Here is a 54,957-nt window from a genome sequence, read left to right as displayed (position 1 = left end):
TCGGGGTGGGCCTTGAGGAATTCGCCCATTTCATCAACGGGGATGGCGCACGGGGAGACCGACGTCATGGCTAGGCATCCTTTGGAATTTTTATAGGGGCAGCGATGTAAGGAGGTAACGCGGGTATTCGGAGGCGATGGCTGGTCTTGTTCTCGGGTAGTCCATCGGAGGAACGAATGGCGCGACAAACCTTGCTCGACGGCCACGTTCGCACTATAGAATGGCCGTCACGCAAACAGACATTGGCGTTTTGGCAAGCGAAGAGTGCACCGATGCAATATCAGATCAGCCACGCCGACCTCTCCCTGGTTCTCGCCCTGGTGCGTGGTCGCTCCCTGGCCAAAGCGGCGGAACTGCTCAAGGTCGACGTTTCCACGGTGTTCCGCTCGATCCGGCGGATGGAGGCTGCGCTGGGCACGGCCTTGTTCGTCAAGAGCCGCAAGGGCTACATCCCTACCGGTACCGCCCAGGCCCTGGCGGAACAGGCCGAGCGCGCCGAACAGGCCCTGGACGCGGCGCGCGTCGCCCTGGCCCACGGCGAGCAGGTAGTCAGTGGCACGGTGCGCCTGACCTGCACCGATGCCGTGCTGCACAGCCTGCTGCTGCCGGCGCTGGCCGAGTTCATGCCGGCCTACCCGGCACTGAACCTGGAACTGGCGACGTCCAACACCTTCGCCAACCTCAGCCGACGGGATGCCGACCTGGCGCTGCGCCTGACCAATGCGCCGCCCGAGCACCTTGTAGGACGCTGCCTGGGTTCGGCGTCCTACGTTATCTGTGGCCGTGAGGAGTTTCGCCAGCGTCTGACGGAGAATCCGGCGAGCGTGCCGTGGATCGCCCCGGACGACTCCATGCAGGACCACCCTACCCTGGTCTGGCGCAGCGAAAAGCTCCCCGGCGTACTGCCGCGCTACCGCTGCAGCGGAATTGCCTCCATTGCCCAGATGGTCGGCGCCGGCCTCGGTGTTGCCGCGCTGCCCGACTACATGGCGCATACCCTGCCGGGCGTGGAGCAATTGAGCGATGCCCTGCCCGGCTGCGACATCCAGCTTTGGCTGCTGACCCGCCCGGATTGCCGTGCCCTGCGCTCGGTCCAGACGCTGTTCGACGAGCTGACGCCACGTCTGCGCAATGCCTTGATCTGAGCCATAGACGAAGACTATTGAAATAGACGCTTACATCTAGGTATCGTCAGCGTATTCAGGGCTCGGGGCCGAAAACAGCGCTTCCCTAACGGCTGGTTATTTTTTAAACTGCCGAGTCCACTCGCCCACTCCCGGGCAGAACACCGCATTCGCTATTCGAGGAACACCATGGCCCGCGTAACCGTTGAAGACTGCCTGGAACACGTTGATAACCGCTTCGAGCTGGTCATGCTGTCCACCAAGCGTGCCCGTCAACTGGCAACCGGCGGCAAAGAGCCGAAAGTGGCCTGGGAAAACGACAAGCCTACCGTCGTAGCGCTGCGTGAAATCGCCGAAGGTATCGTCACCCCCGAGTTCATCGCCGCAGAAGAGATCGTCACCGAAGACCCGGTCTTCCCGACGTTCGAGGACGAGGCCAACGAGGCCGTCTAAGTCCATGCCTGGTCGACGTTGTACGGCGCGGGTCCCTTATCCTCGGCAGGAGGTCGAATCTTGCCGAGCATAGATGCCCTCGCCGATCGCCTATCGACCTATCTGGGTCCCGAGCAGGTCAACCTGGTCCGCCGGGCCTATTTCTACGCCGAACAGGCCCATGACGGCCAACGCCGCCGCAGCGGCGAGGCGTACGTCACGCATCCCCTGGCCGTCGCCAGCATCCTCGCCGACATGCACATGGACCATCAGAGCCTGATGGCAGCCATGCTGCACGATGTGATCGAAGACACCGGCATCGCCAAGGAAGCCCTCAGTTCGCAGTTCGGCGAGACCGTCGCCGAGCTGGTCGATGGCGTCAGCAAGCTGACCCAGATGAACTTCGAGACCAAGGCCGAGGCCCAGGCGGAAAACTTCCAGAAGATGGCCATGGCCATGGCCCGGGATATCCGCGTGATCCTGGTCAAGCTGGCCGACCGCCTGCACAACATGCGCACCCTGGAAGTGCTGTCCGGCGAAAAACGCCGGCGCATCGCCAAGGAAACCCTGGAGATCTACGCCCCCATCGCCAATCGCCTCGGCATGCACAGCGTGCGTATCGAATTCGAGGACCTGGGTTTCAAGGCGATGTACCCGATGCGCTCGGCGCGTATCTACCAGGCGGTCAAGCGCGCCCGCGGCAACCGCAAGGAAATCGTCAACAAGATCGAGGAATCGCTGAGCCATTGCCTGGCCGTCGATGGCATCGAAGGCGAGGTCAGCGGCCGCCAGAAACACATCTATGGCATCTACAAGAAGATGCGCGGCAAGCGCCGGGCCTTCAACGAGATCATGGATGTCTACGCGTTCCGCATCATCGTCGACAAGGTCGACACCTGCTACCGCGTGCTCGGCGCCGTGCACAACCTGTACAAGCCGCTGCCCGGGCGCTTCAAGGACTACATCGCGATCCCCAAGGCCAACGGCTACCAGTCGCTGCACACGACCCTGTTCGGCATGCACGGCGTGCCCATCGAGATCCAGATCCGCACCCGCGAGATGGAAGAGATGGCCAACAACGGCATCGCCGCCCACTGGCTGTACAAGTCCAGCGATGAGGAAAAGCCCAAGGGCACCCATGCCCGTGCCCGGCAGTGGGTCAAGGGTGTGCTGGAACTGCAGCAACGTGCGGGCAACTCCCTGGAATTCATCGAGAGCGTGAAGATCGACCTGTTCCCCGACGAGGTCTACGTGTTCACGCCCAAGGGCCGCATCATGGAGCTGCCCAAAGGCTCCACCGCGGTCGATTTCGCCTACGCGGTACACACCGACGTCGGCAACAGTTGCATCGCCTGCCGCATCAACCGCCGCCTGGCGCCGCTGTCGGAACCGCTGCAAAGCGGCTCCACCGTGGAAATCGTCAGCGCCCCGGGCGCCCGACCCAATCCGGCCTGGCTCAACTTCGTGGTCACCGGCAAGGCGCGCACGCATATTCGTCACGCCCTCAAGCTGCAGCGCCGCTCCGAGTCGATCAACCTCGGCGAACGCCTGCTGAACAAGGTGCTCAACGGTTTCGACAGCGCCCTCGACAAGATTCCGCCGGAACGCATCCAGGCCATGCTTGCCGAGTACCGCCTGGAAGTGATCGAAGACCTGCTGGAAGACATCGGCCTGGGCAACCGCATGGCCTACGTGGTCGCCCGCCGCTTGCTGTCCACCGAGGGCGAGCAGTTGCCCAACCCGGAAGGGCCGCTGGCGATCCGCGGTACCGAAGGCCTGGTGCTCAGCTACGCCAAGTGCTGCACGCCGATCCCGGGCGATCCGATCGTCGGGCACCTGTCGGCGGGCAAGGGCATGGTGGTGCACCTGGAGAGCTGCCGGAACATCAGCGAAATCCGCCACAACCCGGAAAAGTGCATCCAGCTGTCCTGGGCCAAGGACGTTACCGGCGAATTCAACGTCGAACTGCGCGTCGAGCTGGAACACCAGCGCGGCCTGATCGCGCTGCTTGCCAGCAGCGTCAACGCCGCCGACGGCAACATCGAGAAAATCAGCATGGATGAACGCGATGGCCGCATCAGCGTCGTCCAGTTGGTGGTCAGCGTGCACGACCGCGTGCACCTGGCCCGCGTGATCAAGAAACTGCGCGCGCTGACGGGCGTCATCCGCATCACCCGCATGCGCGCGTAGCCCTTCCCTTGCAAGGAGTCCCCATGACCAAGACCGTCATCAACAGCGACAAGGCACCCGCCGCCATCGGTACCTACTCCCAGGCGATCAAGGCTGGCAACACCGTCTACATGTCGGGCCAGATTCCCCTCGATCCGAAAACCATGGAACTGGTCGAAGGCTTCGAAGCCCAGACCGTCCAGGTGTTCGAGAACCTCAAGGCCGTGGCCGAGGCTGCTGGCGGCTCCTTCAAGGACATCGTCAAGCTGAACATCTTCCTGACCGACCTGAGCCATTTCGCCAAGGTCAACGAAGTGATGGGCCGCTACTTCGAGCAGCCGTACCCTGCCCGCGCGGCCATCGGCGTCGCGGCGTTGCCACGCGGTTCGCAGGTCGAGATGGACGCTATCCTGGTACTCGAGTAACACGCCTGCGGCGGGCGATCCGGCCCGCCGCACCTTTTCCTGAAGGACCCCGCCATGCGCCACGCGCTTGCCCTTTCCCTGGTTGCCGCACTGCTGGGCGGCTGCGCCAGCCACAAACCCGAAGACTACAACGGCATCTGGATCAACCAGGCCGCGATCGACGCTGCCGCCAAGGGCACCGGCCTGCGCTATGCGCTGGAGCGCAACGGTCCGAACTTCGAGTGGAAGGTCAATATCGCTGCGGGCCAGGCCAGCTATAGCAACGGCTTCGAACTGGTCGAAGGCCGGCTGAGCGCGGTAGACGAAAATCACTGGCAAGTGCAGCTGGACGGGGATCAGGTGGAGAACCTCGAGCTGGACGGCAAGGAACTGGTCCAGGCCACCAGCGACTGGGCGCCGGAGCAACGCTTCCAGCGCACGACCAATGTGATCGACGCCGATGTTCCGCCGGGTGCGATTTTCGAGAAGGCGCTGTATGGCGCCTACATGAAGGGCGACTGGCGTGTCCTGGAGGGTCCGGGCCAGGGCGGTACCGTACGCTTCCGCGACAACGGCAGCCTGGACGGCCTGCCCAACCTCGACCGCTATGCCCTGTGCCTGGCCGGCGACTGCGCAACCATGACCGGCAAGTACGACAGCATGTGGCTCGAGCGCAACCAGCAAGGCAACCCGTGGATTTTCAAGCGTGATGGCAAGCAACTGGAGATTTTCCAGGCCGTCAACGAAGCGCGACCGGACGAGATGCCGGAACTGCGTCCGGGTGCCCGGCGCTGGTTGCTGGAGCGCAAGTAAACACGCGGACCCTGTGGGAGCGGGTTCACCCGCGATTGCAGTAGTGAAGTCACCATAGCCATCGCGGGTAAACCCGCTCCCACAGGGTCCGCGTTGTGCTTTAGAGCTTTTGCCCTTCAAGGATCGCGGCGTAGCCTTCGCGGTAGCTCGGATAAGTCGGCGCCCAGCCCAGCGCCCGGGCCCGGGCGTTACTGCAACGCTTGCTGCCGGTACGCCTCACCCGCTGCTGCTCCGACCATTCGGTAACGCCCATGTACTCACGCAGCCAGCCCACCACTTCGGCCAGCGGCGCGGGCGCGTCGTCCACACCGATATAGCAGTCGTCCAGCGCCCGCCCGTCGTGATCGGCACGCAACAGGAAAGCCAACAACCCGGCGGCGTCCTCGGCATGGATACGGTTGCCATACAACGGCGGCTCTTCCGTCACCCGATAGCCCTGCCGCACCTGGCTCAGCAACCATTCGCGACCCGGACCGTAGATCCCGGTCAAGCGCACGACGCTGGCCGGAATCCCGCTCTCCAGGGCCAGGCGCTCCGCCTCCAGCATCACCCGGCCGGAATATTCCTGCGGCGCGGTTTCCGCGGTCTCGTCGATCCATTCCCCATTCTTCTGGGCGAACACGCTGCTGCTGGAGACGAACAGCAGGCGACGCGGCCTCTGGCCACGTTCTGCCAGCCAGCCCAGCACGTTACGCAGCCCCTCGACATAGGCCGAGCGGTAGCCGGGCTCGTCATGCTGGCTGGCAGCCACGCAATAGACCAGGTAATCGGGGCCTATCGTCGGCCAATCTGCGGGGATTTCGCGCCTTTCGAGATCCGCAGCGATAGCCGTGACGCCTGCCGGCACTGCGCTGGCAGTACGCCGCAGACCACTCACCGACCAGCCGCCCGCCAGCAATTGCCTGGCCAGGCGACCACCGACATCGCCACAACCAACGATCAGGACTGAAGGTGCTGACATGCTGAAACTCCCGTAATCAAAGGCTGGACTATCCCGGCAAAATCGATAGGCGGCTAGCGATGAAGTTAAAAAAAGCTACTTTATTACTTTTGCTAACAAGAATTACTTGCAATAATGGCCGCCCATTTTTCTGTTCTCGGCCTGTTTCGAGGCCCTGAAGAGCATCCACCCATTCTTCTTCATCAGGTCCGGCCAGCATGACACGCATCCAACCTTCCGCTTCGCCAACCACATCGCGCGCCCTGCGCGCCATCGCAGCGCTGATGTTCAGCCTGATGCTGGCACCCGCTGCGATGGCTGAAGAGCCAACGACCGCCGCGCCAGCCCCTGCTGCCGCCGCTGCCCCGGCCACTCCGGCTACGCAAGCAGCCGCGCCTGATGCCGGACAACCAGCGGCCGCTCCGGTTGCTGCGCCCGTGGAAGGCACGGCCGAGCCCCTGAATGCGGACGGCGAGCCCCTGGCCGAAGACACCACCCTGGGCATGGGCCACGACCTGTCGCCGTGGGGCATGTACCAGAACGCCGACGTGGTGGTCAAAGCGGTCATGATCGGCCTGGCCATCGCCTCGATCATCACCTGGACCATCTGGATCGCCAAGGGCTTCGAGCTGCTGGGTGCCAAGCGCCGCCTGCGGGGTGAAATCGCCGCGCTGAAGAAATCGGTATCGCTCAAGGACGCCGCCGACAAGGCCGACAAGCCCGGCACCCTGGCCCATGTGCTGATCCACGACGCCCTGGAAGAGATGCACCTTTCGGCCAACGCCCGTGAGAAGGAAGGCATCAAGGAACGCGTCAGCTTCCGCCTCGAGCGCCTGGTTGCTGCCAGCGGCCGCAATATGTCCAGCGGTACCGGCGTGCTCGCCACCATCGGCTCCACTGCACCGTTCGTCGGCCTGTTCGGTACCGTGTGGGGCATCATGAACAGCTTCATCGGCATCGCCAAGACCCAGACCACCAACCTCGCCGTGGTTGCCCCGGGTATCGCCGAAGCGCTGCTGGCCACCGCCCTGGGCCTGGTCGCGGCCATCCCTGCCGTGGTCATCTACAACGTCTTCGCCCGTTCCATCGCTGGCTACAAGGCCCAGGTGTCCGACGCTTCGGCGCAGGTCCTGCTGCTGGTCAGCCGTGATCTGGACCACCAGCCAGGCGAGCGCTCCGCTCAGCCGCACATGGTGAAAGTGGGGTAAGCCATGGGCCTGCATCTTAATGAAGGTGGCGACGATCTCGCCGAAAACCACGAAATCAACGTAACGCCGTTCATCGACGTCATGCTGGTGCTGCTGATCATCTTCATGGTCGCAGCGCCGCTGGCGACGGTCGACATCAAGGTCGACCTGCCCGCCTCGACCGCGAAACCTGCGCCGAGGCCGGAAAAGCCGGTGTTCCTCAGCGTCAAGGCCGACCAGAAGCTGTACCTGGGCGACGATCTGGTCCAGCAACATGACCAGTTGGGCGCGTTGCTGGATGCCAAGACCAAGGGCGACAAGGAAACCACGATCTTCTTCCAGGCCGACAAGGGCGTGGACTACGGCGATCTGATGGATGTCATGAACATTCTGCGCGCCGCCGGCTACCTCAAGGTCGGCCTGGTCGGGCTTGAGACGGCAGCGAAGAAATGATCGAGACCCGGTACAAGCTGGGGCGTTACGGCGGTAGCCTGTTGATCGTGCTGGCGGTGCATGCCGTTGCCATTGCGCTGACCCTGAACTGGTCAAAGCCCGAGGCTATCGAATTGCCGCCTGCGGCCATGATGATCGCAATGCCACCGATGCCGGAGCCGGCACCGCCACCGCCGCCCAAGGTGGTGACACCGCCACAGCCACCGGCACCGGTGGAAGAGCCGCCGCTGCCGAAGCTGGTCGAGGCGCCAAAACCAAAGATCGCCATTCCCAAGCCCGCCAAGCCGAAGGCCAAGCCCCAGCCGCCCAAGCCCGAGCAGAAGGAAGAGCCGAAGCAGAAGCCGGTCGAGCAGGAAGTCGCCAACGCACCGCCTAGCCCCGCCCCGGCTACCAAGCCGGCAGCCGCGGCACCTAGCGTGGCGAGCAACAGCGAGGCCAAGGCGACCTGGCAGAGCGACCTGCTGAACCATCTGGCGAAGTACAAGCGCTATCCGGAAGATGCACGCCGCCGAGGCCAGACGGGCATTACCCAACTGCGCTTCGTGGTCGATTCCGAGGGCCGCGTGGTGTCCTACGAACTGGTGGGCAAGTCCGGCAGCGCCTCGCTGGACCGTGCGACCCTGGAGATGATCCGCAGGGCACAGCCGCTTCCCCCGCCGCCGAAGGACATCCTGACCAACGGCGTCATCGACCTGAAGGCACCGTTCGTCTTCTCCCTCGAGAAGGGCCGGCGCTAGATCGGATTGGGGCCGCTTTGCGGCCCCATCACTTCTCGCCAATCATCATTTCTGTCGCACGCAAGCAAGTCTGATAACGTGCGTCTATCGGTTGCAGCCGCTATGCTGGGGCCGCTACTTCATGGACGCACGTTATGACCCTTACAGAATTGCGCTACATCGTCACTCTTGCCCAGGAACAGCACTTCGGCCACGCCGCCGAGCGCTGCCACGTCAGCCAGCCGACGCTGTCGGTGGGCGTGAAAAAGCTGGAGGACGAACTCGGCGTGCTGATCTTCGAGCGCAGCAAGAGCGCGGTGCGCCTGACCCCGGTCGGCGAGAGCATCGTGGCCCAGGCGCAGAAGGTCCTGGAACAGGCCCAGGGCATCCGCGAGCTGGCCCAGGCCGGCAAGAACCAGCTGACTGCGCCACTCAAGGTCGGGGCGATCTATACGGTCGGGCCCTACCTGTTCCCGCACCTGATTCCACAACTGCACCGGGTCGCTCCGCAGATGCCGTTGTACATCGAGGAAAACTTCACCCACGTCTTGCGCGACAAACTGCGCAACGGCGAACTGGATGCAGTGATCATCGCCCTGCCGTTCAACGAAGCGGACGTGCTGACCCTGCCGCTCTATGACGAGCCGTTCTACGTGCTGATGCCCAGCGGCCACCCCTGGACCCGCCAGGAAACCATCGACGCCAGCCTGCTCAACGACAAGAGCCTGCTGCTGCTCGGCGAAGGCCACTGTTTCCGCGACCAGGTGCTGGAAGCCTGCCCGACCCTGGGCAAGGGCAGCGAAGGTGCCAAGCACACCACGGTGGAATCCAGCTCGCTGGAGACCATCCGTCATATGGTCGCCTCTGGCCTGGGCGTGTCGATCCTGCCGCTCTCGGCCGTGCACAGCCATCATTACGCCCCGGGCGTGATCGAAGTGCGCCCGTTGAGCCCACCCGCACCGTTCCGTACCGTGGCCATCGCCTGGCGCGCCAGCTTCCCGCGGCCCAAGGCGATCGAGATCCTCGCCGACTCGATTCGCCTCTGCTCCGTGGCCAAGCCGCCAGCGAACGGGTAGGCCGGCGCCATGACCGAGTTGTCCCATGTGTCGGTCACGGCACTGAAAGGTGTTGGTGAAGCCCTGGCCGAGAAACTGGCCAAGGTCGGCCTCGAAACCCTCCAGGACGTCTTGTTCCACCTGCCCCTGCGCTACCAGGACCGTACCCGCGTGGTGCCGATCGGCGCCTTGCGTCCGGGCCAGGATGCAGTGATCGAAGGTGTCGTCAGCGGTGCCGACGTGGTCATGGGCAAGCGCCGCAGCCTGGTGGTGCGGCTGGGTGATGGCAGCGGCGTGCTCAGCCTGCGCTTCTATCACTTCAGCATGGCGCAGAAGGACGCGCTCAAGCGCGGTACCCACGTGCGCTGCTATGGCGAGGCGCGTCCCGGAGCCTCCGGCCTGGAGATCTACCATCCGGAATACCGCACCCTCAACGGCAACGAGCCGCCGCCCCCGGTGGACCAGACCCTGACGCCGATCTACCCGACCACCGAAGGCCTGACCCAGCAGCGCCTGCGCCAGTTGAGCCAGCAGACCCTGGCGATGCTCGGCCCGCGCAGCCTGCCGGACTGGCTGCCGGAAGAGCTGGCCCGGGACTATCACCTCGGCCCGCTGGACGAAGCCATCCGCTACCTGCATCAGCCGCCGGCGGATGCCGATGTCGATGAGCTCGCCGAAGGCCAGCATTGGGCCCAGCATCGCCTGGCCTTCGAAGAGCTGCTGACCCACCAGCTGTCGCAACAACGCCTTCGTGAAAGCATGCGTTCGCTGCGCGCGCCGGTCCTGCCACGGGCCAGCCGGCTGCCGCAACAATTCCTCGCCAACCTGGGTTTCCCGCCGACCGGTGCGCAGCAACGGGTCGGCAACGAGATCGCCTACGACCTGAGCCAGCAGGAGCCGATGCTGCGTCTGGTCCAGGGTGACGTTGGCGCGGGCAAGACCGTGGTCGCCGCCCTTGCCGCCCTGCAGGCGCTGGAAGCGGGTTACCAGGTTGCCCTGATGGCGCCCACCGAGATCCTCGCCGAGCAGCATTTCATCACCTTCAAGCGCTGGCTCGAGCCGCTGGGCATCGAGGTCGCCTGGCTGGCCGGCAAGCTCAAGGGCAAGGCCCGCACCGCGGCACTCGAACAGATCGCCACGGGCACGCCGATGGTGGTCGGCACCCATGCCTTGTTCCAGGAAGAAGTGAAGTTCCATAACCTGGCCCTGGCGATCATCGACGAGCAGCACCGCTTCGGCGTGCAACAGCGCCTGGCCCTGCGGCAGAAGGGCGTGGGCGGGCGCTTCTGCCCGCACCAGTTGATCATGACCGCGACCCCGATCCCGCGGACCCTGGCCATGAGCGCCTACGCCGACCTCGATACGTCGATCCTCGATGAACTGCCCCCGGGCCGGACGCCGGTGAACACCGTGCTGGTCGCCGATAGCAGGCGCTTCGAAGTGGTCGAGCGGGTCCGCGCCGCCTGCGCCGAAGGACGGCAGGCCTATTGGGTGTGCACCTTGATCGAGGAATCCGAGGAGTTGACCTGCCAGGCCGCCGAAACCACCTTCGAAGAGCTGTCGAGTGCCCTGGGCGAGCTGCGCGTAGGATTGATCCACGGGCGGATGAAAGCAGCGGAAAAAGCTGCGGTAATGGCAGAGTTCAAGGAAGGCCACCTGCAATTGCTGGTGGCGACGACGGTGATCGAGGTAGGCGTGGACGTTCCCAACGCCAGCCTGATGATCATCGAAAACCCCGAGCGCCTGGGCCTGGCCCAACTGCACCAGCTACGCGGCCGGGTCGGACGCGGCAGCGCAGCGAGCCATTGCGTGCTGCTCTATCATCCACCGCTGTCGCAGATCGGCCGGGAACGCCTGGGGATCATGCGCGAAACCAATGATGGTTTCGTCATTGCCGAGAAGGACCTGGAACTGCGCGGCCCCGGAGAAATGCTCGGCACCCGCCAGACCGGCCTGCTGCAATTCAAGGTCGCCGACCTGATGCGCGATGCCGACCTGCTGCCCGCCGTACGCGACGCAGCCCAGGCGCTGCTGGCGCGCTGGCCCGATCACGTCAGCCCGCTGCTGGAACGCTGGCTGCGTCATGGCCAACAATACGGCCAGGTGTGATGCGCTCGACGGAATTGGATCCAGCCGGCCGGCCAAGCTGGTTATAATCTCGCCACTGTGAAGAATTTGGATACAGACCATGATTGAAGTTGCCCTCGAAACCGCAACCCCACAGGTTCCGTCTGTTATCCGGCTGCTGCTCGACAAGCTGGGTGTCGCCTACCGCGAAGTGGCCGATCACCCGCAGCTGCCGCCCGAAACCCGCGTTCAGGCCGTTCTTCTCGACGACACGGTCGGCGCGCTGATGGTGCTGTTCCCGCAGAGCCAGTTGCTCGACCTGAGCCGTCTCACCGAGCTGACCGGCCGCAAGCTCGCCGCCGTGCCGCTGGAGCGCCTGCAGGGCATGCTGGACAAGCACGGGCTGAAAATCCTTCCCGGTATCCCGGCCCTTACCAGTTCGCCCTGCCTGTACGAGGAAAGCCTGCTCAAGCCGGACGCCCTGCTGGTGCAGTCGGGTGAACCCGGGCTGCTGCTGGAGATCGAGCGCGACGACTTCCGCAAGATGCTCAACAAGGCCAGCGCCGGCCAGTTCGGCGAGCTGCTGAGCAAGATCCATCCGAACCTCGACCGCCCCCTGGACGACCGCGACGAGATCACCCAGGCGGTCCAGGCCTTCACTGCGCGGCGTATCCAGCAGCGCCTGGAGTCGACCATCGAGATCCCGCCACTGGCCGAAACCGCGCAGAAAATCATCAAGCTGCGGGTCGACCCCAACGCGACCATCGACGACATCACCGGCGTGGTAGAGACCGACCCGGCCCTGGCGGCGCAGGTCGTCAGTTGGGCGGCATCGCCTTACTATGCGTCGCCGGGCAAGATCCGTTCGGTGGAAGACGCGATCGTCCGCGTGCTTGGCTTCGACCTGGTGATCAACCTGGCGCTCGGCCTGGCCCTGGGCAAGACCCTCAGCCTGCCGAAGGACCACCCGCAACACACCACGCCGTACTGGCAGCAATCGATCTACACCGCCGCGGTGATCGAAGGCCTGACCCGCGCCATGCCCCGGGCCGAGCGTCCCGAGGCCGGCCTGACCTACCTGGCGGGCCTGCTGCACAATTTCGGCTACCTGCTGCTGGCACACGTCTTCCCGCCGCATTTCTCGTTGATCTGCAGGCACCTGGAGGTCAACCCGCACGTCTGCCACAGCTATGTCGAACAACACCTGCTAGGCATCAGCCGCGAGCAGATCGGCGCCTGGCTGATGCGCTTCTGGGACATGCCGGACGAGCTGGCCACGGCCCTGCGCTTCCAGAACGACCCGCACTATGCCGGTGACCATTCGCCGTTCGCCAACCTGGTATGCCTGTCGGTGCGTCTGTTGCGCGGACGGGGCATTGGCTCGGGGCCGGATGAGGCGATTCCGGATGAACTGCTCGATCGCCTGAACATCAGCCGCGAGAAGGCCGAGGATGTGGTGAACAAGGTGCTGGAAGCGGAAGTGATGTTGCGCGAACTGGCCTCGCAGTTCAGCCAGCACTAGAAAGACCGCCACGGACCCTGTGGGAGCGGGTTTACCCGCGATTGCGGCAGTGAATCCACCTTAGCAATCGCGGGTAAACCCGCTCCCACAGGGTCCGCGATCAACTTCAGCTTTTCTTCTTAGGTTTCAGGTACTTCATCAACCCCTGGAACCAGATCACCAGCGCCGGATTACCCTTGATCTGGATGCTCTTGTCCTGAATCCCCTGCATGAACGCCAATTGCTTGTTCTTCGCCTGCAGGGTTTCAAAACCGAAGGCCGCGTCCTTGAACGCAATGGCGAAGGCCGGCTCCGGGTGAGTTCCGCCACTGCTGCGGATACGGCTGTCCTTCACGATGAAATGACGAGCAACCTTGCCGTCCAGCGTCTGCAACTGGAACACCAGCTCCTTGTCCTTGAGTTGCTGCTGGAACGCCGGGTTGTTGCGACTGGCCCGGGCCATCAACAGCCCCATGGCCCAAAGAAGAAAGCGGAACTTCATGAATGCGCCTCGGTGAAAAAATGACTGCCGGGCGCAGTTTATCCTTTTAATGAACGAAAGCTACTGATCCCGCAAACAAAACGGGCATCCCCAGGATGCCCGTTTGACTGCATTCGACGAATCACGCCATCAGTTGACGCTTTCCTTCAGGGCCTTGCCTGGTTTGAACGCCACGGTATTGCTGGCCTTGATTTTCACCGGCTCGCCGGTTTGCGGGTTCTTGCCGGTGCGGGCGCCGCGGTGGCGCTGTTCGAAGGTGCCGAAGCCGACCAGGGTCACGGTGTCCTTCTCGCTCAACGCCTTTGTGATCTGCTCCAGGACCGCGTCCAATACCACGCTGGCCTTGGCCTTGGTGAGGTCGGCCTTTTCGGAGATGGCTGCGACGATTTCGTTTTTGCGCATGGTGAAGCCTCTTTGACGGAATTTTTGTTGTTATGCCGTGCTGCCCTCGAAGGCAGCGCCCAAGGCACCGCAGGCTCTAGCCTGCGGCAGACGGAAGTGAGGATGGCACGCCGCCAAGGACCGCGCCAGTCTCGAGGCGGCCATTGAACGGGCAATGGAATGGTAAAACCGACAGAACGACTGGTATTTACGCCAGCAGGGGCGGAAGCTGGCGATTCAGGGCCAATTTCTCCATGACCGCCGCACCGGTAAGGGCATAACCGAGTAACTGGCCCCGGGCATCGTGGCAGAGCACCTTCAGGTCGCTGCCCTGACCTTCCACGGTCCATGTGCCCTCGTTGCCGAACGCTGGCGGCGATACCACCAGGGGACAAACCGGCGTCTTCACCGTGATCGGCATAGGTCCATAGGCAACCGTGGCGGGATGCCCGGCCAGCGTCTGTGCCAATGCACGCGCGCAGCTCATCAGCGGCATCACGTAGAGCAGATTGAGCCCCTCGACCTCGGCACAGTCACCTAAAGCGAAGATATTGGCGTGGGAAGTGCGCAGCTGCCGATCTACCACCACCCCGCGGTTGATGCGCAAGCCGGCCGCTGCAGCGAGGTCGGTACGTGGTCGCAAACCGACAGCCGATACCACCAGATCGCAGGCAATCACCGAACCGTCCGACAGGTGCGCCTCCAGGCCCTCGCCTGCCCGTTGCAAGCGGGTCAGCACCGGCCCCAGGTGGAACCGCACTCCCAGCCCTTCCAGGCCGGCCTGGACCGCCGAGGCAGCGGCCGGGTGCAGCAAGGTCGGCATGACCTGCTCGCACGGCGCCACGACGTCCACCTCGAAGCCGCCCAGGCTCATGTCGTTGGCGAACTCGCAGCCAATCAATCCGGCACCGAGAATCAGCACCCGGCGCTTGCCTGCCGCGGCAACACGGAAGCGCGCATAGTCCTCCAGGTCATTGATCGGGAACACGGCGTCAACGCCGTCGCCCTCCACCGGCACCCGCACGGTTTCCGCGCCCCAGGCCAGCACCAGGTCGCGGTAGTGCACCTGCTCTTCACCGATCCACACACGCTTGTGACCGGGATCGATGCCGCTGATGCGAGTGTGGGTGCGGATCTCGGCCTTGAGTTGCTCGGCCATGGCCCCGGGCTCGGCCATGCTCAGGCCGTCGGCGTCCTTGTGCTTGGCAAAACCGGTAGACAGCATCGGCTTGGAATAGGAGCGACCGTCGTCCGCAGTGATCAGCAGCAACGGCGTTTCGCCGTCGAGCTTGCGAAATTCGCGAGCGAGGTTATAGCCCGCCAGTCCGGTGCCGATTATCACTACGGGATCGGTCATGCCTTGAAAATCCTTGTCGGGGGTGGAATAGGGATCAGCCGATGGCGATCATTTCGAAGTCGGTCTTGCCGACGCCGCAGTCCGGGCACAGCCAGTCTTCCGGTACGTCTTCCCAGCGCGTGCCAGGCGCGATACCGTCATCCGGCCAGCCCTCGGCTTCGTCGTAGATCAGGCCGCACACTACGCATTGCCACTTTTTCATCACTGCTTCTCCTCGGGTTCAGGCCAGGCCCGATCATGCTTTTGTGGAAATGGCGATCGGGTCGTCAGCGGGCTTTGTACTGAGCCCGGCCAGGGGATGCAAGCCGGTGCAAGCAAACATGTTAAGCTTCGCCGCTTCTCTGGCCTGTAACCCTCTACCTACCGTGCCAAACGAATACCCGCAAGTTTCCGTCGGGCGCTGGGCGCCATATGCCGAGCGGCTCGCCACGACGACGCCGGCCGCCATCCTCGATTGGTTGTTCGACCAGGGCTCCCTGACCCGCCGCTTGACCCGCCTTTCCCGCGACCATTTTTCCGTAACCCCGCTTTTCGAAGGCTGGCAGGCCCTGCGCGATGACGAATGCCTGGCCCTGGGCTTGGCACCCGGCAGCGAGGGCTGGGTGCGCGAGGTGTATCTGCGTGGGCACGGTGAACCCTGGGTGTTCGCCCGCAGCGTTGCCGGACGCCAGGCCCTGCGTGATGACGGGCTGGACCTGGAAGCGCTCGGCAGCCGCTCGCTGGGCGAGTTGCTGTTCTGCGACCAGGGCTTCGTCCGCCAGGCCATCGAGGTCTGTCATTATCCGCGCGCCTGGCTGCCTGCCGGGCAGGCTGCAGACAATCTCTGGGGTCGCCGCTCGCGTTTCGATCGTGGCGCCCTCGGCGTGCTGGTGGCGGAAGTGTTCCTGCCCGGCCTGTGGCACGCCGCCGAAGCGTTCAAGGAGACCCGCTGATGTACCTGAGCCTGCTCAAATCGCTCAACCGCCTGCACCCCCGGGCCTGGGACTTCATCCAGCTCAGCCGCATGGACAAGCCGATCGGCATCTACCTGCTGCTGTGGCCGACCCTGTCGGCGGTGTGGATCGCCGGCAATGGCTCGCCCTCCGTCGCCAATGTCCTGATCTTCTTCTTCGGTGTAGTGCTGATGCGTGCCGCCGGATGTGCGATCAACGACTTCGCCGACCGCAAGGTGGATGGTCATGTCAAGCGCACGGCCGAACGTCCGCTGGCCGCCGGGCGCATCAGCGCCCGCGAAGCCCTGGCACTGTTCGCCCTGCTGGTCGGCATCAGCTTCCTGCTGGTGCTGTGCACCAACCAGAAGACCGTGCTGCTGTCATTCGGCGCAGTCGCCCTGGCAGCCTGTTACCCGTTCATGAAGCGCTACACCTACTACCCCCAGGTGGTACTGGGTGCGGCGTATTCGTGGGGCATTCCCATGGCGTTCACGGCGGCCAACGGCGAGCTGCCAGCGATCGCCTGGCTGCTGTACATCGCCAACCTGTTGTGGACGGTGGGATACGACACCTATTACGCCATGGTCGATCGGGACGACGACCTGAAGATCGGGGTGAAGTCCACCGCGATCCTGTTCGGCGAGGCCGACCGCACCATCATCCTGTCGCTGCAAGGTGCGTCATTGCTGTGCTTGCTGCTCGCGGGCAATCAGTTCGGACTGGGCGGATGGTTCCACCTCGGGCTGCTGGGTGCAGCGCTGTGCTTCGCCTGGGAATACTGGTCGACCCGGGGACTGGAGCGGGAGGCCTGTTTCAAGGCGTTCCTGCATAACCATTGGGCCGGGTTCATCATTTTCGTCAGCATCGTGGTCGATTACGCCACCCGCTGAAGCGACGCGGATCCTGTGGGAGCGGGTTCACCCGCGATTGATATGGTGGATTCACTACCGCAATCGCGGGTGAACCCGCTCCCACAGGGTCCGCATCTGCCTTTCTATGGTTTGGCCGCGTGCCAGACATCCTTCATGCCATCGCCGGTAGTGTCGCCGGCTTTCTTGTCCTTGATGAAGGTATACAGCGGCTTGCCGTCGTAGGCCCATTGCATGCTGCCGTCGTCGCGCTTGATCTGCGTCCACTTGCCCTCGGCCTTCTCGCCAGCCTGGACCACCAGCGGTGGCCAGTTCTTGGCGCATTCGCCAGCACACATCGACTTGCCACCACTGTCCTTGTCGAAGGTATAAAGCGTCATTCCGGCGTGGTCCACCAGCATGCCGTTCTTCTCCATGGCCGGCGCGGCCAGTGCCACGCCCGGCAGCGCCAGGGTTGCACAGAGAGCCATCCAGTTCAGCGTATGTCGTGTCATTGGATTCACCGTGTCGTTCTTGAAGTGCGGGATCTAAAGCCTAGCCCAGTAACCGAATGTTGCTGCAACGTCCCCGGACTTGTCACACAGCTGCAATAATTCCGTTATCTAATGCGGGCCAAGACACCTGAAGCTGGGAAGAGGTTTGAGCATGGTTGGCAGGAACATTCTGATCGTCGACGACGAAGCGCCCATTCGCGAAATGATCGCCGTTGCCTTGGAAATGGCCGGCTATGACTGCCTGGAGGCGGAGAACTCCCAGCAGGCCCACGCCATCATCGTCGACCGCAAGCCGGACCTGATCCTGCTCGACTGGATGCTGCCGGGCACCTCCGGCATCGAACTGGCCCGGCGCCTGAAGCGCGACGAGCTGACCAGCGACGTACCGATCATCATGCTGACCGCCAAGGGCGAGGAAGATAACAAGATCCAGGGCCTGGAAGTCGGCGCCGACGACTACATCACCAAGCCATTCTCGCCCCGCGAGCTGGTCGCTCGCCTCAAGGCGGTGCTGCGCCGCGCAGGCCCGACCGACGGCGAAGCGCCGATCGAGGTCGGTGGCCTGCTGCTCGACCCCATCAGCCACCGCGTGACCATCGACGGCAAGCCGGCCGAGATGGGCCCGACCGAATATCGCCTGCTGCAATTCTTCATGACCCACCAGGAGCGCGCCTATACCCGCGGCCAGTTGCTGGACCAGGTCTGGGGCGGCAACGTCTACGTCGAGGAGCGCACCGTCGATGTGCATATCCGCCGCCTGCGCAAGGCGTTGGGTGATGCCTACGAAAATCTGGTACAAACCGTCCGTGGTACCGGCTACCGCTTCTCGACCAAGGGCTGACAAGCGCCCAGGCCCCAAGCAAGAGCACAGGGAGATCGGCTCCGGCCTCTGATACGGAGCCGATCCGCAAGGATTCCAATTGAACCAGAACTGGCACGGCACCCTGATTCGCCACATGCTGCTGCTGATCAGCGTGTGCCTGATCATCGGACTGATCAGCGGATACTACGGCTGGGCCCTGGCCCTGGGCCTGGCGGTCTACCTGGGCTGGACCCTCAAGCAGATGCTGCGCCTGCACCATTGGCTGCAGGCGCACAAGCCCGACGAGCCACCGCCGGATGGCTACGGCCTGTGGGGAGAAGTGTTCGACAGCATCTATCACCTGCAGCGCCGCGACCAGCGCGTGCGCGGGCGCCTGCAAGCGGTGATCGACCGTGTCCAGGAGTCCACCGCGGCGTTGAAGGACGCGGTGATCATGCTCGACAGCGAAGGCAACCTGGAATGGTGGAACCGCGCCGCCGAGACCCTGCTGGGCCTGAAGACCCCACAGGATAGCGGCCAGCCGGTGACCAACCTGGTCCGCCATCCGCGCTTCAAGGAATATTTCGAGCAGGAAAACTACCTCGAACCCCTGGAAATCCCGTCGCCGATCAGTGACCGGGTGCGCATCCAGTTCCATATCACCCGCTATGGCAACAGCGAGCACCTGATGCTGGTGCGTGACGTGACCCGCATCCACCAACTGGAACAGATGCGCAAGGATTTCGTCGCCAACGTATCCCACGAACTGCGCACGCCGCTGACGGTGATCGCCGGCTACCTGGAAACCTTGCTGGACAACGTCGAAGACGTGAATCCACGCTGGGTGCGTGCCCTGCAGCAGATGCAGCAACAGGGCGGGCGCATGCAGACCCTGCTCAACGACCTGCTGCTGCTGGCCAAGCTGGAGGCCACCGATTACCCCTCGGACAACCACCCCGTCGCCATCGACAGCCTGCTGAACTCGATCAAGGGCGATGCCCAGGCCCTGTCCGGCCAGCGCAACCAGCGCATCAGCCTGGAAGCCGAACCAGGCCTGCGCCTGAAGGGCAGCGAGACGGAACTGCGCAGTGCCTTCTCCAACCTGGTGTTCAACGCGGTCAAGTACACCCAGGACGGCGGCACTATCCGTATCCGCTGGTGGGCCGACGAGCAGGGTGCGCACCTCAGCGTGCAGGATTCCGGGATCGGTATCGACGCCAAGCACCTGCCGCGCCTGACCGAGCGCTTCTACCGGGTCGACTCCAGCCGCGCCTCCAACACCGGCGGCACCGGCCTGGGCCTGGCGATCGTCAAGCATGTGCTGCTGCGCCATCGCGGTCGCCTGGAGATCAGCAGCGTACCGGGCCACGGCAGCACGTTCACCTGCCATTTCCCGGTCGCCCAGCTGGCCCCGGCCAAGGCCAGCTGATCCAGCGCGCTTTGCATTTGCGCCCCCAGCCGCTACATTGGCGGATCGTGCCAGCGCAAGCTGGCACCTATTTCTTTCTATTTCAAGAACACGGAATCCTTTAAAACTCCATCATGGAACCTTCCAGTATTAGCCTCGCCTCCCTCTTTGCCGACTTCGGCATGATTCTTTTCGCCCTGCTCCTGGTTCTGCTCAACGGCTTCTTCGTCGCCGCCGAGTTCGCCATGGTCAAGCTGCGCTCGACCCGGGTCGAGGCGATCGCCGAGCAGCACGGCTGGCGCGGCAGCATCCTGCGCACCGTCCACAGTCAACTCGACGCTTACCTGTCCGCCTGCCAATTGGGTATCACCCTGGCTTCGCTGGGCCTCGGCTGGGTCGGCGAGCCGGCCTTCGCCCACCTGCTGGAGCCGCTTCTGGCCGCAGTCGGCGTGCAGTCGCCGGAAATCATCAAGGCGGTGTCCTTCTTCAGCGCCTTCTTCGTAATTTCCTACCTGCATATCGTGGTCGGCGAGCTGGCCCCGAAATCCTGGGCGATCCGCAAGCCGGAGCTGCTGTCGCTGTGGACCGCCGTGCCGCTGTACCTGTTCTACTGGCTGATGTACCCGGCCATCTACCTGCTCAACGCCAGCGCCAACGCCATCCTGCGCATCGCCGGCCAGGGCGAGCCCGGCCCGCATCACGAGCATCACTACAGCCGTGAAGAGCTGAAGCTGATCCTCCATTCCAGCCGCGGCCAGGACCCGAGCGACCAGGGCATGCGCGTACTCGCCTCGGCCGTGGAGATGGGCGAGCTGGAAGTCGTCGACTGGGCCAACTCCCGGGAAGACATGATCAGCCTCGACGTCAATGCGCCGCTGAAAGAGATCCTGGCGATGTTCCGCCGGCACAAGTTCAGCCGTTACCCGGTGTTCGACGCCGAACGCGGCGAGTTCGTCGGCCTGCTGCATATCAAGGATTTGCTACTGGAACTGGCGGCCCTGGACCATGTACCGGAGTCGTTCAACCTGGTCGAGCTGGTCCGCCCGCTGGAGCGCGTTTCCCGGCACATGCCGCTGTCGCAGTTGCTCGAGCAGTTCCGCAAGGGCGGCGCGCACTTCGCCCTGGTCGAGGAAGCCGACGGCAAGGTCATTGGCTACCTGACCATGGAAGACGTGCTGGAAGTGCTGGTCGGCGATATCCAGGACGAACACCGCAAGACCGAGCGCGGCATCCTCGCCTACCAGCCGGGCAAGCTGCTGGTGCGCGGCGATACGCCGCTGTTCAAGGTCGAGCGCCTGCTGGGCATCGACCTTGACCATATCGAGGCGGAAACCCTCGCCGGCCTGGTCTACGAGACCCTCAAGCGGGTCCCGGAAGAGGAAGAAGTGCTGGAAGTCGAAGGCCTGCGCATCATCATCAAGAAGATGAAGGGGCCGAAGATCGTCCTGGCCAAGGTGCTCAAGCTCGATTGAGCCCCCTCAAGGGTTGCCGGCGGTGAAGTTCGGCAACCCGCCGATGGGCTGGTTGAACTGGTAGGGAATCGACTCCACCGCCAGCCCGACATTGCGCTGCACCACGAAATGCAGGTGCGGCGCAGTGCTCCTCCCGGTATTCCCCGAGCGCGCCAGCGGCGTGCCATAGGCCACCTGCTGGCCCTCGCGCACCACCACCGAGCCGCGCTGCAGATGCAGGTACACGCCCATGGTGCCGTCGTTATGCAGGACCCTCACGAAATTGCCTGACGGCTGGGTTCCCCGCCCGTTCTGCCGGTTTTCCACCTTCACCACCACCCCGGCCCGCGCCGCTATGATCGGCGTGCCTTCGGGCATGGCGATATCCATGGCGTAACGGCCCTTGGGGCCGAAATGGCTGAAGCGGCCGTTGGGGCCCTGGGTCAGACGGAAGGGCCCGCCGCGCCAGGGCAACGGATAGCGATAGGCCTGCGGCCGCAGGGCGGGATCGCCGAGGGCGGTACGCAGGGTGTCCTTGTAGCTGATCTTCTGCCCTGGCTGGATCGCCGTCAGCCCGGCCAGCGCCACCGTGGCCCGCGCCGGAATCACCCGGCGCACCACCCGCGGCCCCGCTTCCCGGGCATTGCCCAGGCGCTCCAGGCGCAATTCGACCTCCACCGGGGCGTACAGCTCGTTGTAGACGGAGAAATGCACGCCGCCGGGATGGGGCGTGACTTGCAGATGGACCTGGCTATCGAGTTTCTCGTCCATGCGGTCGCGGAAGATGAACGGCCGCGAGCCGGCGATCGGCCGATCGGAATAGGTGACCACGCCGAAGGCGTCCCTGTGTTGGTAGATGGTCTTGGCCAGCGCCGGTCCGGCGGCGAACAGCAATGCGCAGAACAGCAGCAGGCGAACGGGCATGACGGGAGGCCCTCCGACGACGGTTTTTCTTGGGGTTGTCGTCGAAGACTAGCAGCGGGGGATCGCGCGGGAAGCCGTGGAAATGGCTTGAGAGGGTTGCAGCCGATCAGCGGTGGCAATTTGCCGCTAAACGGCCATATCTCTGAAAGCGACGCGTACCCTGTGGGAGCGGGTTCACCCGCGATTACGGTAGTGAATTCACCGACGTAATCGCGGGTGAACCCGCTCCCACAGGGTACGCGTTGCCTTTAAGTCAGGCGCTCGGAATGTACTGCTTCTGCGCCGTACCGCGAGCGATCAACCGCGACAGGTAGTCGAGCTTCTGCGCATCCTGGTCGACGAAGCGGAAGATCAGTTGCAGCCAGTCGCTGTCCGGCTTCGGCTCCATGGCCGCGACCGAGTGCAGGTAGCCGTTGAGACGGGCGATCTCGGAGTTCTCGCCTTGCTCCAGGTCGAGCACGGCGCCTTCCAGCACTTGCGGCAGGGCGTCGCTGCGGCGTACTACCAGCGAGGCTTCCTTGAGGGTCAGGGCCTTGATGATGCACGGCTGGTTGCCGCTGGACAGGCGCAATTGACCCTGGCCACGGCCACTGGGAGACGCCGCCTGGGCCTGGGGCGCAGGCGCGTTGATCAGCGGCTTGGCAGCAGGCGCCGGAGCGGTCGTTGCCGCGGCGGTCTTGGGTGCATTGCCGGTCAGGGCCGACAGCGAATCATTGGCGAAGCCGGTGGAGGTACGCGCCGGGCCACCCGCCATGGCGGCTTCCAGCTTGCCGACCTTGGCCAGGGCCTTCTTCACCTTGGTCAGCAACTGCTCGTTGGTGAACGGCTTGCCGACATAGTCCGAGACGCCGGCGTGAATGGCCTGCACCACGTTTTCCTTGTCGCCACGGCTGGTCACCATGATGAACGGTAGGGCCTTGAGCGCATCCTGCTGGCGGCACCACGTGAGCAACTCGAGGCCGGACATCTCCGGCATCTCCCAGTCGCACAGGACCATATCGAAGACGTCCTTGGTCATCAGGGTCTGGGCCTTGCGCCCGTTGACCGCATCCTCGATGACCATGCCGGGAAAATAGTTACGCAGGCATTTCTTTACCAGGTCACGGATGAACGGCGCATCATCCACAACAAGCACACTGACTTTACTCATCGCCACTCCTTCCATATCCCGACTAGCATAACGTTGACTGATGGCCATTTGCCAAAACTTCGGTCACGCCGGGACAACGACACATTCGTTCGCGGGTGCCTTCAATTGCGCTGCCGCAAACGAAAACGCCCGGCCAAAAGCCGGGCGTCAGTTCTTGGGGCAGTCTTATTTATCGTCAGATTCGGCCGGAACATTAGCTTTTTCGACGCCCTGCACCTCTTCTTTCATGCGCTTGAGGCCCATGTGCCGGACGTCGGTGCCACGCACCAGGTAGATCACCAGCTCGGAGATATTGCGCGCGTGGTCGCCGATCCGCTCCAGCGAGCGCAGCGCCCAGATCACGCTGAGCACGCGGGAGATCGAACGCGGGTCTTCCATCATGTAGGTGACCAGCTCGCGCAGGGCGGTCTTGTACTCGCGGTCGATGGTCTTGTCGTACTGGGCCACGGACAGCGCAAGGTCGGCATCGAAGCGGGCGAAGGCATCCAGCGCGTCACGCACCATGTTGCGCACCTGGTCACCGATATGCCGGACCTCGACATAGCCACGTGGCGACTCGCCTTCCTCGCACAACTGGATGGCGCGGCGGGCGATCTTGGTCGATTCGTCACCGATGCGCTCCAGGTCGATCACCGACTTGGAAATGCTGATGATCAGGCGCAGGTCGGACGCAGCCGGCTGGCGACGGGCAAGAATGCGCACGCACTCTTCGTCGATGTTGCGCTCCATCTGGTTGATCTGTTCGTCGACTTCACGCACCTGCTGGGCCAGGCCGGAGTCGGCCTCGATCAGCGCGGTGACCGCGTCGTTGACCTGTTTCTCGACCAGGCCGCCCATGGCCAGAAGATGGCTGCGCACCTCCTCGAGCTCGGCGTTGAACTGCTGGGAGATGTGATGGGTGAGGCTGTCTTTATCGATCATGCTTTCGCTCCGCGAGGAAGCTTCCAGCCCCAGGCTGCAAGCTCCAAGTCATTCGTTTCTGTCCTGCGAACCGCGCGCTGCCCGGGCCGGACCTAGCCGTAGCGACCGGTGATGTAGTCTTCGGTCTGCTTCTTCGCCGGGTTGGTGAACAGGGTGTCGGTGTCGCCGAATTCCACCAGTTTGCCCATGTACATGAACGCGGTGTAGTCGGAGACCCGCGCTGCCTGCTGCATGTTGTGGGTCACGATGACGATGGTGTACTTGGACTTCAGCTCGTAGATCAGCTCTTCGACCTTGAGGGTGGAGATCGGGTCGAGGGCCGAGCAGGGTTCGTCGAGGAGCAGGACTTCCGGCTCGACGGCAATGGTCCGGGCAATGACCAGACGCTGCTGCTGGCCACCGGACAAGCCCAGTGCCGAGTCGTGCAGACGGTCCTTCACTTCGTCCCACAGCGCGGCGCCCCTCAGGGCCCATTCGACGGCTTCGTCGAGCACGCGCTTCTTGTTGATGCCCTGGATGCGCAGGCCGTAGACCACGTTCTCATAGATGGTCTTGGGGAACGGGTTGGGCTTCTGGAACACCATGCCGACGCGGCGACGCAGCTCGGCGACGTCCTCGCCTTTGCGGTAGATGTTGTTGCCGTACAGGTTGATGGCGCCCTCGACGCGGCAACCATCGACCAGGTCGTTCATGCGGTTGAAGGTGCGCAGCAAGGTCGACTTGCCGCAGCCGGACGGGCCGATGAACGCGGTCACGCGCTGCTTGGGGATGTTCATGCTGACATCGAACAGGGCTTGCTTGTCGCCGTAGAACAGGCTCAGGCCCGGGACTTCGATGGCCACGGTTTCTTCGGCCAGGCGCAGGCTCTGCTTGTCGCGACCCAGGGCGGACATATCGATGCCGTGGGCGTGGGATTCATGCTGCATGGTAAGACTCCATACGCTATCAATTTCGTTTCATCGGGCCGCCCGGGACGGGACACGGACGGCGCTAGCAAGGGTGCGGCGATCAGCTGTCCAGCGCCTTGTACTTCTCGCGCAGGTGGTTGCGGATCCATACGGCCGACAGGTTCAGGGTGGCGATCACCAGGACCAGCAGCAGCGCAGTGGCGTACACCAGCGGACGGGCCGCCTCGACGTTCGGGCTCTGGAAGCCCACGTCGTAGATGTGGAAGCCCAGGTGCATGATCTTCTGGTCCAGGTGCAGGTACGGGTAGTTGCCGTCCACCGGCAACGAAGGTGCCAGCTTGACCACGCCCACCAGCATCAGCGGCGCCACTTCGCCAGCGGCGCGGGCCACCGCCAGGATCATGCCGGTCATCATCGCCGGGCTGGCCATCGGCAGAACGATCTTCCACAGCGTCTCGGCCTTGGTCGCACCCAGGGCCAGCGAGCCCTCGCGCACGGTGCGCGGGATACGCGCCAGGCCTTCCTCGGTGGCCACGATCACCACCGGCACCGCCAGCAGTGCCAGGGTCAGCGAGGCCCAGAGCAGGCCCGGGGTGCCCAGGGTCGGTGCCGGCAGCGCTTCGGGGAAGAACAGGCGGTCCAGCGAACCGCCCAGCACGTAGACGAAGAAGCCCAGGCCGAACACGCCGTAGACGATCGCCGGCACGCCGGCCAGGTTGTTCACGGCGATGCGGATCAGCCGGGTCACCGGGCCCTGGCGCGCATATTCGCGCAGGTAGACCGCCGCCAGCACGCCGAATGGGGTGACGATCACGGCCATGATCAGGGTCATCATCACGGTGCCGAAAATGGCCGGGAAGATACCGCCCTCGGTGTTGGCTTCACGCGGGTCGTCGCTGAGGAATTCCCAGACCTTGGCGAAGTACACCCCAAGCTTGGTGAACAGGCCCATGCCGTTGGGCTGGTAGGCATGCACGATCTTGCTCAGGTTGATTTCCACTTCGCGACCGTTGCCGTCACGGGCGACCATCGAGTCGCGGGCGAAGTCCCGGTGCAGGTTGCCGAGGCGCTCCTCGATGGCCTTGTAGCGGTTGTTCAGCTCGGCGCGCTCGGACTCGATATCGGCCTGGGCGGTGGCGTCCAGCTTGCCTTCCAGCTCCAGTTTGCGACTGTGCAGGCGCAGGCGTTCGAGGCCATGGTTGATGGCGCCGATATCCTTCTTCTCCAGCGTCTGCAGGTCGCTGGCCAGCTTGTCGGCACGGGCCAGGCGGCTTTGCAGTTCGGCCCAGGCGGCCGGGCCGTCGGCGACCACCTTGCCGTTTTCCTTGACGCTGACCAGGTAGCCGTAGAAGTTGCCCCACTCGCGGCGCTCCAGGGCGATCAGCTCGGCCGGGCGCTGCTCGTCGGCCAGCCACTCACCGACCACCCAGGTGAAATCACTGCCGTTGAGGTCGCGGTTGCCGACCTTGATCAGCTCGCGGGTCATGAATTCCGGGCCGTCGTCCGGCACCGGAAGGCCGGCACCCTTGAGGCGCGCGCGTGGCACTTCTTCTTTCTGAACCACCTCGCCCACCACCACCTGCGCCGGCTGGCCCGGCACGTTGTAGCTGGCCTGGACCAGGTCGGCGGGCCAGAAGTGGCCCAGGCCGCGTACGGCGATGACGGCGAGCAGGCCGATGGTCATGATGACCGCGATGGCGACCGAGCCACCGCTGATCCAGACACCGGGAGCGCCGCTCTTGAACCAGCTTTTAAGGGAATCCTTTTTCACGGATCGCTACCTTCTCTATCAAAGCGACGAGTATTTCTTGCGCAGACGCTGGCGAATCAGCTCGGCCAAGGTGTTCATGACGAAGGTGAACATCAGCAGCACCAGCGCCGCCAGGAACAGCACGCGGTAATGGCTGCCGCCGACCTCCGACTCGGGCATTTCCACCGCGACGTTGGCCGCCAGGGTGCGCATGCCCTCGAACAGGTTCAGCTCCATCACCGGCGTGTTGCCGGTGGCCATCAGCACGATCATGGTTTCGCCCACGGCGCGGCCCATGCCGATCATCAGCGCCGAGAAGATGCCCGGGCTGGCAGTCAGGATGACCACCCGGGTCAGGGTCTGCCAGGGCGTGGCGCCCAGCGCCAGCGAGCCCAGGGTCAGGCTGCGCGGCACGCTGAACACGGCGTCCTCGGCGATCGAGTAGATGTTCGGAATCACCGCGAAGCCCATGGCGATACCGACCACCAGGGCGTTGCGCTGGTCATAGGTGATGCCCAGGTCGTTGGTGATCCATAGGCGCATGTCGCCGCCGAAGAACCAGGTTTCCATGAACGGGCTCATGTACAGGGCGAACCAGCCGGTAAACAGGATCACCGGGATCAGGATCGCCGCTTCCCAGCCATCCGGCACGCGCAGGCGGATCGACTCCGGCAGGCGGCTCCAGCCGAAGCCGGCGACCAGGATGCCCAGCGGCAGCAACAGCATCAGGCTGAATACGCCCGGCAGGTGAGCCTCCAGGTACGGTGCGAGGAACAGGCCGGCGAAGAAACCGAGGATCACCGTCGGCATCGCTTCCATCAGTTCGATCACCGGCTTGACCTTGCGCCGCATGCCCGGGGCCATGAAGTAAGCGGTGTAGATGGCGGCGGCAATCGCCAGCGGAGCGGCCAGGATCATGGCGTAGAAGGCGGCCTTGAGGGTGCCGAAGGTCAGCGGCGAGAGGCTCAGCTTGGGTTCGAAATCGGTGTTCGAGGCGGTGGATTGCCAGACGTACTTGGGCTCGTCGTAGTTCTCGTACCAGACCTTGCCCCACAGGGCGCTGAAGGAAACTTCCGGATGCGGGTTCTTCAGGCTCAGCGGCTGCAGCTTGCTGCCGTCCTCGATGAACACCCGGTTGGCCCGCGGCGACAACGCCAGGATGCCCGGGCCGTCGACCACCTGCTCGATCAGCAGGGTGCGGTGCGCGGTGCTGTGGAATACGCCGAGCTTGCCGCTGGCATCGAGGGCGATGAAGCCCTTGCGGCGCTCTTCGGCGTCGATCTGCACGATCGGCGAGTCGCCCATCCTGAAATCGCGGATGCGCTTGAGATGCTGCTCGCCGTCCGGGTCACGGGCCATGAACCACTGGGTCAGGACGCCCTTGGAGTCGCCGGTGATCAGCGAGATGCCGCCGACCAGCTGGGCGCTGGCGGTGATCTCGGCGTTGCCGTCCTCGGCCAGCTTGTAGCGGCCGTTGAGGCTTCTCTCGCGCAGGCTGAACACATCGGCCTGGGCGCGACCGTTGATGACGTACAGCCATTGCTGGCGCGGATCGACGAAGATCTGCTTCACCGGCTCGGTCATCTGCGGCAGGTCGATGCGTTCCTGCTCGTTGCTGACCTCACCGGTCATCATGTTTTCCGAGCGGCTCAGCCGCAGCACCTGCAGATGCGCGCCGGCAGACCCGGTCAGCAGCAGGGTATCGCCATTGACGTTGAGGCTTACGTGCTCCAGCGCCCTTCCCTGCTCGTCCAGGGCAATGGGCTCCTGGCCGTACGGGTAGTCGATGGCGGGGGTGATGGTCTTTTTGTTGTCCGGGTAGGTGATCTTGTAGGTGTGGTGGAACACCAGCACCTGGCCATTGGAAAGGCCCAGCACGACCAGCGGGCTACCTGGCTGGTCGGCACCGATGGAGGTCACCTGGACACCGGCCGGCAGGGGCAGATCGACACGCTTGAGCTCGGCGCCGCTCCTGGTGTCGAAGAACAGGGCCTGGCCCTTGTCGGAAACCCGCATGCCGACCAGGTTCTGCTCTTCCAGGGCAATCATCAGCGGCTTGCCGGCGTCCTGCTGCAGCCAGGCGGGCTGCAGGGCCGGCTTGCTGGTCAGGCTCGCCCCCTGGAACAGCGGCACTACCACGTAGGCCAGATAGAAGAAGATCAGGGTAATGGCCGCCAATACAGCGAGCCCGCCCACCAGTACATACCAGCGGGTCAGGCGATCCTTGAGCGCACGGATGCGGCGCTTGCGTTGCAGCTCGGGCGTATTGAAGTCAATCCGCACGGGAGAAGAGTTTTGGGTCATTGTGGAGTTGGCCAGATCATTCATGCGCACACACCCTAGCGGTCCCATATGACAGAAACATGACAATGCGGTGACGCAAAAAAGCCCGCCGCACAGGTGGTTCTGGCAGCGGACTGGAAATTTGCCGCTGGGGCCCGGCGTCCACCGGGCCCCACGAGATCACAGGTTAGTTTTTTGCGACACCGGCGCTGTGGGACAGGCCCAGGTCAGCCAGGGCTTTTTCAGCCACTTTGGCTGGCAGCGGGATGTAGCCATCCTTCACCACGACCTGCTGACCGGCCTGGGACAGGACCAGCTTGACGAACTCGGCTTCCAGCGGGGCCAGAGGCTTGTTCGGCGCCTTGTTGACATACACGTACAGGAAGCGCGACAGCGGGTAGGTGCCGTTCAGGGCGTTGGTTTCGTTGTCTTCGACGAATTCGCCGCCTTCTTTCTTGGCCAGGGCTACGGTCTTGACGCTGGCGGTCTTGTAGCCGATGCCGGAGTAGCCGATGCCGTTCAGCGAGGAGCTGATCGACTGCACCACGGAAGCCGAACCTGGCTGCTCGTTGACGTTAGGCTTGAAGTCGCCTTTGCACAGGGCTTCTTCCTTGAAGTAGCCGTAGGTGCCGGATACCGAGTTGCGGCCGAACAGCTGCACCGGCTTGTTGGCCAGGTCGCCGGTCACGCCCAGGTCGCCCCAGGTCTTGACGTCGGCCTTGGCGCCGCACAGGCGGGTCGAGGAGAAGATCGCATCGACCTGGGCCATGGTCAGGCCCTTGATCGGGTTGTCCTTGTGCACGAACACGGCCAGGGCATCGACAGCCACTGGGATGGCGGTAGGCTTGTAGCCATATTTCTGCTCGAAGGCCTGCAGCTCGACGTCCTTCATCTTGCGGCTCATCGGGCCCAGGTTGGCGGTGCCTTCGGTCAGCGCGGGCGGTGCGGTAGAGGAGCCGGCGGCCTGAATCTGAATGTTTACGTTCGGGTACTCTTTCTTGTACGCCTCAGCCCACAGCGTCATCAGGTTGGCCAGGGTATCGGAACCAACGCTGGACAGGTTGCCCGACACACCGGTGGTCTTGGTGTAGGTCGGAATGGCTGGATCAACAGCGGCGACCGCATTGGCGGTGGCAACGCCAGCGGCGACAAAGGTCAGGGCCGCCATCAAACGCTTCAGTTTCATGCCTTGCTCCTAGCAGGAATTCGGGGGTGAGATGGATCGGGGCCCAGTATCTGTAGGGCGCATGTCTAATCTATGACTGGATTGTGACAATTAGATTAAAGGCCATCATTCATTATGTCGGGACGCCCCTGCCGCGCTTGCACATAAGATACAGCGGCTCCAGGCCGCTGCCTGTCGGGAAGACCAGGATGCAGTCATCGAACCTCACCTGGCCGACAGCGCTCAGGGGCTCCAGCAAGGGCGTCTCGGGCAGGTCGATCACGCCGCCCACCTGACGCGCTGCGGACTGGCCGCCGATCGCCCTGCTCCAGCGCAGTTCCATGGACGACAACCCTGAAACCGCATGGCTGAGCGCCTGCCCCACCGCTACCACCTTGACCTTCGCAGACAACTCGCTGCCGCTGGTGGGTGTCAGGCAGATCTGTTGCATTGCCGTGATCTCTTTTAGCCCGACAACGATCTTCCGCCGTTCGACCGGAGCGGATCGGGAGAACAGGCGATAAGGCAGATCGACCTCGGCGCCGGAGCGGGCCAGCGCTTCCCAGTCGTGGCCATCAATGGGCATCAGATCACCAAGCGGCACGCTGACCGCGTACTCGCTGCGCGCCTTCCAGTGCTCGAAGAAGAAGCCGGCGACACCGCAGAAGGTGCCCGGATGTTCGTCCTTGAGTGAGGTCGCCTGCCAACTGAACTCGGCCACGGCGGAACGGATGGACTTTTTCATGGCGGTGAGATTTGCAGGGTCATCGATTGCAATGGCTTCGGCGAACATCAATGCCGGACGCAACTGGCAAGCTCGGGATGAAAGCGTCACGACCCTCGCTGTATTTCCGACCTGCACCCCAGGCGCGGACAAGCGGCGGACAAGGTGCTCCTCCGCTGCCGCGAACAGCAGCGTGCAGCGCTCGTGCAACTGCCGATGGCGCTGCTCGGTAGCGGCCATTGATGCCAGATAGCGGCTGCTGCCCGCAGTGATAAGGGCGAGCACCTGGGCCTGGATAGCCGGATCACGGAATGGACTGGTGAGGTTGCGCTCGGCACCGGACCTGGCGAACTGGACCTTCAGTGTCATGGACTCGAGTGCCTTTATCGTCCGGACCATGTCGGTTTGCGCGCTTTCGAGCGCGCTCATTTCCTCTATATGTGCGGCAATGGACCGCGAATCGAGAGGTTGCGCCTGCCAGAGGTCCAGCAACCGGGCAACCTGCTGCACGCCGTCATCGACTGACTTCACCGCCGCATCGATCTGGGCGATCAGTTGGTTGGTCTTGTCCAGTTCCTTGTTCGACTCGGCGACCTTGCGCTCCTGCTGGCTCAAGCGAACAGGCGGCTTGGGCGGGGCCGGTACGGGGTCGTTGCGGAAAGCGGCCTTGCCCTGGCGGTGATGCCACTGACGGACATGAAAAACGATGCTATCGACCGAGTGGGCCGTGCCGGTTTCCAGATATGGCGGATAGAACAGCAGATCGGCACCGATGGGGTCGCCGATGATCTTGTCGAAATGGTCGATCAGTCGGGCGTGGGTGGCGTTGTCCAGGTCGGCGTTCCAGAGGGTCTGGACGAGGGATTTGAATTCTTCGGGGGTGTAGTCGATAAGTGTTGGCTTGAATTCCATTTCAAAGCTCCTTTAATTAATAGAAGCCGCCACGCTGTAAGCGCATGGCGGCCAGCTCTGTTATTTCAACGCAAAAACTACTGTTTTTACTTGCATATCAGCCGCGTACTGAAACTGCAGTAATACTCCAGGGAATAGTTCGTCATCGTACACGTAGAACGCCCAGCCTCCCGTCTGCCCTATAGGCACAGGCATTAAAACCGGAGCCCCAGAAGAGACAGGCTCACCGAACAAGTCGAGAACCATCTCCTGGTCCATTCCCGGAAAAAAATCTCGGGAAGCTCGCCTTTATATACGCTAGTGCCTTCGTATGTTTCTTTCAGCGTTATGTGCAACGCCTTCAACACTTTATTCTCCGCCAGAAAATCCAACCCAAGGCCTTCCTCTGGAAGGATGTAAACACTCTCAGAGCCAGGGTAGATTTCGCTAAACTCTACCTCTGGAAAAATATTCTCCGCAGCAAGTTCTGCATAAGGTCGACCAAGAAATCCAACGATTTTATCGATATCGTCCTTCTTCATTTTATCCACCCTTGCTGTCTTTGCAGATCATGTATTTTTTGCCTGGCCTGCTCAATTTTCGATTCTTCCAGCCCATGTTCAATAAGCCCCGGCTTTATCGCATCGAAATTTCTGTCGATAGCGGATTTTAAATCAAGAGCATCGGCGTTCTGCTTCTCCTTGGTATTTCTCCCACCGTAGGTTTCACTGAATTTCCTGTGAACTTCGCTAGGGATCGCAATACCAGGTGCCTTGGAGATTGCCGCTTTTATGTCCGGACCAGTCATGTTCGGAAACGCTCTCGACAGGTATAGCTGCAATGCTTTCTTCGAAACAATATGATCGATATCCAGACCATCTCCGTTACTGTCTCTCTGCAATTGATCAGCTGGCCCAACATCCAATGGCTCCGAAAAAACCAACCCCGGCGACGGCAGATCATTCCCCTCTCCGTAACCAGGAAGCCTGGACCCGGTCTCCTCCTCGTCCAACCCCGGAAGTGTTTCGATTTGCGGCCGATACGGATCGAGTTCGGCGCCAGGAATGGTCCCGGGTAGCGGCGGCACCAGGGGCAGATCGGTCGGACCGAGCAGCTCGCTGCCCGGCGGCACCAGCGGAGTCCAGGTACGCCGCCCTCCCGAGGAGTGCGCCAGCGATTTCGCGGCCTCGAGTGAAATCGGTTCGCCCAGTTGCAGCCAGGGCGCAAATGGCTGGGGCTGGGCTCGCACACCGAAGGCGCTGGCCGGGCTGTGCAGGCTGAGGCGATCCAGGTCATACGGCGCGTTGCCCAACGCCGCGCTCTGCGAGTACCGCACCTCGAACTCGCGGCGCTCACCTACCCAGGTGCTTTTCGGCGCATAAGGCGCGAGTCCGTTGGCAATACGCCGCTGGTTGATCTCGCTGAACGTCCCGCCGGGGGCGGCTTCTTCGCCAATAGACTGCCACAGCGCCTGCTCGAAACCGGCAAACGACGCGAATTCCCTGCCCCGCAACGTGTCGGCCGCCTGCGCAGGAATCGCCGCCCCGCTCGCCCGGGCGCTGGCATCCCACCAACCCGGAGCGGCAACCTGGCCACCACCACCGACAATGCCCGTGCCGGCTGGCGGTACGTCAAACGAGAAATAGAGAGGCGCCCTGCCGGGGATACAGACGATGCAGTCGTTGATCCGGGTGTCGACACCGGCGGGAATCGCAAGCGCTTGCGGTTCGGAGGACAGCAGGCCGGACGCCGTCTGCACCTGCGGCTTGAGCGGGTCCGCCAATGCGCTGTCAGCCGTGAACACCAGGTCCCGGTCGGTTGCCGCCTGGCCTTCAGCCCGGTAGGTGTTGGTCAACGGATCGAACACCGCGGTTCTCACCGGGACCCCGGAAGAGATTTCATCACCGGTGCTGGCAACGATGATGGCGGTGCTGTTGCCGTGGGCTTCCAGCCTGACCCGATAATCGACCTCGGCCATCCCGCCGCGCTCGGCCAGGGCCTGCAGGTCCTGTCCTGCACGCAGGCCTATGCCCTCGGCAGGGATTCCGATCCCTTGAAGAAGGCGGCGCTGCTCCGGCATCAGCTCGCCGTTGCCCAAGGCCGTGGAATAGGTCGCCGCAGTTACAAATGTCCCAAGCGCCTGACCGGTGCGAATGGCCGCAACCCGGGCAATTTCCCTGATCGAGTCGCCAACCGCTCGCTCGATCGCCGACACCACACCTTCCGCCACCCGGACGCCGTCCCAGGTGAGCAGGCTTCCAGCGGCGGTGGCCGCCATTGGCATGGTCAGCGAATTGGCCTCGCGGATCCGCTTCAGCCGCAGGTTTTCATCCGCCAGCTGCTTGAACCGGACCCGTGCCTCACGCAGTTCCTTGTACTGACGCTGCCGCTCCCATTCCTCCTCGCGGGCCTTCCACACGACTTTCTGCTCGGCGTGACGAGCCGCCAACGCATTGGATCGCTCGGTCAACTGGCGAATGGCTTCGGAGAGCAACTGCGCTTCCTGGGCCGCGATATAGGCCGCTTCCCAGGCCTGGTGGAGTTGCTGGAACGACTGGCTGGAGCTTTGCTGCGCCAGGCGCTCGGCGTAGTCCTGCGGGGAATGCTGGAGCGGATCATGACCGTCGAAAGCCCGAGCCTGCTGGTTCTTGAGCTGCAACTCGGCGGCTTTCGCCGCAATCATCTCCTCGATCACCTGCCGTTCCCGGGTGATCAGGTGCAACTGCCAGCGCTCGCTACCGTCATTGGCGGGATACTTGCGTACGGCCTCCAACTCGGCTTTCAACGTTTGACCAACGTTGCCGAGATTGGCCGCGTAGTGCCTGTCTATCGTTGCCCGGGTGGCTTGCTGGGTCTGCGCGAAGTGCTGCACCCATTGCTGATGAGCAGCGGCCTGGGCGGCGGCCTGGGCAGCGAGTTGTGCCTGCCGCGCCGCTTCGGTTGCGGCTTGTTGCTCGGCGCGGCGCTTGGCGATGGCCGCTGCCCTGGCCTTGGCGCGCTTCTTCGCGCGCTTGCGGCTCGATCCGCCAAAGCCACCGGAAAATCCACTTCCGCCGCCTATGTCGAAAAAGCCCGCGTCCCTCGGTCCTTGCGTTTCGACGGTGCCGTCGCGGATAACCACATCGCCCGTCGTCCTATCGGGAAATAACTTGTCCATACAGAATCTCCTTGTCTGTATGGCGCAGGGTGGCGAGCTGGAGGGGTGCGGCTGGGGTACATGTTTATGGCCGCAAGGCGGCCATATGCATCAATGTATTTCGCAAAGCCCGTTGCAGGATTGCCCTGCAACGGAGGCGTGGCGGATCAGCGCTTGGTCGCCAGCAGATACAGGCCGACCAGCAAGCCGATGGTGCAGATCCCGGCAACGTAGAGCGCCGGGGCCATCGGGCTGAACTTGAGCAGCGCGGTCACGGCCATCGGGGTCAGGCCGCCGAAGATGGCGTAGGCCACGTTGTAGGAGAACGACAGGCCGCTGAAGCGCACCACCGGCGGGAAGGCGCGGACCATGACGAAGGGCACGGCGCCGACGATGCCGACGCACAGCCCGGTCAGGGCGTACATCGGGAACAGCAGGTCCTTGTGCTCGGCAAGGGTGTGGTAGAAGGTCCAGGAGCTGACCAGCAGCGCCAGGCTACCGGCGACGAACACACGACCCGCGCCGAAGCGGTCGACCAGCCTGCCCGCACCGATGCAGCCCAGGGTCAGCAGGACGATGGCCAGGCTGTTGGCCTGCAACGCCACGCTCGGGGTGAAGCCGTAGACGGTCTGCAATATGGTCGGGGTCATCAGAATGACCACGATGATGCCGGCGGACAGCAGCCAGGTCAGCAGCATCGACAGGACGATGGCGCCACGATGGTCACGCAGCACGGCGCGCAGCGGCACTTCCTCGGCCAGGGCCTTGCGCTGCTGCAGTTCGGCGAATACCGGGGTCTCGTGCAGCCAGCGACGCAGGTACACCGAGAACAGGCCGAACACGCCACCCAGCAGGAACGGGATCCGCCAGGCGTAGTCGGCGACTTCCTCCGGGCTGTAGACGCTGTTGATCAGGGTCGCGACCAACGAGCCGAGGAGGATGCCGGCGGTCAAGCCGGCGGTCAGGGTGCCACAGGCGAAGCCGGTATTGCGTGCCGGCACGTGCTCGGACACGAACACCCATGCCCCCGGCACCTCGCCGCCGATCGCCGCGCCCTGGATCACCCGCATCAGCAGCAGGAGGATCGGCGCCGCCATGCCGATCTGCGCGTAGGTCGGCAGCAGGCCCATGATCAGGGTCGGCACGGCCATCATGAAGATGCTCAGGGTGAACATCTTCTTGCGCCCCAGCAGGTCGCCGAAGTGGGCCATGACGATGCCGCCCAGCGGCCGCGCCAGATAGCCTGCGGCGAAGATGCCGAAGGTCTGCATCAGGCGCAGCCACTCGGGCATGTCCGCCGGGAAGAACAACTTGCCCACCACCGTGGCGAAGAACACGAAGATGATGAAGTCATAGAACTCCAGCGCACCACCGAGGGCGGAGAGCGACAGGGTCTTGTAATCGTTGCGGGTCAGCGGCCGGGCCGGCTGGTCGAGGCTGGAGGGAACCGATGTCATTTTGACTTCTCTTAATGGAAGGTAGAAGCGGGCAGCAAGGCTTATGGAGGCCGGAAAGAACCCCGCACGATAACAAATTGTCCGAAAGCGACACAGATCTACATATTCCGCGCAGATAATCATGACTGCATGGTCGTCGCTGTCTGCGAGGCTCTATATACTGGCCCCTCGTCGAAACCGGTTGCACCCAAGGTGGGATATTGTGCGAAAACGCTGCCAGGCTTGGCCTGGTCGGTTTCGCAGAGTTTCCCTCCGCCGCCTTCGAAGCGAAAACAGTGTAGTGAGTGGGCTGGATCGTTTTTTTGCGGCGTTACTGCGTCAACCAACGAAGCGTCACGGGTCAGAGGCACCCCCGGCATGATTGAGCTCGAACAAGAAGATCCTATCCCGCAAGGCGACCTGGCCTTGCAAATCACCGCACTTCCCCGCGAAACCAACGGTTTCGGCGATATCTTCGGCGGCTGGCTGGTCGCCCAGATGGACCTTGCCGGCACCGCCATGGCCAGCCGTGTCGCCGGCGGGCGCGTCGCCACCGTGGCGATCGATCGCATGGCCTTCCTGGTTCCGGTAGCGGTCGGCGCGCAGCTGTCGTTCTATACCCAAACCCTGGAGATCGGCCGCAGCTCGATCCAGATGATGGTCGAAGTGTGGAGCGACGATCCGCTGTCCAGCGAATGGCGCAAGGTTACCGAGGCGGTGTTCGTCTTCGTCGCCATCGATGGCAGCGGCCGCACCCGCTCCGTCCCGCCTCGTCGCTGACCAGGGCTCGCGCTAAACTCGCAGGTTCTTGCAAGGTCGAAGACCTCACGGCATATCCAACGAGAGCAGCGCATGTCCACACCCAAGGTCGAATCGGAACAACACGGCGAACTCAACTGCTGGCGCATCACCACTGACAGCGCCGAGCTGCTGGTGGCCCAGCAGGGTGCGCAGGTGCTGAGCTACCAGCGACTGGGCGAACCGCCCCTTCTCTGGCTGAGCGACCAGGCCCTGTTCAACCGCGGCAAATCGGTGCGCGCCGGCGTTCCGGTGTGCTGGCCGTGGTTCGGTAATCTGCAGCGCAACCCGCTGGCCGTTCAGCAACAGTTCCAGGGCAGTGACGCCCCGGCCCACGGGCTGGTGCGCGGGCGCGACTGGCAGTTGCTCGGCATCGACAGCACTGGCGACGAGGTGCAACTGTCGTTCGGGCTGCCTGAAACCCAGGGCGCATTGGCCGGCTGGCCGCACAAGGTCGAACTGACCCTCGAGATCCGCCTGGGCGCGCACCTGGCCTTCAACCTCACCAGTCGCAACCTGGGCGATGAAAAAGTCACCCTCAGCCAGGCGCTGCACAGCTACTTCGCGGTCAGCGACGTGCGCTCGGTGCGGGTGGAAGGGGTGAAAGGCCGGGATTACATCGAGACGCTCGCCGACTGGGAACAGCGTACCCAGCAGACGGACCTGGCGTTCAGCGGCGAAACCGACCGTATCTACCTGGATACGCCTGCGGAACTGAGCATCATCGATCCCGCGTGGGAGCGACGTATCCGCATCAGCAGCAGCGGCTCGCGCTCGGCGGTGATCTGGAACCCCTGGACCGAACGCGCCGCGCAACTGCCGGACATGGCCGACGACGGCTGGCAGCGCATGCTGTGCATCGAAACGGCAAATGTGTGGGATGACATCGTCGAGCTGGCGCCGGGCGCGAGTCATACCCTCGGCCTGACGCTCTCCAGCGAACCCCTCTGAACCTGTGCTGTTGCTGATTGCCTCATCGCCGGCAACGCCGGCTCCCACAGGGTGCTGAGCCTGCCGCAGAATTTGTGCCCGACGCGCAAGTTGTGGGAGCTGGCATTGCCAGCGATTGGCCCGACCGGACATACAAGGTCGTGCTTCAGCACTACAGGTCCGCATCCTCCACAACCCGCACCTTCGCCGCATCCATCGCATAGGCCGCATCCGCCAGGTCATTGCTGACCTTCTCGACCTTCAAGGTCCCGCTGACCCACAGCGGCGTGTAGATATCCGCCAGCTTCACACCTTTCGGATAACGCACCAGCACCAGCTGGTTCGGCGGCGGCGGCGGCACGTGGATGCAGGCGCCCGGGTAAGGCACGAGGAAGAACAGGGTGCTGTTGCCCTTGGCATCGGCCTCCAGCGGTACCGGATAGCCACCCAGACGGATGGACTTGCCGTTCATGCCGGGCACGGTCTTGGTCGAGTACATCACCGCCGGCAGCCCCTTGCTCTGCTTCAGGCCGCCCTTGGCGGTGAAGGTGCCCTGGGCCTCGGGCGAGTTGTGGTCGATCTCGGGCATTTCTTCCAGGGCTTTCTGGTCCGACCTGGGCATCAGGTCCAGCCAGTCGGTTTCAGGCAGTTCGGCCCGGGCAAGGGTGCTGCACAACAGCAGTGGGATCAGGAAAAGCGCGCGCATGAAAAAGCTCGGCAACCGTAGGAAAAGTTGCCGAGCATTCTATCCCGCAATCAGTTTCTTTTGATCAGGCCGTAGATCACCAGCAGGATGATCGCGCCCACCACCGCGCCGATGAAACCGGCCGCCTCACCCGCCTGGTAGATGCCCAGGGCCTGGCCACCGTAGGTCGCCGCGAGCGAGCCGCCGATGCCGAGCAGAATGGTCATGATCCAGCCCATGCTGTCGTCGCCGGGCTTGAGGAAGCGCGCGACGAGTCCGACGATCAGGCCGATGAAGATGGTTCCGATGATTCCCATGGCAATCCCTCTGAGTGAGTCCACCACCAAAAGCCTAGTCAGCGCTTCGGTGTCCTGCCATCAGAGGGCTGCCGGTCGGGGAGGTTCAACCCGTGATCAGGGCTTCGACCTGCTGGATCTTCTGTTCCAGCGTGGTCATGTCGGCGCAGCGCAGGGTGGCATGACCGACCTTGCGCCCGGCCTTGAAGGCCTTGCCGTAGTGATGCAGGTGGCAATCGTCGATAGCGACGACCTTGTCCACCGCCGGCACTTCACCGATGAAGTTGAGCATGGCGCTTTCGCCGACCTTGGCGGTCGAGCCCAGCGGCAGGCCGGCCACGGCGCGCAGGTGGTTCTCGAACTGGCTGCACTCGGCGCCTTCGATGGTCCAGTGCCCGGAGTTGTGCACCCGTGGAGCGATCTCGTTGGCCTTCAGGCCGCCATCGACCTCGAAGAACTCGAAGGCCAGCACGCCGACGTAGTCCAGCTTCTCCAGCACGCGACCGGCGTAGTCCTCGGCCAGCGCCTGCAACGGGTGCTCGCTGCTGGCGATCGACAGGCGCAGGATGCCGCTCTCGTGGGTGTTGTGCACCAGCGGGTAGAAGCGGGTTTCGCCATCGCGGGCACGTACGGCGACCAGCGAGACTTCACCGGTGAACGGCACGAAGCCTTCCAGCAGGCAAGGCACGCTGCCCAGCTCAGCGAAAGTGCCGACCACATCGGCGGCGCTGCGCAGGACCTTCTGGCCCTTGCCGTCGTAGCCCAGGGTGCGGGTTTTCAGCACGGCCGGCAGGCCGATGCTGGCCACGGCGGCGTCCAGGTCGGCTTGCGACTGGATATCGGCGAAGGCCGGGGTCGGAATGCCCAGGTCCTTGAACATGCTCTTTTCGAACCAGCGGTCACGGGCGATGCGCAGGGCTTCGGCACTCGGGTAGACCGGGACGAACTGCGAGAGGAAGGCGACCGTTTCCGCCGGCACGCTTTCGAACTCGAAGGTCACCAGATCGACTTCATCGGCCAGCTGGCGCAGGTGGTCCTGGTCGCCGTAGTCGGCACGCAGGTGCTCGCCCAGCGGCGCGGCGCAGGCGTCCGGTGCGGGGTCGAGGAAGGCGAAGTTCATGCCCAGCGGAGTGCCCGCCAGGGCCAGCATGCGGCCGAGCTGGCCGCCACCGATTACACCGATCTTCATGGCAGCGACCTCAGGCCTGGCGCGGGTCTGGATTGTCCAGAACGCTGTCTGTCTGTTCTGCGCGGAACTGCTTCAGCACAGTGTGGAATTGCGGATGCTTGGCACCGAGGATGCTCGCCGAGAGCAATGCCGCGTTGATCGCACCGGCCTTGCCGATCGCCAGGGTGGCGACCGGGATGCCGGCGGGCATCTGCACGATGGACAGCAGCGAGTCGACACCGGACAGCATCGACGACTGCACCGGCACGCCCAGCACCGGCAGGTGGGTCTTGGCCGCGCACATGCCCGGCAGGTGGGCAGCGCCACCGGCTCCGGCGATGATCACTTCGATCCCGCGACCTTCCGCCTCTTCGGCGTACTGGAACAGCAAGTCCGGGGTGCGGTGGGCGGAAACCACCTTCACTTCGTAGGGAATGCCGAGTTTTTCCAGCATATCGGCGGTGTGGCTAAGGGTGGACCAATCGGACTTGGAGCCCATGATCACGCCAACCAGTGCACTCATCGTCGAGCCTCTCCTGCAAGCGTCTTGTGACGCGCCAAAAGCAACGAGCCACGCGGGAAGACCGGCGTGGCTCGTCATACGGATTCTGAATCGACCGGGTCGGCCGAAGGCGCGGGATTATAGCGCAGTCGGGGCAAAGCCGCCCAGCCCCGTTGGTAAGGTCGGGCGATGGCCCGCTGAGAGGCTTCCAGATGCTCGGGCACCAGCCTTGGGGACTACTGTCGAGGCGCACTACCCCAATTGCCAAGGATATCCTTATGCGCAAACGAATACGTACCACCCTGCCCCTGGCCTTCGCCGCCCTGTACCACGCCGCCTTCGTCAATGCCGACAGCGCGTTGACCGTCTGGGTGTTTCCCCACGATGAACTGGTGGACATTTCCAACGAACAGCTCCGGCTGGACTATTTCGACCCCTGGCTGGCAGAGATGCGCGAAATCACCGATCTGCCCGTGCAAATCCGCTTTCAGCGCAACGTTCCCGGCCTGACCGACCTCGACTATCACGCCGACGATCCCTCCCAGTCCCTCGCGGCCTGGTCGGATGCCGCCTGGACATGGCGCCGGCAACAGAACGCGCCAGGCGGCGTCCTGCACAACAAGTACCTGCTGCTGACCCGCCTGCCGCTGGATCCCGGCAACGAAACCCTGGGCCTGGCCCACCAGACCGGCCACGCCGCGATCGCTTCGATACACTCCTATGCCACCCCTGGCCACGAGCTGGGCCATACGCTCAGCGCCACCCACGAGGCGGCCGAAGTCAATTTCAACGGTTGGTTCTGCGAAACCTACATGTTCCCCACCCGTCTGAACGTGCGCTCCAATTGCTACCGCTATTCCGAGGAAAACCGCGCCAACATCGCCCGCTACCTCAGGCGTTCGGGGAATTGACCGCTGCCTGCTCCTGCATGCCCGACTCCAGCTTGCGCCAGAGCAAGCGCACATTGGCCTTGCGTACCAAGGCACATCGATAAAGGCGGATCTCCAGTGGCACATGCCACTGGGGACCGCCACAGATCACCAGTTCGCCCCGCTCCAGCTCGGCCCGTGCCGACAAGCGCGGGACCCAGGCGATCCCAAGGCCTTCCAGGGCCATGCTCTTCAGGCTGTCGGCCATGGCCGTCTCGTAGACCGTGGTGAAACGCAGGTTGCGCTGACGCAGCAGCAGGTTCACCGAGCGGCCGAGAAACGCGCCGGCGCTGTACGCCAGCAAGGGCACGCTGCCCTCGCCTTCAAGATCGAACAAGGGCTTGCCGTCGGGCCCGGCGGCGCACACCGGCAACATCTCGGTGTGGCCCATATGCAGGGACGGGAAGATCTCCGCATCCATCTGCAGCGCCGCATCCGGATCGTAGAACGCCAGCATCAGGTCGCAGCCGCCCTCGCGCAGGGCATGCACGGCATCGCCGACGTTGGTGGCCACGAGGCGCGTGGCGATATTCAGCCCGTCGTTGCGCAACTGGGCGATCCAGCGCGGGAAGAAACCCAGGGCCAGGGAGTGCGCGGCAGCAACCTGGATGACCTCACCCTGCCCACCTTCGAGATGATGCAAATGGCGGAGAACTTCGCTCAACTGGTCGACAACGGTACGTGCCGTGACCAGGAACAACTGCCCGGCGGCGGTGAGTTCAATGGGCGTGCGCGAGCGGTTGACCAGGGTCAGCCCGAGCGCCGCCTCAAGGCTGCGGATCCGCCGGCTGAACGCCGGCTGGGTGACGAAACGGCGCTCGGCGGCCTGGGAAAAGCTGCGGGTGGCTGCCAGCGCACTGAAGTCTTCCAGCCATTTGCTTTCAAGGTTCATGAAACTCTCTCCGAAAGCATGCACCAAATTGGAACACGCTTGATCTCGACAAAACGTCACATGAGACGTTATGCCGTTTGTGCATAGGTTAGCGTGCAACAGCATTGGCCGCAAAAGGGGGCTCGCCCCTAGGATTAGCGCCATTCCGGCATGTGCCGGGTTAATTCGAGATGATATCCATCATGTCCGCTGCTGCATCGTTCCGCATTGAAAAAGACCTGCTTGGCACCCTGGAAGTCCCTGCCGACGCCTACTACGGCATCCAGACCCTGCGTGCTGCCAACAACTTCCATCTGTCCGGTGTTCCGCTGTCGCACTACCCGAAGCTGGTCGTGGCCCTGGCCATGGTCAAGCAGGCCGCTGCCGACGCCAACCGTGAGCTGGGTCACCTGAGCGATGCCAAGCACGCCGCCATCAGCGAGGCCTGCGCCCGCCTGATCCGTGGCGACTTCCACGAGCAGTTCGTGGTGGACATGATCCAGGGCGGTGCTGGTACTTCGACCAACATGAACGCCAACGAAGTGATCGCCAACATCGCGCTGGAGGTCATGGGCCACCAGAAGGGCGAGTACAAGTACCTGCACCCGAACAACGACGTGAACATGGCGCAGTCGACCAACGACGCCTACCCGACCGCGATCCGCCTGGGCCTGCTGCTCGGTCACGACGCCCTGCTGGCCAGCCTCGACAGCCTGATCCAGGCCTTCGCGGCCAAGGGTGAAGAATTCAACCACGTACTGAAGATGGGCCGTACCCAGCTGCAGGACGCGGTACCTATGACCCTGGGCCAGGAATTCCGTGCCTTCGCCACGACGCTGACCGAAGACCTGAACCGCCTGCGCACCCTGGCGCCGGAAGTGCTGACCGAAGTGAACCTGGGCGGTACCGCCATCGGTACCGGCATCAACGCCGACCCGGGCTACCAGGCCCTGGCGGTACAGCGCCTGGCCACCATCAGCGGCCAGCCGCTGGTTCCGGCTGCCGACCTGATCGAAGCCACCTCGGACATGGGCGCCTTCGTCCTGTTCTCCGGCATGCTCAAGCGCACCGCGGTCAAGCTGTCGAAGATCTGCAACGACCTGCGCCTGCTGTCCAGCGGCCCGCGTACCGGCATCAACGAGATCAACCTGCCGGCGCGCCAGCCAGGCAGCTCGATCATGCCAGGCAAGGTCAACCCGGTTATCCCGGAAGCGGTGAACCAGGTGGCCTTCGCCATCATGGGCAACGACCTGGCCCTGACCGTCGCTGCCGAAGGCGGCCAACTGCAGCTGAACGTCATGGAACCGCTGATCGCCTACAAGATCTTCGACTCCATCCGCCTGCTGCAGCGCGCCATGGACATGCTGCGCGAGCACTGCATCGTCGGCATCACCGCCAACGAACAGCGCTGCCGCGAACTGGTCGAACACTCGATCGGCCTGGTCACCGCCCTGAACCCGTACATCGGCTATGAAAACGCCACCCGTATCGCCCGCGTCGCCCTGGAAACCGGCCGCGGCGTGCTGGAACTGGTGCGCGAGGAACAGCTGCTGGACGAAGCGATGCTCAACGACATCCTGCGTCCGGAAAACATGATCGCTCCGCGTCTGGTTCCGCTGAAGGCGTAACCCCACGCACCAACCGTCTCACCAGGTCGAGGGACTAGACACCTCTCACCTTTGAGGGCCCAGGGCTTACACCCCGGGCCCTTTTTTTATGCCTGACAGAAACGCCCCGGATGTCGTAACGTGCCCGGCTACGAACAAGACCGACCATGGAGAATGGCGCATGAATCCGGCGTCCCCCCGTCCCGCCCGCAGCATCATGGTGCTGTACACCGGTGGCACCATCGGCATGCAGGCCAGTGCCGACGGCCTGGCCCCTGCTTCCGGTTTCGAGCAGCGCATGCGTGAAGCGTTATCCACAAGGACGGACCTGGCGCCCTGGCGTTTCCGGGAAATGGCGCCATTGATCGACAGCGCCAACATGACGCCTCATTACTGGTTGCGCCTGCGCGATGCCGTCATCGATGCCGTGGATGGCGGCTGCGATGCCGTATTGGTCCTCCATGGCACCGATACCCTGGCCTACAGCGCGGCGGCCATGAGCTTCCAGCTGCTCGGGCTGGAAACGCCGGTCCTGTTCACCGGCTCGATGCTGCCGGCCGGCGTGCAGGACAGCGATGCCTGGGAAAACCTCACCGGGGCCTTGCAAGCCCTGACCGATGGACAGCCGGCCGGCGTGCAACTGTTCTTCCATGGCGAGTTGCTGCCACCCCAGCGCACCACCAAGGTGCGCAGCTATGGGCGAAACCCGTTCGTGGCGCTCAAGCGCAATGCCCTGACCACTACCGCTTCCACCTTGCCCGCCGCATTGAGCTACCGCCAGCCACGGCAGCCTGTGGATATCGCCGTGCTTCCCCTGGTCCCGGGGATTTCCGCGGATCTGCTGCGTGCAGTTATCCACAGCGGCGCCCAAGGCCTGGTTCTGGAATGCTACGGCAGCGGTACGGGGCCAAGCGACGACCAGGACTTTATCCACGCTCTCGAACAGGCCCATTCCCGTGAACTCGTGGTGGTGGCGATCAGCCAATGCCATGAAGGCGGTGTCGAGTTCGATATCTATGCGGCCGGCAGCCGCCTGCGCCAGGCCGGCGTGCTATCGGGTGGCGGGCTGACCCGCGAAGCGGCTTTCGGCAAGCTGCAATGGTTGCTGGGCAGCGGCCTGCCGTTCGAGGAAGTGCGCCGCCTGATGGAACTGGACCTGGTGTGAAGGCATGCAAATTGCTCGTTTTCCGCACAGTCCACCAGCCCGGTAATCGAGCATGCTGCACTCCCACCTGACCACGCTGCACGCGGTATCCCTGGTCGTGCAGACCTTCCGCGACGAAGCCCTGCTCCAGGGCAGCGGTATCAGCACCGCCGACCTTGGCCGTGCCGACTCGCGCATCACCACGCGCCAGGAAATGCAGGTGTGCGCCAATGCGGTGGCCCGGCGCCGGGATATCGGCCTGGAACTCGGGCGGCGCATGCATGTTTCTTCCTACGGCATGCTCGGTTATGCCCTGCTGTCCAGTGCCACTTTGGGTGACGCTTTGCGCCTGGCGCTGCGCTACCCCGCGCTGCTGGGAACACTTTTCCGCCTGCGCCTGGTCGAGGAAGGCGAGCGCGTCTGGTTCAGCGCCAGCGATTACCGCGAGGAGCCGGAACTGGCGGCGTTCAATGCAGAGTTCTGCCTGGTTTCGCTGAAGGTGATCTGCGATGACCTGCTGGGCAAGCCCCTGCCGCTGCTCGCCGCACGTTTCGCCCATGGTGAGCCGGACTATCGCCAGCAGTACGGGCAAACCTTCACCTGCCCGCTGCACTTCGATGCCGTGGACAACGCCTTCGCGTTCGATCGCAACTGGCTTGAGCAGCCGTTGCCGCTGGCAGACCAGGTTACCCACGGAACCATGAGCGAACGTTGCCGGCAGCTGAACCTGGAATTCACCGGACGCCAGGCCTGGCTCGGGCGGATCCGCCAGTTGCTCGCCGATCAGCTGGGCGCACCCCCGGGGCTGGAGGGCCTGGCGCGACAGATGAACTGCTCGTCGCGCACCTTGCGCCGCCACCTCGGCGAGATGGGCAGCAGCTACCAGCAACTGCTGGACGAGCTACGCTTCGAACGGGCCAAGCATTTGCTCGGTGAAGGGCAGATGCCGATCTACCGGATCGCCGAGGTGCTGGGTTTCAGTGAAACAGCGAGTTTCCGGCATGCGTTCATGCGCTGGAGCGGGGTCGCCCCCAGCCATTTCAGGGCCTGAACCGGCCTCATCGCTGGCAACGCCAGCTCCCACAATGACCGCGTGCACCGCAAGAACTGTGGGAGCCGGCGTTGCCGGCGATCGCCGACACCACAGAAACAAAGCCGGACGCCACCCTTGGCCATATCGATCCCCTTTTGGCCACTTCCACCGTTCAGCCTCACCGCTTTGCACCGCACCATCCGGGAATCAACGCCAGTGCTCCGGAGAACAACAAATGCTGACGATCTATTCCGATGACCACCGCCTGCACCACGGCCGCTGCGAGCTGATCGACGGGCAACTCATGCCCTGCTTCGAAATGCCGTCGCGCGCCGACCACGTCCTTGAGCGGGTCAAGGCACGCAACCTTGGCCCCATCAGCGGCCCTACGGATTTCGGCCGCGCCCCGCTGCAGCGGGTGCACAGCGCCGATTACCTGAATTTCTTCGAAGGCGCCTGGGCGCGCTGGGCCGAACTGGAGCGCGACGGCGACCTGCTGCCGTTCACCTGGCCGGCCCGTACCCTGCGCTCGGTCAAACCCACCAGCCTGCTGGGCGAACTTGGCTACTACAGCTTCGATGCCGGTGCACCGATCACCGCCGGCACCTGGCAGGCCGCCTACAGCGCAGCGCAGGTCGCCCTGACCGGCCAGGCCGCGATCCAGGCCGGTGCCCATAGCGCCTTCGCCCTTTGCCGTCCGCCAGGGCACCACGCCGCCAGCGACGTGATGGGCGGCTATTGCTACCTGAACAATGCCGCCATTGCCGCCCAGGCCTTCCTCGACCAGGGCCACCAGCGCGTGGCGATCCTCGATGTCGACTACCACCATGGCAACGGCACCCAGGAAATCTTCTATACGCGCAGCGACGTGTTGTTCGCCTCGATCCACGGCGATCCCCAGGCGGAATTCCCGTTCTTCCTCGGCTATGCCGACGAACACGGCGAAGGCGATGGCAAGGGCTACAACGTCAACTACCCGCTGCCCGCCGGCAGCGACTGGGCCACCTGGAGCGCCGCCCTCGACCAGGCCTGTGAGCGGATCGATGCCTACGCCCCGGACGTGGTGATCGTGTCCCTCGGCGTCGACACCTTCAAGGACGACCCGATTTCCCAGTTCAAGCTCGACAGCCCCGACTACCTGGCCATGGGCGAGCGCATCGCGCGCCTGGGCAAGCCGACCCTGTTCGTGATGGAAGGCGGCTACGCGGTGGAAGAAATCGGCATCAATGCCGTGAACGTTCTCGAAGGTTTCGAACGCAGTCAACAGGAAGCCCAAGCATGACCCGACTCAAGCGCCTGCTCGCCCCCCTGCTGTGTACCTCCCTGCTCGCCGGCAGCCTCCAGGCCGCCGCCGAACCGCGTACCTTGCGGGTCTACAACTGGTTCGACTACATCACCCCACAGACCCTGACCGACTTCCAGAAGGACGGCCAGGTCAAGCTGGTGTACGACATCTTCGACACCAACGAGGCCCTGGAAGCCAAGCTGCTTACCGGCAACTCCGGGTATGACGTGGTGGTGCCGTCCAACGTGTTCCTGGCCAAGCAGATCGAAGCCGGGGTATTCCAGCCACTGGATCGCAGCAAGCTGCCGAACTGGCAGCACCTGGATGCGGCCTTGATGAAGCTGATCGAAGCCAACGACCCGGGCAACAAGTTCGCCGTGCCCTACATGTATGGCACCGTGCTGATCGGCTTCAACCCGGCCAAGGTCAAGGCCGCGCTGGGCGACAACGCACCGGTGGACAGCTGGGACCTGATCTTCAAGGAAGAGAACATCGCCAAGCTCAAGCAATGCGGCGTGGCGCTGCTCGATTCGCCGTCGGAAATCATGCCGCTGGCCTTGCAGTACCTGGGCCTGTCGCCGAACAGCAGCAAGCCCGAGGACTACAAGAAAGCCGAAGCGCTGATGCTGAAGATCCGCCCGTACATCACCTACTTCCACTCCTCCAAGTACATGGCCGACATCGCCAACGGCGATATCTGTGTGGCGGTGGGCTATTCGGGCAGCTTCTCGCAGGCGGCCAACCGGGCGATCGAGGCGAAGAACGGCGTGGTGGTGGATATGCGCCTGCCGAAGGAAGGCGCACCGATCTGGTTCGACATGCTGGCGATTCCGAAGGGCGCGGCCAATCCCGAGGATGCCCATGCGTTCATCAACTACCTGTTGCAACCGAAGGTGATTGCGCCGATCAGTGATTTCGTCGGGTATCCGAACCCGAACAAGGACGCGACGGAGCTGGTGGCGCCGGCGATCCGCAACAACCCGAACCTGTACCCGACGGCAGAGGCGATGACCAGGCTGTACACGTTGCAGCCTTTGGGCCGGGATGCGGAACGGGCTCGGACCCGGGCCTGGACCAAGATCAAGGCCGGGACCTGATGGCCTCATCGCGGGTAAACCCGCTCCCACAGGGATCGCGTGCACCGCAGACCTTGTGGGAGCGGGTTCACCCGCGATAGGGCCCTAATGAACAGCAAATACCTTCACCCGTTCCACACCTTCCTAAGCTTGCCCAAAGCCTCGGCAATCCCGGCCTCCCCCACCGCCGCAAACCCCAGCACCAGCCCCGCAGTCTTATCCACAGTCCCCGGCAGCCAGTAATCCCCCAACCCATTCAGCTCCACCCCTGCCTCCAGCGCCTTTTCCACCAGCCAGCGCTCCCGTTCGGGGTTATCCACATCCACCTTCACATGCAGCCCAGCAACCATTTCCGGCAATGCGCCAACACCGGAGATATCCACAGGCCAGCCCGCGATCAACGCATTGCGGCGGCTCAAGGCCGCCCGACGCATGCGCCGGATATGCCGCTGGAAATGCCCCTGGGCCATGAACTGCGCCATCACCGCCTGCGTACCTGCCTCCGAATGCCGCACCATCAGCGCCCTGGCGCGGGAGAACGGTTCCACCAGTTGCTTCGGCAATACCAGGTAGCCCAGGCGCAACGCCGGAAAGGCCACCTTGCTGAAGGTGCCGACGTACAGCACCCGCCCGCTGCGATCAAGTGCCGCCAGCGGCGCCAACGGCGCGCCGCTGTAGCGGTACTCGCCGTCGTAGTCGTCCTCGACGATCCAGCCATCGCTGCGCTCGGCCCAGGCCAGCAATTCCAGGCGCCGGGCCAGGCTCATGACCACCCCGGTGGGGTACTGGTGAGACGGCGTGACATAGGCCATCCGGCAGTTCTTCAACGCTGCCAGTGCGGTGCAATCCAGTCCCTCGCTATCCACCGCAACACCGTGCACCGTCGCCCCCGTCAACCCGAAGGCACACCCGGCAGCCCGGTACCCCGGGTTTTCCACAGCCACCCCCACTCCAGGCTCCAACAGCAGCTGTGCACAAAGGCTGATTGCCTGCTGCGCGCCGGTGGTGATCACAATTTGTTCAGGCGTGCAGGAAAGCCCCCGCGAACGCCGCAGGTAGGCGGCGATGAGTTCCCGAAGCAGCGGTTCCCCCGCCGGGTCGCCGTAACCGAGCGATTGCGCATGCGGATTTCGCCAGAAACCCGCCTGCAGCTTGGCCCAGACCTCGAACGGGAACAGATCGAACGCCGGTACGCCAACGCGAAATGCCCGGGGCGGACCGCTTCGTGGCGTAGGCAAATGGTGGGTTTCGAGGCGAAAAATCGGAGCATTGTGGATAACTTTACTGGATGAATCGCCAGTATTTCCCAGCAGAAATGTGGATAAACCTGTTGATAAACCCCGGGATAACCCTGTGGACATTTTTGTGGATACTTTCGTGGACAGCTTCGGCAGCTGACTGACGTAGGTGCCATCACCAACCCGGCTTTCGATGAAGCCCTCGGCGTAGAGCTGGTCGTAGGCGCGCACCACGCTGTTGCGCGACAAACCGAGGATCGCCGCCATGTCCCGGCTCGCCGGCAAGCGCGTGCCACTGCCGAGGCGTCCGTCCAGCACCCGTGCACGCAGGGCTTGGTAAAGCTGGCGGGTCAGGCCCTGGCGGCGGTCGAGGACAATACCCGAGGGATCGAAAGGCAGGGAAACGGACGGCTCGTTCATAACGATTGGACCCAGAAAACTGACCTGAAATGGCTCTTACACTGAACCAATAGCCTGCCTAGGATGAAGCCATTCGCCAAGGAAAAATTCTCCATGTACACACCCAGCGCGTTCAGAGACGACGACCTGCAAAGCCTGCACGCCCATATCGGCAACACCCGCCTGGCCGTATTGATTACCCACGGGGAACAGGGCCTGCTGGCCACTCATGTGCCACTACTGCTGGATCCGCAGTCGGGCGAGAAAGGCACGCTCTATGGCCATATGGCCCGCGGCAACAAGCAGTGGCGTGACCTGGAAAGCGGTGCCGAGGTGCTGGTGGTGTTCCCGGGCGCCGATGCCTATGTCAGCCCCGGCTTCTACCCGAGCAAGGCGCAGGACCCACGCACCGTACCAACCTGGAACTACGTCGCCGTGCACGCCTGGGGCATACCGGAAGTTATCCACGATGCAGAACCGTTGCTGGCGATCGTCCGCCGCCTCAGCGACCGCCACGAGCAGGGCCGCGAGCGTCCCTGGTCGGTGGACGACGCCCCTGCCGACTACCTGGACGGCATGCTCAAGGCCATCGTCGGGTTCGCCATCCCCATCGAACGCCTGCAATGCAACCGCAAACTCAGCCAGAACCGCTCGGCCATCGATCGCGAAGGCGTGCGCAGCGGCCTGGCCGCCAGCGCCGATCCGCTGGACAACCACCTCGCTGCCCTGATGCAGCAACCCTGAAGGAACGTGTCACATGCCAACCGTACAGATTCTCCCGGTCAGCGCCGCCAGCCATGAGGCCTGGTACCCGTTGTGGCAAGCCTACCTGCGCTTCTACCAAACCGCCCTGCCCGACACGGTCAGCGCCGTGACCTGGCAGCGCTTCCTCGAGCCGTCCGAGCCGACCAATGCCGCCCTGGCCTGGGTCGATGGCGAGGCGGTGGGCATGGTCCACTGGATCTACCATCGTTCCAACTGGTCCGTGGAAAACGCCTGCTACCTGCAGGACCTGTACGTAGAGAGCACGCAGCGCGGCCTGGGCATCGGTCGCCAGTTGATCGAGCACGTCTACGCCCAGGCCGCCGAAGCAGGCTGCGCCAAGGTCCACTGGCTGACACACGAAACCAATGCCACCGCGATTTCCCTGTACGAGCAGGTCGCCGAACGCCCTGGCTTCATCCAGTTCCGCAAGCAGATTCCGTAAGCCGAGGTGCATCGATGAGCAACAATCTGAACTGGCATCCGGCCAGGGAGCCGCAGGCCGAGCCGTTGACCGGCCGCTTTATCCGTCTGGAAAAACTCGATCCGCGCCAGCATGGCGATGATCTCTGGGAGGTGCTGCAAGGTCGTGAGTCAGACGGCAAGCTGTGGGACTACCTGCCTTATGGTCCTTTCACCGAGCGTGCGCCGTTCGATCAATGGCTGGAAGGCAATGCCGCCAGTCGCGATCCGCTGTTCTACAGCGTGATCGACCTGGCCAGCGGGCAGGTGCAGGGCATTCTCAGCCTGATGTCCATCGTGCCGGCCCAGGGCCGTATCGAGGTCGGGCACATTGCCTTCGGTGCGGCGATGCAGCGCACGCCCAAGGGCACCGAGGCGGTGTACCTGTTGAGCAAGCTCTCGTTCGAGCTGGGCAATCGTCGGCTGGAATGGAAATGCAACAACGCCAACGCCCGCTCCAAGCGCGCGGCGGAGCGTTTCGGCTTTACCTACGAGGGGGTGTTCCGCAAGCATATGGTGGTCAAGGACCAGAACCGCGATACGGCCTGGTACTCGATCACCGATGACGAATGGCCGGCGATTGCCGCCGCCTATGAACGCTGGCTGAGCGCCGACAACCAGCGCCCCGAGGGTCAGCTCAGGACGCTGGAAGCCTGTCGCGCCGAAGCCTAGCGGCTTACTTCAGCTGCTTGGCCAGGAGTTCGATATGCTCCGGGCCGATACCGCAGCAACCACCCAGCAGACTGGCGCCGCGTTGGCGCCAGTTCTGCGTCCAGTGCAGGTAGCCCGGTGGGTCGAGATCTTCACGAAGCTCGTCGAGGCCATCGTTGGCAGTGGCATCCTTCGGCTGCGGCGGGAAGGCGTTGGCATAGGCACCAACGGAGATATCCACAGCCAGGCGCTTGAAGGTGGCCAGGGCCGCATCGATGGCATCGCCGATCACTTCCGGTTGGCTGCAGTTGAACAGCAGGGTCTGCACGCCCAGTGCCGCCACGGCTTCGGCCGCTTCGCTGACCGGCTCGCCGGAACGCAGGCGCGGTACGTTATCCACATCCTCGTCCTGCAAGGTGAACGAGACCCAGAACGGCTTGCCGTCCTGCGGCAGGCCGGCACGGATCGCCTGGACCTCGGCAATGGCGCTCTGGGTTTCCGCCAGCCATAGGTCGACGTGCTCGGACAGGCCTTCGACCAGCGGAGTCAGGACTTCGCCAACCCGCTCGGGCTGGTAAAGATCCGGGCGATAGGAACCGAACAGCGGCGGCAGCGAGCCGGCGACACGAACCTTCTGCGGTCCGGCATCGGCCGCCGCGCGGGCCAGTTGCCCGGCGGTACTGGCCAGGGCGCGGCCCTCGTTCTTGAACCGCTCCTCACCAATATGGAAAGGCACCACCGCGTAGCTGTTGCTGGTGATCACCTGCGCACCGGCATCGATATACGCCCGATGCACCGCCACCACTGCCTCCGGCGCCTCGCTCAATGCGAGCGCCGACCACTCCGGCTGGCGGAACGGCGCACCGCGGCGCGCCAGTTCCCGGCCCATGCCGCCATCAAGAATGACCAACGACTTTTCGCCCATATAACACTCGCTTCTATAAATATAAATAAAACGTATTAGTGCGCACCTACTTATAACTATTTAATACCTGATACGTTTTGTCTTACAACTTTTCCGGTGATTCCCATGCAACTTTCCTCTCTGTTGGGCGCGGGCCTGCTGGCCTTGACCGCTGCCACCCAAGCCTTCGCCGGCGCCACCCTGGACCGTGTGGAATCCCGCAAGGAACTGGTCAACGTATTGATGGAAAGTTATCCACCGTTTTCCTTCCTCAATGAACAAAACCAGCTGGATGGCTTCGACGTGGACGTGGCCAAGGCCGTGGCCGAAAAGCTGGGCGTGAAACTGCGTCTGGAAACGCCATCGTGGGACGTTATCGCCGCCGGCCGTTGGAGCGGTCGCTATGACATCTGCATTTGCTCCATGACCCCGAGCAAGGCTCGCGCCGAGGTGTTCGATTTCCCGGTCGAATACTACGCCTCGCCAGCGGTGATCGTGGTCAACGCCAAGGATGAGCGCATCCACTCGGCCAAGGACCTGAACGGCCTCAAGGTCGGCCTGACCAGCGCCTCCAGCTACGAAAGCTACCTGAACAAGAACCTGGTGATCGAAGGTGCCGAGGACCAGAAGATCGATTACCCCTTCGATGCGGTACAGATCGCCCCGTACGACACCGACAACGTGGCCTTCCAGGACCTGGGCCTCGGCGCTGGCGTGCGCCTGGATGCCATCCTTACCAACCTGGTCACCGCCCAGCCGCGCCTGAACGAAGACAAGCGCTTCAAGCTGGCCGGTGCGCCGCTGTATGAAGAGCCGAACTCGGTCGCCATCGAGAAAGGCGACGCCGAATGGAACGCCAAGGTCCGCGAAGTCTTCGCCCAGCTCAAGGCCGACGGCACCCTGGCCAGGCTGTCGAACAAATGGATAGGCGCCGACATCAGCAAATGAGTGCCCACGAACCCTCGCCCAAGCCCGCCGCCTCGCGCGCGGGCCTGCCGCTACCGGGCTTCCGGACGCGGCTGTACCTGACCTGGCTGGTCCTGCTGCTGGTGTTCGTAGGTTTCTTCCTGAGTTTTGATCTGAAGTTTTCGATCATCGTCGAGAAGTTTCCAAACCTGGCGGGCTTCAAGCTCGGGCCGAACGGCTTCCTCCAAGGGGCGGCGCTGACCCTGTTCCTCTGCCTGTGCTCGATGGTCTGCTCGGTAGCGCTGGGCTTCGCCGCTGCACTGGCGCGCCTGTCGAGCAGCGCGGTGCTGCTGGGCGTAGCGAGCTTCTACACCTCGTTCTTCCGCGGGACGCCGCTGCTGATCCAGATCCTGCTGATCTACCTCGGTCTGCCGCAGATCGGCCTGGTACCGGGCGCGATCAGTGCCGGGATCATCGCCCTGTCGTTGAACTACGGCGCCTACCTCAGTGAAATCTTCCGCGCCGGCATCCTCGGCGTCGCGCCGGGCCAGCGCCAGGCCGCACTGGCGCTGGGCATGAAGCCGGCGACCATCTTCTGGCACATCACCCTGCCCCAGGCCATGCGCACCATCATTCCGCCGGGCGCCAACCAGTTCATCTCGATGCTCAAGGACTCGTCGCTGATCTCGGTGATGGGTGTGTGGGAAGTGATGTTCCTGGCGCAGTCGTATGGACGCTCGAGCTATCGGTACCTGGAGATGCTGACCACCGCGGCGTTGATCTACTGGTTGCTGTCGGTGGCGCTGGAATTGGTGCAGGCGCGGCTGGAGGGGCATTTCGGCAAAGGCTTCGAGCGGTAACCGCCTGGTTGTGAAGCACCACGTACCCTGTGGGAGCGGGTTCACCCGCGATTACTTCAGTGAATTCACCGCCGCAATCGCGGGTAAACCCGCTCCCACAGGGTAC

55 protein-coding genes (1 of these 55 only partly in view) are annotated in these 54,957 nt (G+C 63.6%); 29 read left to right on the top strand and 26 right to left on the bottom strand.

Features of this window, described 5'->3' with window-relative positions:
* Positions 1-68 carry the 5' end (the start) of a glutamine synthetase family protein gene (locus ACKLLE_RS24595; protein ID WP_420059319.1) on the bottom strand. The gene continues 1,315 nt to the left of window position 1, outside the view, so the window shows 68 of its 1,383 coding nt (coding positions 1-68); it begins with the start codon at positions 66-68; its stop codon lies off the left edge, out of view.
* Positions 69-272: 204 nt separating this feature from the next.
* Here ACKLLE_RS24595 and ACKLLE_RS24590 point away from each other — a divergent pair, with 204 nt between their 5' ends.
* The 5 genes from ACKLLE_RS24590 (at position 273) to ACKLLE_RS24570 (ending at position 4,942) form a co-directional block, all read left to right on the top strand.
* Positions 273-1,145: a LysR family transcriptional regulator gene (locus tag ACKLLE_RS24590; RefSeq protein WP_064302215.1), complete on the top strand. Its 873-nt coding sequence runs from the start codon at positions 273-275 to the stop codon at positions 1,143-1,145.
* 168 nt (positions 1,146-1,313) lie between these two features.
* Positions 1,314-1,577 carry a DNA-directed RNA polymerase subunit omega gene (rpoZ, locus tag ACKLLE_RS24585; RefSeq protein WP_009394405.1) on the top strand — a complete coding sequence of 88 codons (264 nt, stop codon included), beginning with the start codon at positions 1,314-1,316 and terminating at the stop codon, positions 1,575-1,577.
* Positions 1,578-1,637: 60 nt separating this feature from the next.
* On the top strand, positions 1,638-3,746 hold the full coding sequence (gene spoT, locus ACKLLE_RS24580; RefSeq protein ID WP_009394406.1) for a bifunctional GTP diphosphokinase/guanosine-3',5'-bis pyrophosphate 3'-pyrophosphohydrolase: 2,109 nt from the start codon (positions 1,638-1,640) through the stop codon (positions 3,744-3,746).
* A 23-nt stretch (positions 3,747-3,769) separates the two neighbouring features.
* Positions 3,770-4,150 carry a RidA family protein gene (locus tag ACKLLE_RS24575; RefSeq protein WP_009394407.1) on the top strand — a complete coding sequence of 127 codons (381 nt, stop codon included), beginning with the start codon at positions 3,770-3,772 and terminating at the stop codon, positions 4,148-4,150.
* Between the two features lie 54 nt (positions 4,151-4,204).
* Positions 4,205-4,942: a hypothetical protein gene (locus ACKLLE_RS24570; protein ID WP_009394408.1), complete on the top strand. Its 738-nt coding sequence runs from the start codon at positions 4,205-4,207 to the stop codon at positions 4,940-4,942.
* Positions 4,943-5,042: 100 nt separating this feature from the next.
* Here the strand turns inward: ACKLLE_RS24570 and ACKLLE_RS24565 are convergent, their stop codons facing one another.
* Positions 5,043-5,903, bottom strand: coding sequence for an SDR family oxidoreductase (locus tag ACKLLE_RS24565; protein ID WP_420059318.1), 861 nt, complete (start codon positions 5,901-5,903; stop codon positions 5,043-5,045).
* Between the two features lie 28 nt (positions 5,904-5,931).
* On the bottom strand, positions 5,932-6,111 hold the full coding sequence (locus tag ACKLLE_RS24560) for a hypothetical protein (RefSeq protein WP_158467730.1): 180 nt from the start codon (positions 6,109-6,111) through the stop codon (positions 5,932-5,934).
* Between ACKLLE_RS24560 and exbB the strand changes: the two genes are divergently transcribed.
* From exbB to ACKLLE_RS24530, 6 genes are all read left to right on the top strand, one after another.
* Positions 6,101-7,090, top strand: a complete 990-nt coding sequence (exbB, locus tag ACKLLE_RS24555) for a tonB-system energizer ExbB (RefSeq protein ID WP_420059317.1) — start codon at positions 6,101-6,103, stop codon at positions 7,088-7,090. The genes ACKLLE_RS24560 and exbB overlap by 11 nt on opposite strands.
* Positions 7,091-7,093: 3 nt before the next feature.
* Positions 7,094-7,522, top strand: a complete 429-nt coding sequence (exbD, locus tag ACKLLE_RS24550) for a TonB system transport protein ExbD (protein ID WP_064302212.1) — start codon at positions 7,094-7,096, stop codon at positions 7,520-7,522.
* A complete protein-coding gene (locus ACKLLE_RS24545) occupies positions 7,519-8,259 on the top strand; it encodes an energy transducer TonB (protein WP_009394412.1) in 741 nt (246 codons plus the stop codon). Before exbD ends, ACKLLE_RS24545 begins: the two co-directional genes overlap by 4 nt.
* 134 nt (positions 8,260-8,393) lie before the next feature.
* Positions 8,394-9,314, top strand: a complete 921-nt coding sequence (locus ACKLLE_RS24540) for a hydrogen peroxide-inducible genes activator (RefSeq protein WP_009394413.1) — start codon at positions 8,394-8,396, stop codon at positions 9,312-9,314.
* Positions 9,315-9,323: 9 nt separating this feature from the next.
* Positions 9,324-11,402: an ATP-dependent DNA helicase RecG gene (gene recG, locus ACKLLE_RS24535; RefSeq protein WP_009394414.1), complete on the top strand. Its 2,079-nt coding sequence runs from the start codon at positions 9,324-9,326 to the stop codon at positions 11,400-11,402.
* A gap of 79 nt (positions 11,403-11,481) precedes the next feature.
* Complete coding sequence (locus tag ACKLLE_RS24530; RefSeq protein ID WP_064302211.1) at positions 11,482-12,882, top strand: aminoacyl-tRNA deacylase and HDOD domain-containing protein; 1,401 nt, start codon at positions 11,482-11,484, stop codon at positions 12,880-12,882.
* 106 nt (positions 12,883-12,988) lie between these two features.
* Here ACKLLE_RS24530 and ACKLLE_RS24525 read toward each other — a convergent pair whose 3' ends face one another.
* From ACKLLE_RS24525 to ACKLLE_RS24510, 4 genes are all read right to left on the bottom strand, one after another.
* The gene (locus ACKLLE_RS24525; protein WP_064302210.1) at positions 12,989-13,363 is read right to left on the bottom strand and encodes a hypothetical protein; all 375 of its coding nucleotides are present in this window, start codon (positions 13,361-13,363) and stop codon (positions 12,989-12,991) included.
* 129 nt (positions 13,364-13,492) lie between these two features.
* The gene (locus tag ACKLLE_RS24520) at positions 13,493-13,765 is read right to left on the bottom strand and encodes an HU family DNA-binding protein (protein ID WP_064302209.1); all 273 of its coding nucleotides are present in this window, start codon (positions 13,763-13,765) and stop codon (positions 13,493-13,495) included.
* A gap of 187 nt (positions 13,766-13,952) precedes the next feature.
* The gene (locus tag ACKLLE_RS24515) at positions 13,953-15,101 is read right to left on the bottom strand and encodes an NAD(P)/FAD-dependent oxidoreductase (RefSeq protein ID WP_420059316.1); all 1,149 of its coding nucleotides are present in this window, start codon (positions 15,099-15,101) and stop codon (positions 13,953-13,955) included.
* A gap of 34 nt (positions 15,102-15,135) precedes the next feature.
* Entirely contained in the window at positions 15,136-15,303 is a 168-nt protein-coding gene (locus ACKLLE_RS24510) for a rubredoxin (RefSeq protein ID WP_009394419.1), read from the bottom strand.
* Between the two features lie 118 nt (positions 15,304-15,421).
* Here ACKLLE_RS24510 and ACKLLE_RS24505 point away from each other — a divergent pair, with 118 nt between their 5' ends.
* A complete protein-coding gene (locus ACKLLE_RS24505) occupies positions 15,422-16,033 on the top strand; it encodes a chorismate--pyruvate lyase family protein (RefSeq protein ID WP_420059315.1) in 612 nt (203 codons plus the stop codon).
* A complete protein-coding gene (gene ubiA / locus ACKLLE_RS24500; protein WP_420059314.1) occupies positions 16,033-16,923 on the top strand; it encodes a 4-hydroxybenzoate octaprenyltransferase in 891 nt (296 codons plus the stop codon). The genes ACKLLE_RS24505 and ubiA overlap by 1 nt, the downstream gene beginning before the upstream one ends.
* Positions 16,924-17,027: 104 nt before the next feature.
* On the opposite strand, the gene ACKLLE_RS24495 is transcribed toward ubiA, so the two are convergent.
* Complete coding sequence (locus tag ACKLLE_RS24495; RefSeq protein WP_064302205.1) at positions 17,028-17,396, bottom strand: COG4315 family predicted lipoprotein; 369 nt, start codon at positions 17,394-17,396, stop codon at positions 17,028-17,030.
* Between the two features lie 151 nt (positions 17,397-17,547).
* Here ACKLLE_RS24495 and phoB point away from each other — a divergent pair, with 151 nt between their 5' ends.
* The 3 genes from phoB (at position 17,548) to ACKLLE_RS24480 (ending at position 21,078) form a co-directional block, all read left to right on the top strand.
* On the top strand, positions 17,548-18,237 hold the full coding sequence (gene phoB / locus ACKLLE_RS24490) for a phosphate regulon transcriptional regulator PhoB (protein ID WP_009394423.1): 690 nt from the start codon (positions 17,548-17,550) through the stop codon (positions 18,235-18,237).
* A gap of 115 nt (positions 18,238-18,352) precedes the next feature.
* A complete protein-coding gene (phoR, locus tag ACKLLE_RS24485; RefSeq protein WP_425930633.1) occupies positions 18,353-19,627 on the top strand; it encodes a phosphate regulon sensor histidine kinase PhoR in 1,275 nt (424 codons plus the stop codon).
* Between the two features lie 113 nt (positions 19,628-19,740).
* Positions 19,741-21,078: a hemolysin family protein gene (locus ACKLLE_RS24480; protein WP_009402405.1), complete on the top strand. Its 1,338-nt coding sequence runs from the start codon at positions 19,741-19,743 to the stop codon at positions 21,076-21,078.
* 6 nt (positions 21,079-21,084) lie between these two features.
* On the opposite strand, the gene ACKLLE_RS24475 is transcribed toward ACKLLE_RS24480, so the two are convergent.
* The 11 genes from ACKLLE_RS24475 to ACKLLE_RS24425 form a co-directional block, all read right to left on the bottom strand.
* Positions 21,085-21,981, bottom strand: coding sequence for a peptidoglycan DD-metalloendopeptidase family protein (locus tag ACKLLE_RS24475; RefSeq protein WP_420059312.1), 897 nt, complete (start codon positions 21,979-21,981; stop codon positions 21,085-21,087).
* Between the two features lie 253 nt (positions 21,982-22,234).
* The gene (locus ACKLLE_RS24470) at positions 22,235-23,131 is read right to left on the bottom strand and encodes a response regulator (RefSeq protein ID WP_420059311.1); all 897 of its coding nucleotides are present in this window, start codon (positions 23,129-23,131) and stop codon (positions 22,235-22,237) included.
* A gap of 165 nt (positions 23,132-23,296) precedes the next feature.
* On the bottom strand, positions 23,297-24,052 hold the full coding sequence (phoU, locus tag ACKLLE_RS24465; RefSeq protein ID WP_009402408.1) for a phosphate signaling complex protein PhoU: 756 nt from the start codon (positions 24,050-24,052) through the stop codon (positions 23,297-23,299).
* A 92-nt stretch (positions 24,053-24,144) separates the two neighbouring features.
* A complete protein-coding gene (gene pstB, locus ACKLLE_RS24460; protein WP_064302201.1) occupies positions 24,145-24,978 on the bottom strand; it encodes a phosphate ABC transporter ATP-binding protein PstB in 834 nt (277 codons plus the stop codon).
* 82 nt (positions 24,979-25,060) lie between these two features.
* The gene (gene pstA / locus ACKLLE_RS24455) at positions 25,061-26,731 is read right to left on the bottom strand and encodes a phosphate ABC transporter permease PstA (RefSeq protein ID WP_420059310.1); all 1,671 of its coding nucleotides are present in this window, start codon (positions 26,729-26,731) and stop codon (positions 25,061-25,063) included.
* Between the two features lie 18 nt (positions 26,732-26,749).
* The gene (locus ACKLLE_RS24450) at positions 26,750-29,038 is read right to left on the bottom strand and encodes an ABC transporter permease subunit (RefSeq protein ID WP_420059309.1); all 2,289 of its coding nucleotides are present in this window, start codon (positions 29,036-29,038) and stop codon (positions 26,750-26,752) included.
* 142 nt (positions 29,039-29,180) lie between these two features.
* Positions 29,181-30,179: a phosphate ABC transporter substrate-binding protein PstS gene (locus ACKLLE_RS24445; RefSeq protein ID WP_009402416.1), complete on the bottom strand. Its 999-nt coding sequence runs from the start codon at positions 30,177-30,179 to the stop codon at positions 29,181-29,183.
* A 112-nt stretch (positions 30,180-30,291) separates the two neighbouring features.
* Complete coding sequence (locus ACKLLE_RS24440; protein WP_420059308.1) at positions 30,292-31,794, bottom strand: bacteriocin immunity protein; 1,503 nt, start codon at positions 31,792-31,794, stop codon at positions 30,292-30,294.
* 194 nt (positions 31,795-31,988) lie between these two features.
* Positions 31,989-32,315: a hypothetical protein gene (locus tag ACKLLE_RS24435; protein ID WP_420059307.1), complete on the bottom strand. Its 327-nt coding sequence runs from the start codon at positions 32,313-32,315 to the stop codon at positions 31,989-31,991.
* Complete coding sequence (locus tag ACKLLE_RS24430) at positions 32,312-34,930, bottom strand: S-type pyocin domain-containing protein (RefSeq protein WP_420059306.1); 2,619 nt, start codon at positions 34,928-34,930, stop codon at positions 32,312-32,314. The genes ACKLLE_RS24435 and ACKLLE_RS24430 overlap by 4 nt, the downstream gene beginning before the upstream one ends.
* 146 nt (positions 34,931-35,076) lie before the next feature.
* Positions 35,077-36,366 carry an MFS transporter gene (locus tag ACKLLE_RS24425; RefSeq protein ID WP_420059305.1) on the bottom strand — a complete coding sequence of 430 codons (1,290 nt, stop codon included), beginning with the start codon at positions 36,364-36,366 and terminating at the stop codon, positions 35,077-35,079.
* A gap of 357 nt (positions 36,367-36,723) precedes the next feature.
* On the opposite strand from ACKLLE_RS24425, the gene ACKLLE_RS24420 reads away from it, so the two are divergent.
* Entirely contained in the window at positions 36,724-37,125 is a 402-nt protein-coding gene (locus ACKLLE_RS24420; RefSeq protein WP_009402429.1) for an acyl-CoA thioesterase, read from the top strand.
* A gap of 72 nt (positions 37,126-37,197) precedes the next feature.
* Positions 37,198-38,094, top strand: a complete 897-nt coding sequence (locus tag ACKLLE_RS24415; protein ID WP_420059304.1) for a D-hexose-6-phosphate mutarotase — start codon at positions 37,198-37,200, stop codon at positions 38,092-38,094.
* A 151-nt stretch (positions 38,095-38,245) separates the two neighbouring features.
* Here the strand turns inward: ACKLLE_RS24415 and ACKLLE_RS24410 are convergent, their stop codons facing one another.
* From ACKLLE_RS24410 to purE, 4 genes are all read right to left on the bottom strand, one after another.
* Positions 38,246-38,779: a DUF3299 domain-containing protein gene (locus tag ACKLLE_RS24410; RefSeq protein ID WP_064302195.1), complete on the bottom strand. Its 534-nt coding sequence runs from the start codon at positions 38,777-38,779 to the stop codon at positions 38,246-38,248.
* A 50-nt stretch (positions 38,780-38,829) separates the two neighbouring features.
* The gene (locus tag ACKLLE_RS24405; protein WP_009402432.1) at positions 38,830-39,075 is read right to left on the bottom strand and encodes a GlsB/YeaQ/YmgE family stress response membrane protein; all 246 of its coding nucleotides are present in this window, start codon (positions 39,073-39,075) and stop codon (positions 38,830-38,832) included.
* A gap of 85 nt (positions 39,076-39,160) precedes the next feature.
* A complete protein-coding gene (locus tag ACKLLE_RS24400) occupies positions 39,161-40,243 on the bottom strand; it encodes a 5-(carboxyamino)imidazole ribonucleotide synthase (protein WP_064302194.1) in 1,083 nt (360 codons plus the stop codon).
* A 10-nt stretch (positions 40,244-40,253) separates the two neighbouring features.
* The gene (gene purE / locus ACKLLE_RS24395) at positions 40,254-40,745 is read right to left on the bottom strand and encodes a 5-(carboxyamino)imidazole ribonucleotide mutase (RefSeq protein ID WP_009402441.1); all 492 of its coding nucleotides are present in this window, start codon (positions 40,743-40,745) and stop codon (positions 40,254-40,256) included.
* 257 nt (positions 40,746-41,002) lie between these two features.
* Here purE and ACKLLE_RS24390 point away from each other — a divergent pair, with 257 nt between their 5' ends.
* Positions 41,003-41,635: a hypothetical protein gene (locus ACKLLE_RS24390; protein ID WP_240500604.1), complete on the top strand. Its 633-nt coding sequence runs from the start codon at positions 41,003-41,005 to the stop codon at positions 41,633-41,635.
* On the opposite strand, the gene ACKLLE_RS24385 is transcribed toward ACKLLE_RS24390, so the two are convergent.
* Positions 41,616-42,545, bottom strand: coding sequence for a LysR substrate-binding domain-containing protein (locus ACKLLE_RS24385; protein WP_420059303.1), 930 nt, complete (start codon positions 42,543-42,545; stop codon positions 41,616-41,618). The two genes, ACKLLE_RS24390 and ACKLLE_RS24385, sit on opposite strands and share 20 nt — an antisense overlap.
* 182 nt (positions 42,546-42,727) lie before the next feature.
* On the opposite strand from ACKLLE_RS24385, the gene aspA reads away from it, so the two are divergent.
* From aspA to ACKLLE_RS24360, 5 genes are all read left to right on the top strand, one after another.
* Positions 42,728-44,152, top strand: a complete 1,425-nt coding sequence (aspA, locus tag ACKLLE_RS24380; protein ID WP_009402447.1) for an aspartate ammonia-lyase — start codon at positions 42,728-42,730, stop codon at positions 44,150-44,152.
* Positions 44,153-44,312: 160 nt separating this feature from the next.
* Complete coding sequence (locus ACKLLE_RS24375) at positions 44,313-45,296, top strand: asparaginase (protein WP_420059302.1); 984 nt, start codon at positions 44,313-44,315, stop codon at positions 45,294-45,296.
* A 52-nt stretch (positions 45,297-45,348) separates the two neighbouring features.
* Positions 45,349-46,326: an AraC family transcriptional regulator gene (locus ACKLLE_RS24370; RefSeq protein WP_064302191.1), complete on the top strand. Its 978-nt coding sequence runs from the start codon at positions 45,349-45,351 to the stop codon at positions 46,324-46,326.
* A 217-nt stretch (positions 46,327-46,543) separates the two neighbouring features.
* Complete coding sequence (locus ACKLLE_RS24365) at positions 46,544-47,590, top strand: histone deacetylase family protein (protein WP_064302190.1); 1,047 nt, start codon at positions 46,544-46,546, stop codon at positions 47,588-47,590.
* Positions 47,587-48,690 carry a polyamine ABC transporter substrate-binding protein gene (locus ACKLLE_RS24360; RefSeq protein WP_420059301.1) on the top strand — a complete coding sequence of 368 codons (1,104 nt, stop codon included), beginning with the start codon at positions 47,587-47,589 and terminating at the stop codon, positions 48,688-48,690. Before ACKLLE_RS24365 ends, ACKLLE_RS24360 begins: the two co-directional genes overlap by 4 nt.
* 104 nt (positions 48,691-48,794) lie before the next feature.
* Here ACKLLE_RS24360 and pdxR read toward each other — a convergent pair whose 3' ends face one another.
* Positions 48,795-50,327: a MocR-like pyridoxine biosynthesis transcription factor PdxR gene (gene pdxR, locus ACKLLE_RS24355; RefSeq protein ID WP_420059300.1), complete on the bottom strand. Its 1,533-nt coding sequence runs from the start codon at positions 50,325-50,327 to the stop codon at positions 48,795-48,797.
* A gap of 93 nt (positions 50,328-50,420) precedes the next feature.
* Here pdxR and ACKLLE_RS24350 point away from each other — a divergent pair, with 93 nt between their 5' ends.
* The 3 genes from ACKLLE_RS24350 to ACKLLE_RS24340 are packed head-to-tail and all read left to right on the top strand — an operon-like array spanning position 50,421 to position 52,202.
* Positions 50,421-51,050 (top strand): FMN-binding negative transcriptional regulator, encoded by a 630-nt coding sequence (locus ACKLLE_RS24350; protein ID WP_064302188.1) that lies wholly within the window; start codon positions 50,421-50,423, stop codon positions 51,048-51,050.
* Positions 51,051-51,063: 13 nt separating this feature from the next.
* Complete coding sequence (locus tag ACKLLE_RS24345) at positions 51,064-51,513, top strand: GNAT family N-acetyltransferase (RefSeq protein WP_064302187.1); 450 nt, start codon at positions 51,064-51,066, stop codon at positions 51,511-51,513.
* A 14-nt stretch (positions 51,514-51,527) separates the two neighbouring features.
* Positions 51,528-52,202, top strand: a complete 675-nt coding sequence (locus ACKLLE_RS24340; protein ID WP_009402459.1) for a GNAT family N-acetyltransferase — start codon at positions 51,528-51,530, stop codon at positions 52,200-52,202.
* Positions 52,203-52,206: 4 nt separating this feature from the next.
* On the opposite strand, the gene ACKLLE_RS24335 is transcribed toward ACKLLE_RS24340, so the two are convergent.
* A complete protein-coding gene (locus ACKLLE_RS24335; protein WP_064302185.1) occupies positions 52,207-53,106 on the bottom strand; it encodes a homocysteine S-methyltransferase family protein in 900 nt (299 codons plus the stop codon).
* Between the two features lie 105 nt (positions 53,107-53,211).
* On the opposite strand from ACKLLE_RS24335, the gene ACKLLE_RS24330 reads away from it, so the two are divergent.
* Together ACKLLE_RS24330 and ACKLLE_RS24325 are read left to right on the top strand one after the other, a co-directional pair.
* On the top strand, positions 53,212-54,033 hold the full coding sequence (locus tag ACKLLE_RS24330) for an ABC transporter substrate-binding protein (protein WP_009402462.1): 822 nt from the start codon (positions 53,212-53,214) through the stop codon (positions 54,031-54,033).
* A complete protein-coding gene (locus tag ACKLLE_RS24325; RefSeq protein ID WP_420059299.1) occupies positions 54,030-54,851 on the top strand; it encodes an amino acid ABC transporter permease in 822 nt (273 codons plus the stop codon). The genes ACKLLE_RS24330 and ACKLLE_RS24325 overlap by 4 nt, the downstream gene beginning before the upstream one ends.
* The last annotated feature ends 106 nt before the right edge of the window (positions 54,852-54,957 follow it).

The sequence above is a fragment of the Pseudomonas bharatica genome, from assembly GCF_048586865.1.
Taxonomy (GTDB): domain Bacteria; phylum Pseudomonadota; class Gammaproteobacteria; order Pseudomonadales; family Pseudomonadaceae; genus Aquipseudomonas; species Aquipseudomonas bharatica.
This window is presented reverse-complemented; position numbering and strand designations above follow the sequence as displayed.

What these genes read in the sequence shown, in the direction of transcription:
- ACKLLE_RS24340 (WP_009402459.1), top strand. Translation starts at nt 51,528, where the DNA reads ATGAGCAACAATCTGAACTGGCATCCGGCCAGGGAGCCGCAGGCCGAG.
- pstB (WP_064302201.1), bottom strand. Translation starts at nt 24,978, where the DNA reads ATGCAGCATGAATCCCACGCCCACGGCATCGATATGTCCGCCCTGGGT.
- ACKLLE_RS24410 (WP_064302195.1), bottom strand. Translation starts at nt 38,779, where the DNA reads ATGCGCGCGCTTTTCCTGATCCCACTGCTGTTGTGCAGCACCCTTGCC.
- ACKLLE_RS24420 (WP_009402429.1), top strand. Translation starts at nt 36,724, where the DNA reads ATGATTGAGCTCGAACAAGAAGATCCTATCCCGCAAGGCGACCTGGCC.
- ACKLLE_RS24505 (WP_420059315.1), top strand. Translation starts at nt 15,422, where the DNA reads ATGTTAAGCTTCGCCGCTTCTCTGGCCTGTAACCCTCTACCTACCGTG.
- ACKLLE_RS24335 (WP_064302185.1), bottom strand. Translation starts at nt 53,106, where the DNA reads ATGGGCGAAAAGTCGTTGGTCATTCTTGATGGCGGCATGGGCCGGGAA.
- ACKLLE_RS24385 (WP_420059303.1), bottom strand. Translation starts at nt 42,545, where the DNA reads ATGAACCTTGAAAGCAAATGGCTGGAAGACTTCAGTGCGCTGGCAGCC.
- ACKLLE_RS24415 (WP_420059304.1), top strand. Translation starts at nt 37,198, where the DNA reads ATGTCCACACCCAAGGTCGAATCGGAACAACACGGCGAACTCAACTGC.
- ACKLLE_RS24530 (WP_064302211.1), top strand. Translation starts at nt 11,482, where the DNA reads ATGATTGAAGTTGCCCTCGAAACCGCAACCCCACAGGTTCCGTCTGTT.
- ACKLLE_RS24425 (WP_420059305.1), bottom strand. Translation starts at nt 36,366, where the DNA reads ATGACATCGGTTCCCTCCAGCCTCGACCAGCCGGCCCGGCCGCTGACC.
- ACKLLE_RS24590 (WP_064302215.1), top strand. Translation starts at nt 273, where the DNA reads ATGCAATATCAGATCAGCCACGCCGACCTCTCCCTGGTTCTCGCCCTG.
- ACKLLE_RS24540 (WP_009394413.1), top strand. Translation starts at nt 8,394, where the DNA reads ATGACCCTTACAGAATTGCGCTACATCGTCACTCTTGCCCAGGAACAG.
- ACKLLE_RS24390 (WP_240500604.1), top strand. Translation starts at nt 41,003, where the DNA reads ATGCGCAAACGAATACGTACCACCCTGCCCCTGGCCTTCGCCGCCCTG.
- ACKLLE_RS24445 (WP_009402416.1), bottom strand. Translation starts at nt 30,179, where the DNA reads ATGAAACTGAAGCGTTTGATGGCGGCCCTGACCTTTGTCGCCGCTGGC.
- exbD (WP_064302212.1), top strand. Translation starts at nt 7,094, where the DNA reads ATGGGCCTGCATCTTAATGAAGGTGGCGACGATCTCGCCGAAAACCAC.
- phoB (WP_009394423.1), top strand. Translation starts at nt 17,548, where the DNA reads ATGGTTGGCAGGAACATTCTGATCGTCGACGACGAAGCGCCCATTCGC.
- purE (WP_009402441.1), bottom strand. Translation starts at nt 40,745, where the DNA reads ATGAGTGCACTGGTTGGCGTGATCATGGGCTCCAAGTCCGATTGGTCC.
- ACKLLE_RS24330 (WP_009402462.1), top strand. Translation starts at nt 53,212, where the DNA reads ATGCAACTTTCCTCTCTGTTGGGCGCGGGCCTGCTGGCCTTGACCGCT.
- ACKLLE_RS24575 (WP_009394407.1), top strand. Translation starts at nt 3,770, where the DNA reads ATGACCAAGACCGTCATCAACAGCGACAAGGCACCCGCCGCCATCGGT.
- exbB (WP_420059317.1), top strand. Translation starts at nt 6,101, where the DNA reads ATGACACGCATCCAACCTTCCGCTTCGCCAACCACATCGCGCGCCCTG.
- ACKLLE_RS24405 (WP_009402432.1), bottom strand. Translation starts at nt 39,075, where the DNA reads ATGGGAATCATCGGAACCATCTTCATCGGCCTGATCGTCGGACTCGTC.
- ACKLLE_RS24570 (WP_009394408.1), top strand. Translation starts at nt 4,205, where the DNA reads ATGCGCCACGCGCTTGCCCTTTCCCTGGTTGCCGCACTGCTGGGCGGC.
- ACKLLE_RS24525 (WP_064302210.1), bottom strand. Translation starts at nt 13,363, where the DNA reads ATGAAGTTCCGCTTTCTTCTTTGGGCCATGGGGCTGTTGATGGCCCGG.
- ACKLLE_RS24565 (WP_420059318.1), bottom strand. Translation starts at nt 5,903, where the DNA reads ATGTCAGCACCTTCAGTCCTGATCGTTGGTTGTGGCGATGTCGGTGGT.
- ACKLLE_RS24520 (WP_064302209.1), bottom strand. Translation starts at nt 13,765, where the DNA reads ATGCGCAAAAACGAAATCGTCGCAGCCATCTCCGAAAAGGCCGACCTC.
- ACKLLE_RS24560 (WP_158467730.1), bottom strand. Translation starts at nt 6,111, where the DNA reads ATGCGTGTCATGCTGGCCGGACCTGATGAAGAAGAATGGGTGGATGCT.
- ACKLLE_RS24495 (WP_064302205.1), bottom strand. Translation starts at nt 17,396, where the DNA reads ATGACACGACATACGCTGAACTGGATGGCTCTCTGTGCAACCCTGGCG.
- ACKLLE_RS24440 (WP_420059308.1), bottom strand. Translation starts at nt 31,794, where the DNA reads ATGGAATTCAAGCCAACACTTATCGACTACACCCCCGAAGAATTCAAA.
- ACKLLE_RS24435 (WP_420059307.1), bottom strand. Translation starts at nt 32,315, where the DNA reads ATGAAGAAGGACGATATCGATAAAATCGTTGGATTTCTTGGTCGACCT.
- ubiA (WP_420059314.1), top strand. Translation starts at nt 16,033, where the DNA reads ATGTACCTGAGCCTGCTCAAATCGCTCAACCGCCTGCACCCCCGGGCC.
- ACKLLE_RS24360 (WP_420059301.1), top strand. Translation starts at nt 47,587, where the DNA reads ATGACCCGACTCAAGCGCCTGCTCGCCCCCCTGCTGTGTACCTCCCTG.
- ACKLLE_RS24370 (WP_064302191.1), top strand. Translation starts at nt 45,349, where the DNA reads ATGCTGCACTCCCACCTGACCACGCTGCACGCGGTATCCCTGGTCGTG.
- ACKLLE_RS24365 (WP_064302190.1), top strand. Translation starts at nt 46,544, where the DNA reads ATGCTGACGATCTATTCCGATGACCACCGCCTGCACCACGGCCGCTGC.
- ACKLLE_RS24480 (WP_009402405.1), top strand. Translation starts at nt 19,741, where the DNA reads ATGGAACCTTCCAGTATTAGCCTCGCCTCCCTCTTTGCCGACTTCGGC.
- pdxR (WP_420059300.1), bottom strand. Translation starts at nt 50,327, where the DNA reads ATGAACGAGCCGTCCGTTTCCCTGCCTTTCGATCCCTCGGGTATTGTC.
- phoR (WP_425930633.1), top strand. Translation starts at nt 18,353, where the DNA reads ATGCTGCTGCTGATCAGCGTGTGCCTGATCATCGGACTGATCAGCGGA.
- ACKLLE_RS24345 (WP_064302187.1), top strand. Translation starts at nt 51,064, where the DNA reads ATGCCAACCGTACAGATTCTCCCGGTCAGCGCCGCCAGCCATGAGGCC.
- ACKLLE_RS24350 (WP_064302188.1), top strand. Translation starts at nt 50,421, where the DNA reads ATGTACACACCCAGCGCGTTCAGAGACGACGACCTGCAAAGCCTGCAC.
- ACKLLE_RS24470 (WP_420059311.1), bottom strand. Translation starts at nt 23,131, where the DNA reads ATGAGTAAAGTCAGTGTGCTTGTTGTGGATGATGCGCCGTTCATCCGT.
- ACKLLE_RS24375 (WP_420059302.1), top strand. Translation starts at nt 44,313, where the DNA reads ATGAATCCGGCGTCCCCCCGTCCCGCCCGCAGCATCATGGTGCTGTAC.
- ACKLLE_RS24510 (WP_009394419.1), bottom strand. Translation starts at nt 15,303, where the DNA reads ATGAAAAAGTGGCAATGCGTAGTGTGCGGCCTGATCTACGACGAAGCC.
- ACKLLE_RS24430 (WP_420059306.1), bottom strand. Translation starts at nt 34,930, where the DNA reads ATGGACAAGTTATTTCCCGATAGGACGACGGGCGATGTGGTTATCCGC.
- ACKLLE_RS24450 (WP_420059309.1), bottom strand. Translation starts at nt 29,038, where the DNA reads ATGAATGATCTGGCCAACTCCACAATGACCCAAAACTCTTCTCCCGTG.
- ACKLLE_RS24400 (WP_064302194.1), bottom strand. Translation starts at nt 40,243, where the DNA reads ATGAAGATCGGTGTAATCGGTGGCGGCCAGCTCGGCCGCATGCTGGCC.
- phoU (WP_009402408.1), bottom strand. Translation starts at nt 24,052, where the DNA reads ATGATCGATAAAGACAGCCTCACCCATCACATCTCCCAGCAGTTCAAC.
- ACKLLE_RS24475 (WP_420059312.1), bottom strand. Translation starts at nt 21,981, where the DNA reads ATGCCCGTTCGCCTGCTGCTGTTCTGCGCATTGCTGTTCGCCGCCGGA.
- ACKLLE_RS24515 (WP_420059316.1), bottom strand. Translation starts at nt 15,101, where the DNA reads ATGACCGATCCCGTAGTGATAATCGGCACCGGACTGGCGGGCTATAAC.
- ACKLLE_RS24545 (WP_009394412.1), top strand. Translation starts at nt 7,519, where the DNA reads ATGATCGAGACCCGGTACAAGCTGGGGCGTTACGGCGGTAGCCTGTTG.
- ACKLLE_RS24325 (WP_420059299.1), top strand. Translation starts at nt 54,030, where the DNA reads ATGAGTGCCCACGAACCCTCGCCCAAGCCCGCCGCCTCGCGCGCGGGC.
- aspA (WP_009402447.1), top strand. Translation starts at nt 42,728, where the DNA reads ATGTCCGCTGCTGCATCGTTCCGCATTGAAAAAGACCTGCTTGGCACC.
- recG (WP_009394414.1), top strand. Translation starts at nt 9,324, where the DNA reads ATGACCGAGTTGTCCCATGTGTCGGTCACGGCACTGAAAGGTGTTGGT.
- rpoZ (WP_009394405.1), top strand. Translation starts at nt 1,314, where the DNA reads ATGGCCCGCGTAACCGTTGAAGACTGCCTGGAACACGTTGATAACCGC.